At 69.4% G+C, this 43,964-nt stretch carries 37 protein-coding genes and 5 pseudogenes; 20 read left to right on the top strand and 22 right to left on the bottom strand.

What is annotated here, in order from left to right:
- The first annotated feature begins 812 nt into the window (after positions 1–812).
- Positions 813–977, top strand: a complete 165-nt coding sequence (locus AB0K92_RS29490) for a hypothetical protein (RefSeq protein ID WP_365927872.1) — start codon at positions 813–815, stop codon at positions 975–977.
- A 44-nt stretch (positions 978–1,021) separates the two neighbouring features.
- Positions 1,022–3,685, top strand: coding sequence for a Helicase associated domain protein (locus AB0K92_RS29485; protein ID WP_365927870.1), 2,664 nt, complete (start codon positions 1,022–1,024; stop codon positions 3,683–3,685).
- Positions 3,686–4,182: 497 nt separating this feature from the next.
- On the opposite strand, the gene AB0K92_RS29480 is transcribed toward AB0K92_RS29485, so the two are convergent.
- A complete protein-coding gene (locus tag AB0K92_RS29480; RefSeq protein ID WP_365927876.1) occupies positions 4,183–4,398 on the bottom strand; it encodes a helix-turn-helix domain-containing protein in 216 nt (71 codons plus the stop codon).
- A 385-nt stretch (positions 4,399–4,783) separates the two neighbouring features.
- Positions 4,784–5,635 (bottom strand): hypothetical protein, encoded by an 852-nt coding sequence (locus AB0K92_RS29475; RefSeq protein WP_365927868.1) that lies wholly within the window; start codon positions 5,633–5,635, stop codon positions 4,784–4,786.
- A gap of 265 nt (positions 5,636–5,900) precedes the next feature.
- On the opposite strand from AB0K92_RS29475, the gene AB0K92_RS29470 reads away from it, so the two are divergent.
- Complete coding sequence (locus AB0K92_RS29470) at positions 5,901–6,104, top strand: hypothetical protein (protein ID WP_365927866.1); 204 nt, start codon at positions 5,901–5,903, stop codon at positions 6,102–6,104.
- 97 nt (positions 6,105–6,201) lie between these two features.
- Here the strand turns inward: AB0K92_RS29470 and AB0K92_RS29465 are convergent, their stop codons facing one another.
- Entirely contained in the window at positions 6,202–7,383 is a 1,182-nt protein-coding gene (locus tag AB0K92_RS29465) for a hypothetical protein (RefSeq protein WP_365927864.1), read from the bottom strand.
- Positions 7,384–7,889: 506 nt separating this feature from the next.
- On the opposite strand from AB0K92_RS29465, the gene AB0K92_RS29460 reads away from it, so the two are divergent.
- On the top strand, positions 7,890–8,447 hold the full coding sequence (locus AB0K92_RS29460; RefSeq protein WP_365927862.1) for a helix-turn-helix domain-containing protein: 558 nt from the start codon (positions 7,890–7,892) through the stop codon (positions 8,445–8,447).
- 34 nt (positions 8,448–8,481) lie between these two features.
- On the opposite strand, the gene AB0K92_RS29455 is transcribed toward AB0K92_RS29460, so the two are convergent.
- Both AB0K92_RS29455 and AB0K92_RS29450 read right to left on the bottom strand, forming a co-directional pair.
- A complete protein-coding gene (locus AB0K92_RS29455) occupies positions 8,482–9,594 on the bottom strand; it encodes a hypothetical protein (protein ID WP_365927860.1) in 1,113 nt (370 codons plus the stop codon).
- Positions 9,595–9,605: 11 nt separating this feature from the next.
- A complete protein-coding gene (locus AB0K92_RS29450) occupies positions 9,606–10,199 on the bottom strand; it encodes an ATP-binding protein (protein ID WP_365927858.1) in 594 nt (197 codons plus the stop codon).
- A gap of 476 nt (positions 10,200–10,675) precedes the next feature.
- On the opposite strand from AB0K92_RS29450, the gene AB0K92_RS29445 reads away from it, so the two are divergent.
- Positions 10,676–11,374, top strand: a complete 699-nt coding sequence (locus AB0K92_RS29445; protein ID WP_365927856.1) for a hypothetical protein — start codon at positions 10,676–10,678, stop codon at positions 11,372–11,374.
- 22 nt (positions 11,375–11,396) lie between these two features.
- Here the strand turns inward: AB0K92_RS29445 and istB (AB0K92_RS29440) are convergent.
- From istB (AB0K92_RS29440) to AB0K92_RS29430, 3 genes and pseudogenes are all read right to left on the bottom strand, one after another.
- A pseudogene (istB, locus tag AB0K92_RS29440) lies at positions 11,397–12,157 on the bottom strand (IS21-like element helper ATPase IstB).
- Positions 12,154–13,572, bottom strand: coding sequence for an IS21 family transposase (gene istA / locus AB0K92_RS29435; RefSeq protein WP_365927854.1), 1,419 nt, complete (start codon positions 13,570–13,572; stop codon positions 12,154–12,156). Before istA ends, istB (AB0K92_RS29440) begins: the two are co-directional and overlap by 4 nt.
- Before the next feature lie 245 nt (positions 13,573–13,817).
- Positions 13,818–15,017 (bottom strand): hypothetical protein, encoded by a 1,200-nt coding sequence (locus tag AB0K92_RS29430; RefSeq protein ID WP_365927852.1) that lies wholly within the window; start codon positions 15,015–15,017, stop codon positions 13,818–13,820.
- A gap of 505 nt (positions 15,018–15,522) precedes the next feature.
- On the opposite strand from AB0K92_RS29430, the gene AB0K92_RS29425 reads away from it, so the two are divergent.
- Both AB0K92_RS29425 and AB0K92_RS29420 read left to right on the top strand, forming a co-directional pair.
- On the top strand, positions 15,523–15,984 hold the full coding sequence (locus AB0K92_RS29425; protein ID WP_365927850.1) for a hypothetical protein: 462 nt from the start codon (positions 15,523–15,525) through the stop codon (positions 15,982–15,984).
- A gap of 504 nt (positions 15,985–16,488) precedes the next feature.
- Positions 16,489–17,016, top strand: coding sequence for a DinB family protein (locus AB0K92_RS29420; protein WP_365927848.1), 528 nt, complete (start codon positions 16,489–16,491; stop codon positions 17,014–17,016).
- Positions 17,017–17,065: 49 nt separating this feature from the next.
- On the opposite strand, the pseudogene istB (AB0K92_RS29415) reads toward AB0K92_RS29420, so the two are convergent.
- From istB (AB0K92_RS29415) to AB0K92_RS29405, 3 genes and pseudogenes are all read right to left on the bottom strand, one after another.
- Positions 17,066–17,855, bottom strand: a pseudogene (gene istB / locus AB0K92_RS29415) (IS21-like element helper ATPase IstB).
- On the bottom strand, positions 17,849–18,097 hold the full coding sequence (locus AB0K92_RS29410) for a hypothetical protein (protein ID WP_365927880.1): 249 nt from the start codon (positions 18,095–18,097) through the stop codon (positions 17,849–17,851). The pseudogene istB (AB0K92_RS29415) and the gene AB0K92_RS29410 overlap by 7 nt, the downstream one beginning before the upstream one ends.
- Before the next feature lie 289 nt (positions 18,098–18,386).
- Positions 18,387–18,805: pseudogene (locus tag AB0K92_RS29405) on the bottom strand (IS5 family transposase); the annotation flags it as partial.
- A gap of 263 nt (positions 18,806–19,068) precedes the next feature.
- On the opposite strand from AB0K92_RS29405, the gene AB0K92_RS29400 reads away from it, so the two are divergent.
- Positions 19,069–19,683, top strand: coding sequence for a hypothetical protein (locus AB0K92_RS29400; RefSeq protein WP_365927846.1), 615 nt, complete (start codon positions 19,069–19,071; stop codon positions 19,681–19,683).
- Between the two features lie 62 nt (positions 19,684–19,745).
- Here AB0K92_RS29400 and AB0K92_RS29395 read toward each other — a convergent pair whose 3' ends face one another.
- Positions 19,746–21,047, bottom strand: a complete 1,302-nt coding sequence (locus tag AB0K92_RS29395; RefSeq protein WP_365766684.1) for a NucA/NucB deoxyribonuclease domain-containing protein — start codon at positions 21,045–21,047, stop codon at positions 19,746–19,748.
- 382 nt (positions 21,048–21,429) lie between these two features.
- The gene (locus AB0K92_RS29390; protein ID WP_365927844.1) at positions 21,430–22,476 is read right to left on the bottom strand and encodes a Ku protein; all 1,047 of its coding nucleotides are present in this window, start codon (positions 22,474–22,476) and stop codon (positions 21,430–21,432) included.
- A 144-nt stretch (positions 22,477–22,620) separates the two neighbouring features.
- On the opposite strand from AB0K92_RS29390, the gene AB0K92_RS29385 reads away from it, so the two are divergent.
- Together AB0K92_RS29385 and AB0K92_RS29380 are read left to right on the top strand one after the other, a co-directional pair.
- Entirely contained in the window at positions 22,621–22,917 is a 297-nt protein-coding gene (locus AB0K92_RS29385) for a hypothetical protein (protein WP_365927842.1), read from the top strand.
- Between the two features lie 448 nt (positions 22,918–23,365).
- Positions 23,366–26,329: a tetratricopeptide repeat protein gene (locus AB0K92_RS29380; protein WP_365927840.1), complete on the top strand. Its 2,964-nt coding sequence runs from the start codon at positions 23,366–23,368 to the stop codon at positions 26,327–26,329.
- Between the two features lie 3 nt (positions 26,330–26,332).
- Here AB0K92_RS29380 and AB0K92_RS29375 read toward each other — a convergent pair whose 3' ends face one another.
- The gene (locus tag AB0K92_RS29375; protein WP_365927838.1) at positions 26,333–26,794 is read right to left on the bottom strand and encodes a hypothetical protein; all 462 of its coding nucleotides are present in this window, start codon (positions 26,792–26,794) and stop codon (positions 26,333–26,335) included.
- 335 nt (positions 26,795–27,129) lie between these two features.
- Between AB0K92_RS29375 and AB0K92_RS29370 the strand changes: the two genes are divergently transcribed.
- Positions 27,130–27,543, top strand: coding sequence for a hypothetical protein (locus tag AB0K92_RS29370; protein ID WP_365927836.1), 414 nt, complete (start codon positions 27,130–27,132; stop codon positions 27,541–27,543).
- 355 nt (positions 27,544–27,898) lie between these two features.
- Here the strand turns inward: AB0K92_RS29370 and AB0K92_RS29365 are convergent, their stop codons facing one another.
- The 4 genes from AB0K92_RS29365 to AB0K92_RS29350 form a co-directional block, all read right to left on the bottom strand.
- Positions 27,899–28,453, bottom strand: a complete 555-nt coding sequence (locus AB0K92_RS29365) for an XRE family transcriptional regulator (protein WP_365927834.1) — start codon at positions 28,451–28,453, stop codon at positions 27,899–27,901.
- Between the two features lie 149 nt (positions 28,454–28,602).
- Positions 28,603–28,860 (bottom strand): hypothetical protein, encoded by a 258-nt coding sequence (locus AB0K92_RS29360; RefSeq protein ID WP_365927874.1) that lies wholly within the window; start codon positions 28,858–28,860, stop codon positions 28,603–28,605.
- 288 nt (positions 28,861–29,148) lie between these two features.
- Positions 29,149–29,736 (bottom strand): hypothetical protein, encoded by a 588-nt coding sequence (locus AB0K92_RS29355; RefSeq protein WP_365927832.1) that lies wholly within the window; start codon positions 29,734–29,736, stop codon positions 29,149–29,151.
- Between the two features lie 189 nt (positions 29,737–29,925).
- Entirely contained in the window at positions 29,926–30,366 is a 441-nt protein-coding gene (locus AB0K92_RS29350; protein ID WP_365927830.1) for a hypothetical protein, read from the bottom strand.
- Positions 30,367–31,266: 900 nt separating this feature from the next.
- On the opposite strand from AB0K92_RS29350, the gene AB0K92_RS29345 reads away from it, so the two are divergent.
- The 4 genes from AB0K92_RS29345 (at position 31,267) to AB0K92_RS29330 (ending at position 36,557) form a co-directional block, all read left to right on the top strand.
- Entirely contained in the window at positions 31,267–31,563 is a 297-nt protein-coding gene (locus tag AB0K92_RS29345) for a trypco2 family protein (protein ID WP_365927827.1), read from the top strand.
- A 52-nt stretch (positions 31,564–31,615) separates the two neighbouring features.
- Complete coding sequence (locus tag AB0K92_RS29340) at positions 31,616–35,782, top strand: tetratricopeptide repeat protein (protein ID WP_365927825.1); 4,167 nt, start codon at positions 31,616–31,618, stop codon at positions 35,780–35,782.
- Positions 35,760–36,083, top strand: coding sequence for a transposase (locus tag AB0K92_RS29335; protein WP_365927822.1), 324 nt, complete (start codon positions 35,760–35,762; stop codon positions 36,081–36,083). The genes AB0K92_RS29340 and AB0K92_RS29335 overlap by 23 nt, the downstream gene beginning before the upstream one ends.
- A gap of 315 nt (positions 36,084–36,398) precedes the next feature.
- Entirely contained in the window at positions 36,399–36,557 is a 159-nt protein-coding gene (locus AB0K92_RS29330; RefSeq protein WP_365927878.1) for a hypothetical protein, read from the top strand.
- A 19-nt stretch (positions 36,558–36,576) separates the two neighbouring features.
- On the opposite strand, the gene AB0K92_RS29325 is transcribed toward AB0K92_RS29330, so the two are convergent.
- A complete protein-coding gene (locus AB0K92_RS29325; protein WP_365927820.1) occupies positions 36,577–37,137 on the bottom strand; it encodes a peptidase inhibitor family I36 protein in 561 nt (186 codons plus the stop codon).
- Between the two features lie 284 nt (positions 37,138–37,421).
- Here AB0K92_RS29325 and AB0K92_RS29320 point away from each other — a divergent pair, with 284 nt between their 5' ends.
- From AB0K92_RS29320 to AB0K92_RS29300, 5 genes and pseudogenes are all read left to right on the top strand, one after another.
- Entirely contained in the window at positions 37,422–38,456 is a 1,035-nt protein-coding gene (locus tag AB0K92_RS29320; protein ID WP_365927818.1) for a DUF5937 family protein, read from the top strand.
- 246 nt (positions 38,457–38,702) lie between these two features.
- Positions 38,703–38,924, top strand: a complete 222-nt coding sequence (locus AB0K92_RS29315) for a hypothetical protein (protein WP_365927816.1) — start codon at positions 38,703–38,705, stop codon at positions 38,922–38,924.
- A gap of 921 nt (positions 38,925–39,845) precedes the next feature.
- The gene (locus tag AB0K92_RS29310) at positions 39,846–40,031 is read left to right on the top strand and encodes a hypothetical protein (protein ID WP_365927813.1); all 186 of its coding nucleotides are present in this window, start codon (positions 39,846–39,848) and stop codon (positions 40,029–40,031) included.
- Positions 40,031–41,806 (top strand): hypothetical protein, encoded by a 1,776-nt coding sequence (locus AB0K92_RS29305; protein WP_365927810.1) that lies wholly within the window; start codon positions 40,031–40,033, stop codon positions 41,804–41,806. The genes AB0K92_RS29310 and AB0K92_RS29305 overlap by 1 nt, the downstream gene beginning before the upstream one ends.
- A gap of 221 nt (positions 41,807–42,027) precedes the next feature.
- Positions 42,028–42,500 (top strand): annotated as a pseudogene (locus AB0K92_RS29300) (helicase associated domain-containing protein); the annotation flags it as partial.
- Positions 42,501–42,723: 223 nt separating this feature from the next.
- On the opposite strand, the pseudogene AB0K92_RS29295 reads toward AB0K92_RS29300, so the two are convergent.
- From AB0K92_RS29295 to AB0K92_RS29285, 3 genes and pseudogenes are all read right to left on the bottom strand, one after another.
- Positions 42,724–42,874, bottom strand: a pseudogene (locus tag AB0K92_RS29295) (IS5/IS1182 family transposase); the annotation flags it as partial.
- Positions 42,875–42,913: 39 nt separating this feature from the next.
- Positions 42,914–43,123: a hypothetical protein gene (locus AB0K92_RS29290; RefSeq protein WP_365927808.1), complete on the bottom strand. Its 210-nt coding sequence runs from the start codon at positions 43,121–43,123 to the stop codon at positions 42,914–42,916.
- Between the two features lie 315 nt (positions 43,124–43,438).
- Complete coding sequence (locus AB0K92_RS29285) at positions 43,439–43,660, bottom strand: hypothetical protein (RefSeq protein ID WP_365927806.1); 222 nt, start codon at positions 43,658–43,660, stop codon at positions 43,439–43,441.
- Between the last annotated feature and the right edge of the window lie 304 nt (positions 43,661–43,964).

Here is a 43,964-nt window from a genome sequence, read left to right as displayed (position 1 = left end):
CGCGGAGCGGGAGCGCAACCCCGTGCGCAGCACGGGGGTTCGCTTCTTCGGGCGCAGCCCGAAGGGACCCGCTCCGCGTGAGCGCTGGCGGGTGGCTGCGCCACCCGCTCAACCCGATCGCTGCGCGATCGGGTTGATGGTCCGTCCGCTGCGCTCCCGGACCGGCGGGACTCCGTCCCGCTCTGGCCTGCGCTTCGCTCTGGCCAGGGTCGGCGGGTCCGCTGCGCTCCCCCGCCTGACGGTCCTTCCGGCTCCGCCTCCAGGACCGTTGGGCCCGCTGACGCGGGCCAGGCTGGCTACGAGGATGGGGGTCACTCGGTCGGGTTGGATTCCGGTCAGCGCTGCATCAGGTTGATGCAGCATGTACCGTTGGCAGAAAGGGGGGACAGCCCCAACCCTCTTGGCTGGGGAATGATCACGGCAGCGGGAAAAGGAAGATGCTGTATGTGGAGCGCTCAGGACGTGGCCCGGGATCAGGTCCGGCGCCAGGCACATGGCCTCGGTATCGCTGCCGTGGCGGACAAGGTGGCAGAGGCCGCTGTCCGCGAGCGGGAGACCGTGGAGCAGCTGCGGCGGGGTGGTTCCTCCTCGGGGTTCGGGATGGATCCGGAGCGGCTGGCTGCCGTCTGGGCTGCCAAACACGTGGAGTGGCAGCGCGTCAGGGACGTGATGGCATAGGCCGGTTGGGACGCGTACCAGCCGGAGCGGGACGCTCGGGCTCGGAATGGGCCCGGGAACGGGAGGCACGGCGGGACAAGGCTCTGGCGGCGAGGGCCGCTCATGAGGAACGGCGGCGGGAGGAGGCGGACGAGGTGCGGGCGCAGCTGTGGCTGGCCACCGGGCCGAGCCAGCTGGTGCGCGTGGCCGCGGCCCGGGCGGGGCTGCGGCCGGCCGACGTCCTGGCACAGCTCGCCGAACGGGTCGTCGTGGATGAGGACGGTACGGTATCGGTTCCGCCGTTTATGCCGTCCCGGTGATTCCCGAAACAGTGCTTAAATAGGTTTAGGGGAGGACAGTGGAAATGCGGCATATTCAGCTTCGGGAACACCAGGTCGACCAGAAATCGGCCTTTCGTAAATGGGTCGGATTTCTTGCAAGATCGTCTGTGCCTCCGGGAGGGGCGCGGGCCATGATCGTGTCCGCGACCGGATCCGGCAAGACGATCACTGCGGCCGCGTGCGCGCTGGAGTGCTTCCCCAGCGGGCGGATCCTCGTCACCGTCCCAACTCTGGACCTGCTCGTGCAGACCGCCCAGGCCTGGCGGGCGGTGGGCCACCGCTCCCCCATGGTCGCGGTGTGCTCGCTGGAGAACGACCCCGTGCTGAACGAGCTGGGCGTGCGCACCACCACCAACCCGATCCAGCTCGCGCTGTGGGCCGGGTCGGGGCCTGTGGTCGTGCTCGCCACGTACGCCTCCCTGGTGGACCGCGAGGACCCGGAGGACCCGACGGGCCGACGGAAGGTTCGCGGGCCGCTGGAAGCCGCGCTGGCGGGCGGGGAGCGGCTCTACGGCCAGCAGATGGCCCCGTTCGACCTCGCGATCGTGGACGAGGCCCACGGAACCGCCGGTGATCTTGGCCGGCCGTGGGCCGCCATCCACGACAACAGCCGCATCCCCGCCGACTACCGCCTCTACCTCACCGCCACCCCACGCATCCTCGCCTCCCCCCGCCCCCAGCGCGGCCCAGACGGCCAGGAGCTGGAACTCGCGTCGATGGGCCAGGACTCCGCCACCTACGGCGCGTGGATCGCGGAGCTCGGGCTCTCGGAGGCGATCGAACGGAGCATCCTCGCGGGGTTCGAGATCGACGTGCTGGAGATCCGCGACCCCTCCCCGGTCTTCGGCGAGTCGGAGGAGGCGCAGCGGGGCCGGCGCATGGCGCTCCTGCAGACGGCGCTCCTGGAGCACGCCGCAAGGTGGAACCTGCGCACCGTGATGACGTTCCACCAGCGGGTAGAGGAGGCCGCAGCGTTCGCGGAGAAGCTGCCGGAGACGGCCGCCCGGCTGTACGCCAACGACGTCTCCGACGAGGACCTGGCGCAGGCGGAGAAGCTGCCGAAGTCGTCGATCGACGCGGAGTTCTACGAGCTGGAGGCCGGCCGCCACGTACCCCCGGACCGAGTGTGGTCCGCGTGGCTGTGCGGCGACCACCTCGTCACCGAGCGGCGCGAGACGCTGCGGCAGTTCGCGAACGGCATCGACGCGGCCGGGCGCCGGGTGCACCGCGCCTTCCTCGCCAGCTGCCGCGTCCTCGGCGAAGGCGTCGACATCACCGGCGAACGGGGAGTCGAAGCCGTCTGCTTCGCCGACACCCGCGGCTCACAAGTCGAGATCGTCCAGAACATCGGCCGGGCGCTCCGCCTCAACCGCGACGGCTCCACCAAGGTCGCCAGGATCATCGTGCCAGTGTTCCTGGAGCCGAACGAGGACCCGACCGACATGGTCGCCTCCGCCAGCTTCAAGCCGCTCGTGGCCGTGCTCCAGGGCCTGCGCAGCCACGATGAGCGCCTGGTCGAGCAGCTCGCCTCCCGCGCCCTCACCAGCGGCAAGCGCAAAGTCCACGTCCGGCGTGACGAGGACGGGCGGATCGTCGGGGCCGGCGGCGGGGGCGACGGTGATGACCAGGAGCAGGCCGACACCGACGCCGCGGCCGAGTCCGCGCTGCTGCACTTCTCCAGCCCGCGCGACGCCGCCACCATCGCGGCCTTCCTCCGCACCCGCGTCTACCGGCCCGAATCCCTCGTCTGGCTCGAGGGCTACCAAGCCCTACTCCGCTGGCGCAGGGAGAACCACATCACCGGCCTCCACGCCGTCCCATACGACACCGAAGTCGAAGTCGGCGTCACCAAGAACTTCCCCCTCGGGCGATGGGTCCACCAACAGCGCAAGGCGCTACGGACCGGCGAACTCGACCCCCACCGCAAAGAGCTGCTCGACGCACCCGAGGCCGGGATGGTCTGGGAACCCGGCGAAGAAGCCTGGGAGAACAAGCTCGCCGCGCTGCGGTCCTACCGGCGGGCCACGGGGCACCTCGCTCCGCGTCAGGACGCGGTGTGGGGCGAGGGCGAGGCAATGGTGCCGGTGGGCCAGCACATGGCCAACCTCCGCCGGAAGGGCGGCCTCGGGAAGGACCCGGAGCGGGCGGCGGAGCGCGCGAAGCAGCTGGCTGCGGTCGACCCGGACTGGGACTGCCCGTGGCCGCTGGACTGGCAGCGGCACTACCGCGTCCTTGCGGACCTGGTCGACGCCGACGGCGTCCTGCCGGCCATCGAACCCGGGGTGCTATTCGAGGGCGATGACCTGGGCAAGTGGCTCCAGCGGCAGAAGAATCCGGGCACCTGGGCGCAGCTGTCGAGTGATCAGCAGGAGCGGCTGTCCGCGTTGGGCGTGCAGCCCGCTGAGGCCCCGTCTGCCGCCCCGGCGGCCACCCGTGCGACGAAGGGTCCGAGCAAGGCGCAGCAGGCGTTCCAGCGCGGCCTGGTAGCCCTCGCGCAGTGGATGGAACGAGAAGGCGCCCACCGGCCGGTACCGAGGGGCCACAGCGAAGAAATCACGGTCGACGGCGAGGCAGACCCGGTGATCGTGAAGCTGGGCGTGTGGGTATCGAACACCAAATCGAGGCGGGACCGGCTTGCCACGGAGCAGCTGGAGGCGCTGCGAGAGCTGGGCGTGGAGTGGGCGTAGACGGCGGAGGTCTCCCGTGGCACCTCTGACAGGGGTCCCGTTGCCAGAGGTGCCATGGACACTGGTCGCGAGCCTCAGCGTGAGCGCGCGGAGCTTCCTGGCGCAGGCGCGTGGGTGGGCAACTTCAAGCGGACCGATCCCCGCCAGCAGCGAGTGTCACGGCGCAGCGCAGCGTTACGGAAGTCCGCTATGAGCGGCGCGGGAAGGTAACCCGGACCTCCGCCAGGACGCCGGTCACCGGGTCACGGCGCACCGGGACGTACAGGCCCCAGTCGGCGGCGTCACCGCCGAGTCTCTGTCCTATGGGGCGTCGGTGGTCTCCAGCGCGCCCGGAGCGTGCCCCAATCCCCGGCCGCGTGCGGCACCGTAGCCACTTCAATACGGGCCCAGGGGCCTACAAGGAGGCTCCGGACAGCGAGCTCTTGAACGGCTGCGGGCAAGGAAACCTGTTGTGGCGGCTCCCGCCAGCGTGAGTCGTTTTACGCGACCTAGCATGATCACTGCGGCGGGTTGACCGGCGCTCCCATGAATGACGTGCGCAGGTATTCGTGTACAGCGGCTTCGGGAATGCGAAAGGACCGGTTGGAGGGGCCGGAGCGGATGGACGGCAGGTGTCCGCTCTGCACCAAGCGGTAGATCGTCATTTTCGACACCCGCATGATCGAAGCGGTCTCAGCGACAGTGAGGAGGACAGGCGCGGCCTGTGCTGCCAGGCGCGTGGCGACGACCGTGAGAGCCGCTCGTAGTTTCTGCGACGTAGCGGCGTCGAGTCCGTCCAAGGGCAAGAGGCTGAGGGCTTCCATAGCCTCGGGCAGGTCGTCGATCGCTTCAGTCCCTTCCTGGGCATGAAGGCGGGCCATGGCGTCACGCAGCCTGCGCAGGCCGGTGTCGTCGCTGGTCAAGGAGTCGAGCGCGGTGAGGACCTCAGTGACGTCCTGCTCCGATACTGGGTTGGCTTTGTGGACGATGGTGTTGCGCAGATGGGTGATGGCGCGGATGGCTTGGGCGGTGCTCTGCGGGGTCCGCTCCCGGAGGCGTCGTGCCGCGTCAGTGCCTAGCGATGACGCGTTGAGCAGTGCGGTGAATTCGTCGTCGCGGCTAGTCATCACGGTCCTCCTTCCTCTTCTGCTTGGCTTTGGTTCTCCAGCGGTAGAGCGAGCCTTCGACGGCTCGGACAGTCGTGGCGTCGACCAGCTCGCGGATTTCGTCTTGCGAGTAGCCGTCCAGGGTCAGCGCGACGATGGCTTGGACGCGTGGGTCGGTGATCTCTCCCAGTTCGTCCAGGACGCTCAGATTGCCCAGGACCTCCTGGGCAACGCTGAGTGTGCTGACGGGTGGGCTGTAGAGCTCCTTCTCCCGGCGCAGGGCGCGGTGCTGGCGGGCCTCGCTGGCCCTGTGACGGCGGAACTCGTTGGGGAAGTCGTAGGCGCACGCCCCCATGAAGTAGGTGGTGATGCTTGCTCCGCCTTCGGGGGTCCATCCCTTGTCGACCAGGGCCTGCTGCCGGAAGCGCGGCAGGGCTCGGGCGATGGTCATGGTGGCCAGTTCCTCGCGCAGGTCGCTGTCGGTGGCAAGGTCCTCCAGATCGAGTTCGTGGGGGTTGAGATTGAAGCCGCGCTGGGCGACCAGGTCGAAGATGTAGCCGGAATGCATCCAGCCGCGCAGGACAGAGATCCCGTAGCGGACGAGTTCTTCCACGAACAGGTCGTAGCGCGGGCCGGTGAAGCCGTCCTGTTCGAGCAGGGCCACCAGGCGTCCGTCGGCCAGCCGGCGGTCGATGTTCTCTTGCAGCCGCCGGGCGGTTTTGGCCTGGCGGCCGTTCATGGCACGCACGTCCTGGGGGGTGACCGGGGCACCGAGCAGCCGCTGCGCGTCGTGCGGGCCGTCGTTAGGTTGTAGGTTGCGGGCGCGCGCGGCCGCGACCTCCTCACCCGCGCCGTCGCCCTGCATGCCCTCCCCTTCCGGTTGTCGTCTCCGCCCCCTTTAGCTGTGCAAGGGGACGGCTCGCCACCAACCGCGCCAGCCCACTCGCAAGCTCCCGGGCCGCCGCGGCCGGCGCCGAGACGACCCCTTGTAAGTGCGCCCTCCACGGCCACCCCACGGACTTTTCCAAGATTCTTTTGCGGCCCTCGGAGCCGGGAAATCAGGCCGTGGGGTGGGGCTCGGACGGGCACTTACGAGCGGACGTCACATCATCAACCATTGGGGAGAAATAGTGAGTTCGCCCGTGCCGACGCCGCAAGGGCCGGCCCCGTTCCTGACGATCCACACGGCCGTCGTCCTTCTGATCGCGGTCGTCATCGGCCTGGTCGCCGGAGGGCTCACCTTCCTCAGCGGCGGTGCCGTGGCCGCTGCTGTTCTGGCTGGTCTGACCGCAGCCGGTCTCAGCGTCCCGGTGCTCCGCTCACTCATCGGCTGAGGCCCGGCCACGGTCTTCATGGATCTTTCGAAGGAGGCACCGGATCAGCTCCCCGCCGGGCTTCAGGACAGGACGCTGCTCCTCGAGGTCTTCCGCCTCATCGGGGGATGATCAGATCGGTGAGCTGCCCCACCGTTGGCATCCGCCCACGGTTGACGACGACCGCGACAAAGATGACCACGACCGGCAGCAGAGGGATGAGAGCCGCGTCGGGCAAGCCGAGGAACGCTGCACCAGCCATCACCAGGACGACCGTGAGCCCCACCACGACCCCCCGCAGACGCTCTCTCGGCACAGCCGGAGTCACGCCTGCGAGGTGGTCTGCGTCGAGAAGGTCGTCGATACGGCCCTCGGCGTAGCGTTCGGCGATGGTCAGGAGCATCACGGTGAGATCCTCCAGAGCAGGGCCCGGCTTGGAGTCCTGTCGTGCTTCGGCTTGTCGCAGCGCGCCCACCACCAGGGCGGCATGGGCTTTGAACTGCCGTTCGTTGTGTCGTCTGGCTCTGGCGCGGCGGGTGCGGTGGGCCCTCCAGATGACGCGCTCGACCGGCTGCACGGAGACGCGCGGGATCTGGCAGTCCGGCTGGGTTTCCTCCCAGCGCCGCAGAACCGCGGCGCACTGGGCAGCGACCGTCAGCAGGGCCACGACCGGCCAGCAGCGTCGGTCCTCCATGCGGGCACTGTCCCCGTCCGCGGACCCGGTGAGGCCCTCCAGGTCGTAGGCGGAAAGCGTTGCACCTCTGCCCGAGCTGGTCAGGTTCATGCGCTTGATGAGCCGCACTTCAGCGGTCAGAACCAAGGCCCAGAACAAAACTGCCGACACTCGGCCGACTGCAGAGGAACCCCCAGTAAAGACCGCCATCGGCATGGCCACGAAACTGCTGAGCAACCCCTGCACCACACCAGAATGCGGACCCGGCTCAGCGCTTAACCGCAGATTCTCCCAGTCGGCCATGTCGTCGATATGCGCCACAATGTACAGCAGCAGCGCAAACCGGACGACCTTGAACAGCCCGGCCAGAGGCCGGGCACGCCACCACCGCACGACGTACCCAGGCGCCAACCCATGGCCGCCAACACGATCTTGTATACGCGGCGGCACCAGCAGCATCTGCGTCAGAAGCGGAGCAGCTCGACGCACCCCCGAGTCGGCACGCCATCGCTCGAAGCGCTCCAAAGACTCCAATCCCCAGCGCTGAACTGGCCCAGGAAAGAGGAACAGAGCCATTGCGACCAAGGCAAACCACGGAGTGATCGCGAAGAGGAGACCGAGCAGCACCTTGGCAGTCTCACGCATCCCACCGCCAACAACCCTCGAAAAGTGAGGAATCGACGACGACGCATCGCAGCGGACGTACAACGCGCCGCACCAGTGACGGAATTGGTGTGGCCTTGTCCGGCACGACGCCCCTCTCCGACTCCGCCTGGCCGCCCCGGCCCCTCAGGATCACACGGCCTCCGGAGGGGCAGCCCCGCCGCTCCGCGGTGGTGTCGCCTCCTGATGGGTGCGGCATCCGGACAGTCCAGGCCTCCATCCGGCGGGACTTTTCGGCCTCATACCTTGATGGGACTCGGTATCGAAGGACAGCACCGGGGTGCCGGCGACGTCCGTCCTGACGCGCGCCGCCGGCTTGTCACCGGTTCCCCCAAGGGGCTCGTAGCTGCGTCATCCGGCGCTGTCTCGAGAATGCAGAAACTGGCAGGCAGGGGCGGGCGATGCGGGAGAACTGACACTACCGACTGTGGGGCGCCAGCCGTGCGGGCTGGTCGCTTGGGGGGGCGGACGTGGGACAGATCGAGCAGGGACTGGAGCGCGCGTTGCGCACCCGCTCCGTTCCTTCAAGCACCGAGGCCCGCCTGCGGTTTTTGCTGGCAGCGCACCGTGGTTCCACCCGCAGGGTGGCCACCGTGCTGGGGGTGTCGCAGCGCACCGTGCAGCGGTGGGTGACGAAGAAACCAGGAGCGCGTCGTCCTCCAGGCCCGACGCAGATCCGGTCGATCGAGGAAGCAGTCCTGGCTCGGTGGCAGCCCCGGGTACGGGCACGCCTGCGTGCCCAGGCCGAGGCGGAGGGGTTCGTCTTCCATACCCGGGCGCGATTCGGGTTCGCTGCTGCGGCCGGCTCCTCGGACGACCCGCGGGTGCGATGGATCACCCAGGACCTGCCGGGAGAGGTAGCGCGGGAGCTGTTCGCCGCCCGGGACGCCGACGCAGGCGAGCAGCAGCAGACGGCGATCCTCGCCCGCGCGCTGGGGCACGCCTACTTCCGTGACGGGGGCCGCCGGGCCCACGGTTTGCACATCGCCTTCAGCGACGTCGAGTTCGCCGACTTCTCCATCGGCTGAGCCTGGCCCGTCGCGCGTAACCACGTCAGGGTGGTCAGCGTCGCGACGGCCTGGCTCGGTCGGCCGGAATCGCTTCGTACCTCTCGGCCTCCTGCCTCTCGCGCCAGTCCCACTCCACACGGCGGGCCGGGCCTTTGCGGCGGGCCGCGGGTGGCTGGGGCGGGCGCAGTCTGGCCGTCTCCGCCACACGCAGCAGGTGCCCACGGTCACCTGGCGCGACGAGCAGTTCCTCATCCTCGCCGGATGCGAGCCGGGTGAAGCAGGCTGCGGCCCGCAGGAAGACGCTGGCCCAGGGTGGTACGGGGTGGGCGGCGCAGCCGTCGGTGTAGCGGGCGCGGTCGTGCAGGGCGAGCATGGCCACGGCGTCGTCGTAGTCGCGGGGGCAGGCGGTGGCGAGTTGCTGGAGGGAGGCGCCAGTGAACAGTGCGGCGGCGACAGCTGCGGCCAGGCGAGGGTGGGCGGTCGCCGCGTGCAGCCGGTGGGTGACCTTCTGGGCGGTGTGCGCGGTGAGAGGCGGGGGCGGTGGGCGGTGCCGCCAGGCGATCGGCGGTGGCGTGCACGGGTCGGCGCAGGGGCGGGGGCTGTCGTAGGAGACGAGGCGTTCCAGTGCGGGCAGGGTGAGCCACCGGCTAGCCGGCGCGGCGGGCTCGTCTGCGGGCGGGGGTTCGGCGGTAGGCGTGCCGTAGTAGTGGCGGCGGGCAGCCTCGAAGTCGGCGGTGACGGAGTAGTCGGCCGTCCGCAGGGCCTGGTGCAGAGCGGCGGGAAGGTGAGGGCGGTGGCAGACCAGGGTCAGGTGGATACCGGTGAGGGCCTGTAGCTGCAGGAGGCGCATCGTGCGGCGGGCGGTGAGGCGGTGAGCGCGCAGGACGGTCAGCCGGGTGACGGGCAGGGCGGTCATCCAGGCGGCAGCGGCTTCCCAGGCGGGCTGGCGGCCGCCGGGAAAGCGGCCCGGGAGCAGGGGCGGTTTGCCCAGGGCGACGAGAAGGTCGTGGGCGAGGCCGGTTTCGCTGGTGGTGCCCGGGCCGGGGTGCAGGGTGATCCGGCCGGACGGCGGATGGTGGGCGGCCAGAGCGGTGTGCGTGTGCAGCACGTCGTCGTGACGGTCGAGAACCACGGTGACGGACTGCAGCGGCGGGGCGGGAGGCATGGACGGTGTGGTCAGGCGAGGCGGCTGAAGGCCCAGCGCAGCAGCTCCTGGACGACGCGGGCACGTCCCGTACGGGCCAGGGCGGTGCGGGTGTGGGCGGTCAGCTGGGCCCAGGCGCGGAAGTTGCCGTGTGCGGCGTGCTGGTCGGCGAAGGCGATGTCGTCGGGGTCGGCGTCGGCCCAGACCGGGTGGAACAGCGGGATCACCTCGAGGACCTCGCCGGGGGTCAGGCGGGTGAACTGCTGCCAGATGAAGACACGGCAGGACAGCATCGGTTCGCGGCGCAGCACGGTGTGGCAGCCCGCGCCGCCGACGAAAATGATGGCGAGCTGGGTTGAGGGTTCGTCCCAGAGGTAGCGGAAGTATTCGAAGGCTTCGCCGTTGAGCCATTGGGCCTCGTCGACGAGGAAGGTGCGGGGGCGTTCGGCCAGGGCGGTCTTCAGCAGACGGTCGAACTCGCTGGGGTGGCGCGGTGGTTCACCGGCCAGGTCGAGGGCGGTGTCACGTCGGACACTCCCGGACGGGCCGCCGTGGTCGGGGTCGCGCCGGCACGCCGGGCCTGTGGTCGCCCCCACCACGGCGGTGCGGGCCCGGTCCTGCGTCACCGCGCTGAGCGCCGTGGTGCAGCGCCAGGCCGGTTGCCGGCAGGCGGTCCGGCTGGCTGGGGCGCGGGCGAGCTGCGGCAGCTGCGCTGCGGTGGCCTGAAGCGGAGGCAGACTCGGAGCGAGTCCAGAACTGATCGGTACAGCAGGATGCCGCTTCTGTGCTGCACCGATGCTCACCAATACGTGGGTGGGGCAGGCTACCGGCGACCGAGGCTTCGGGGGCTAACCGGGCCATCTGCCGGTCGGTGTCCACGCCGCCGTCACAGAGCTGGGGGCGCAAAGCCATACCGCCCCTCGGTGAGGGGCTGGCAGAAGTACAAGACGCGCGAGACGACGGAGGCGGTGGTCGGCGCGGTATCGGGTCCTCTGGCGGCGCCCCGGACGCTGCTGCTGGGCCGGTACGACCCGGAGGGGCGCTTCAGTACGTCGGCCGCACCACCACCCTCGCCACGACGGCCGGCACGACGGTCGCGAGGATGCTCCACCGGGCCCGGCGCGGGCATCCGTGGACAGGCTGGTCGTTCTCCGCCGGATGGGGCAGCCGGGAGCAGCTGGACGTCACGCTGGTGGAGCCCGAGCTGGTGGTGGAAGTCTGCGTCGACGTCGCCCGCGACGCCTCCGGCCGCTGGCGGCACGCCGCACGCTGGCACCGAGCGCGCCCCGACCTGTCCCCCACCGACGCCCCCTGTCGGCGTACTCGCGAAAGTGCTCAGGTAAGTACGGCTAAATGTGCTCAGCCGGATGTTCGCCTGTGGGCTCGTCAGAAGGTGGCGTGCGACGATCGTGCGATGGAGAGTCCCGGTCCTTCGTTCCGTCGGTGCCTGCTGATGGAGTCGCTCGCAGTGTTGGCGGCTGATGCCCAGACCCAGGTGACCTGGTTGGCCAGGCATGCGGTGATGACAGACGAGATCGCCCTGGACTTCGAGCACGCCTTCCGCATGGCCGAGGCCCTGGTGGCCGATGGACAGCTCGCCCGCGGAGTCTTGGCTGACCTGCAGGAGATCGACGTGATCCTCAGCAGGATGAGCGGTGACGAGAACGCTGATCGCTGGACAAGGAATGCACTGTGCACCGACGAGGGTTGGGCTCTGGCCCGGCTGCTGGCCCGCCGGGTTCTCGTCGCGGAACTAGGTGAATGGCAGCAGCCTCTTCCGGAGATCTCTGTCATCCGGTGACGGGCTCCGCTGTTCTGGCTGGTCAGGCCACCTGGGTGTCTTGCTCGATGGCGGCAAGCCGGTTCTTGAGTCGGTAGCTGGGGCCGTTGATCGAGATCACGTCGCAGTGGTGAAGGAGCCGGTCGAGGATCGCGGTGGCCAGTACTTCGTCGCCGAAGACCTGACCCCAGTCTTGTTCGAGGTCAGGATGATCGAGCCCTTTTCGTAGCGCTTGGAGATCACCTGGAAGACGAGGTTGGCCTCCGCTCGTTCCAGAGGCTGGTAGCCGACCTCGTCCACCACCAGAACACTCGGGCGAAGGTAGGTGCCGAGTTTGCTGGTCAGGCGGCCCGCGGCTTCGGCGGCGGTGAGGTTGCGGACCATGTCGTCGAGGCTGGTGAAGTAGATCGAGTAGCCGGCCCGGCAGGCTGCGACGGCGAGGGCGACGGCGATGTGGGTCTTGCCGACTCCGGGCGGGCCGAGCAGGGCCGCGTTCGCCTTGGCTTCGACGAACGACAAGGTGGCCAGGTCCTTCACCTTGCGCGGGTCGAGGTCGGGCTGAAAGGAAAAGTCGTAGTCATCCAGCGTCTTGTGGTGCGGGAGCTTCGACAGTCGCAGGCCCTGGCGGAAGCGGCGGTCGTCGCGGACGGCCAGCTCCTCGGACAGCACCAGATCGAGGAAGTCGAGATAGCCCATCTTGGCCTCGTCGGCCCGCTGAGCGTATTGGTTCAGGGCCTCGGCCAGGTGTGGCAGGCCGAGCTTGCCGGCCGTGGTGCGGATGCGGGTGGAGACCAGCTCGCTCAAGACGATTCCTTATTCTTGGGGGCGGTGGTGAACGGTCGCGTGCCGGTCAGCTCGTCATAGACCGACAGCGGACGGCGGCCGACTGGGATGCTGGCGGCCGCGGCCCGGGTCAGCAGGGCCTGCAGCGGCCCGGCTTCCTCGCCCAGAGGTGCCTCGTGGCGGGGCAGCGGCATGATGTCGCCTGTGGTGACACGGCGGTTCCTGCCGTCGGGCAGACCGTCCCAGTGCTCTTCGTCGACGACCCGAACGCCTTTGCCGACCGCTCGCGGGTGGACGGCCAGCAATGTGGAGCCGTCGGCATCGGCATTGGTGGAGTGCAGCATGACCTGGGACTTCGTGGCCCGGACCTCGATCAGCTGGCGGGGACGGACCTTGCGGGCCGGCACCGAGTAGAGGTTTCCGGCGAAGGCGACGAGGCAGTCCTTGCCGACCGGCCGCAGGTGCCGCTGGGTGACGACATAGGGCGTCTCGGGCAGCGGCCGCAAGGCCATGTGGTCCCTGACGGCCCGCAGGCCGATGACCTCGCCGTGGGTGCGGTGGGTCCGGGCTCGCCGCATAGGCACCCAGGCCATGAACGCGGAGTCCATCTCCTCAAGGGAGGCGAAGGCCCGGCCGGCCAGGACGTGGTCCCGGACGATGTCGACCTGCCGCTCGACCCGGCCTTTGCCAGTGGGGCGATAGGCTGCCAGGACATCGATGTCGAAGTCGTAGTGCCCGGCGAACGCGACCGCTTCCGGATGCAGCGGAACGGCATCACCAGGGGCGACATGCCGACGGACCACCGTTTTGGTGCGGTCATAGACGATGGACATCGGAACCCCGCCGAAGTGGGCGAACGCCTGGCGGTGGCAGTCGAAGAAGGTGGCCATGTCCTGGCTGGTGGTGAAGCAGCAGAACGGGTCGCGCGAGTAGGACAAGACCATGTGGAACGAATAGACCTTCGGGATCCCGACGTGGGCGAGGATCTTGCCCTCGTCGCCCCAGTCGACTTGCGCCTGGGCTCCGGGAATGACCTCGAACCGGCGGTGCAGACCCGCCAGTTCATCGGGAGCGATGCCGAGTTCTTCCGCGATCCGGGGCCGGGCTTCCTGCACGTAGAGCTTCACGCGCTGGTAGTTGCCGGTGAAGCCGTACTCCTGGACCAGCCGTTCATGGATGACGGCACCCTTGATCGTGATTTCCGCCCGTAGCATCGCGTCGATCAGCGGGGCGACCTCGTCAACCACCCGCTTCCGTGGCCGACCGTTGGCCGCCCGCCGCGGCGGCGCCACCGGGGCTTGCCCGGACAGGTACTTTCGAACCGTCCGACGGTTCAGCCCGGTTTCCTTCGCGATCTCCGACAGGCTGATCGCGCCGGACTCATACAGACCGCGATACCGGCGAAGTTCCAACCACCGATGTGGGTCCAAAACCATGACCAGCCGCCCTCTGCCGCCCCAACAGATCAAGCAGCAGACTGCCCAGCAACGGCTCCCAGCACCTCACGAACTGAGCACGTTCATCCGTACGTGACTGGGCACGTTCACGTGTACGCCGACACCCCCCCGGCTGGTCGCCAGCGAGCTGACATGGGCCCGTCCGTCCCGCCCGTGGTGCGGTGACTTCGGGATCTGCCCCGCTGTGCGGCCTGGCGGCTGCCGACCGCACAGCGGGCACGTGGTCAGGACCGCCGGCGGAACCAGCCGCGGCCCCAGTCCGGCTCGGGGCCGTCCTGCGGCTCCGGCGGCGCGGCGGCCTCGAGGCGGGCGGCTTCCTCGCGGGCGACGTCGTCGGCGCGGCACGGGCCGCACACGGACTTGTCCCCGGCCCGTACAGCGGTCCGATGCACGGTGACCTCCTCCCAGCGCTCGTCCGTGAACTTCCGCCCGCACCGCTTGCACACCGGCCGCCGCGCCTCCCGCTCAGCGGCACGGCGCCGCTCGTCCTCCGCTTCGGCGCGGGCGTACTGGCGGCGGTAGAGGGCGTGGCCGTCGGGGTTGTCGAGCGCGTCCGTCAGCGTCTGCTGCCCGGTCCGTCCCAGCCGCCGCCACACCGCCGCACCGGCGCCGTGCTCCGTCAGCTGCTCCAGGGTGGTGACGACCACGGGCACCGCCTGGCGGTAATCCCGCGCGGTGACCGCCTTCGGGTAGAGGGTGTCGTACCGGCGCGGCGCCCAGTAGCGGCGGCCGACCTCCTCCAGCACGGCGACCGTGTTGTCGACCTTCGCCTCGGTGGTGTCCGCGAACACGAACGCCACCGGGACCAGGCCCTCCCGGCCGGTGGGCGGGTAGACCCGGCGCCACAGCCGCTTGTCGTGGTCGACGTGGTCGATCGCGTCCGGCCGCGAGCGGACCAAGTCCACGGTGTGCTTGTCCGCGTCCCGGGGCAGCAGGCGGCCCCACTCCCAGTACCGGCGCAGCTTGGCGACCAGGTCGTGCGCGTCCTCACTGCGGCGGTCGATCTCCAGCAACAGCACCGGCACCCCGGCCGCTGGCGCCCGCACCACCAGGTCCGCCCGCTGCACGTACCCGTCCGCGAGCCGGTGCGGCACCTCGGTGGCGAAGCCGAGCCGGTGCCCGATCCCGGCACGGTGCAGTTCGGCGGCCGTCGAGGTGACCGCCGCCGCGTGGTCGTCGTAGCTGGCACCGAGCAGCTCCCCGGTGACCGGGTCGTACTTCTCCTCACGCAGCGCCGAGACCCGTATGCCCTTCGGCTCCAGCAGCCGCTTCGCCTCGCCGTGTCCACGCTTCGTCAGCACCCACACCTGCCGCTGGTCCTCCCGGACCGTCTCGATCCTCACCAGGCGGTGGTCCTCCAGATCCAGGAGGTTGTCCCGCGTGAGCTTGTCGTGCTTATTGTCCGGACGGGTCAGCTTCCACAACTGGTCGGGCGTCGCCCTCTGGAAAATCCCCAGCGCCTGCAGGAGTTCCCGGCGCCTGGGCCCTGTCGAGTTCTTCCTGTGAGTAGGACGCCTCTGGACATGAGGGTTGTCGGACCTGCGACGACCCCCTGTCCGCCGCGCCTGACCTGCAAAAACGTCCGGCCCGCTGTGACGGTGCGCGGAGGGGGTGATGGAGGGGTCCACGGAGGGGGCCTCTCCGGTCCGGTCAAGGGGCTGCTCGGGCTCGTCCGCGGTGCTCGCCACAGGGCGCTCCTGAAAGGTGGGGCGGGCCGATCCCGCCATTCACCTTCTACAGGTGCGGAATTCGGGCTCCGTGTGACGCCGGCCTCGAAGAACCCCTCCACCGTGACCGCATCGTGATCAACCGGCGGAGGGGGAGAGTTCTCCCCCCTTCAGCGGCCGGACTCTGTCCACAGGCCCGCAGTTCGAGGGCTTCTTCGAGGCCGCCGCGATCAGCGAGGCGGCCCGACGATGAGGAGCACCCATGCCCGAGAACACGCCGCTCACCCCGATGACCCCCCACGCGGCCATCAGCGCCTTCAACTACCTCCGGGCCGTCCAGGCCGACGACATCGAAGCCGCCCGCGAGTTCGCCGGCGCCGAACCGCGGATGCCCGAGCTGCTCGTCGACGTCGCCGAACGCATCGTCGTCCCGGTCACCGCGCTGCCCGGCCCGGAGGCCGGCGAGCCGTGCGAGGACACCTTCGCCCCGGAGGCCCTCGGTCGGGTCTTCGTGACCTCGCTGCGGACCTGGGCGCAGGCCGGACCGGACACGGCGGAGGGCATAGCACGCGCCATCATCGACTTCGCTCAGCAGTTCCTCACCGAGGACCACGAGGACGTCGCCGACACCCTGCGCCAGCTGGAGGCCGTCGGCGTGGGCCAGGCCCTCGATGCGCACCCCGCACCGACCGGTGCGCACCCGGTGCGCCTCACTGTCGTGTAGTGCGGGCGCCGCGCGGTGGCGGTGCGCACCACTACCGCGCGGCGCGCGCACCACCGACCGCGCTGTCCATCGCGGTGCGCGCCATCGGTGCCGGCGCACCGCACAGGCGCGCCAAGGGCGGCGGGCTCCTATATCACACACCCCCTTGACCGCAGTCTGATCAGCGGCCGGAAGGCGCTGTGGCAAGGAGAAATGGACGGGTAGCAGAGGTGGACAAGCGGGCGCGCGTCCGGGTAGCAGACCTGGACAAGGGGTCACGCGCGAACCCCGCCGCACCTGGAGAAGGAAGTGCCGGTGCGCGCACCAATGCGGTGCGCGCACCGGGCGCGGCGGACATCACGGTGCGCACCTCGGTGCGGTCCATCGTCTCCGTCACTTTGTGTGGCTCAGCAAGATCAATCTCAGTGAGATTTGATGTCACTGGCTCGCGGGGAGAGGGGCGAGACGTGTTCGTCGCCAGCGAAGACGGTCGTGGGCCACGGCTGCTGCTGCCAGGGTGTGCTCATGAATACGACACCAGATGGACGGCCTATCCCACCTGCGCATGCTGACGAGCGCGCCATGCTGGCAGCGTGGCTGGACTTTCACCGTGCGACTCTCGCACTGAAGTGCTCGGGCCTCAAAGATGATCAATTACGGCTTGCTGCGGCGTCACCCTCGTCGATGACGCTGCTCGGTCTCGTGCAGCACATGGCTGAGGTGGAGCGCAACTGGTTTCAGCGCGTGTTCGCAGGTCAGGACGTGCCGCCGGTCTTCGGGGAAAACAACGCCGACGGCTTCGCCCTTCAGCCTGGACGAGGACTCGACGAGGCGATGGCCGCGTGGCAAGCGGAGGTCGCTCGAGGCCGTGAGCTGATCGCCGAAGCATCACTGAACGACTCAGGCCGCCTGTCCGAACAGGAAGCGGGTCACGTCGGTGATCAGGGAGTCTCCCTGCGCTGGATCATGGTGCACATGATCGAGGAATACGCACGTCACAACGGTCATGCCGACCTCATCCGCGAGCAGATCGACGGATCTACCGGCGCATAAGACGTGCTCGCGCGGTGGCAAGGACCGCGCCAGCACCCGGCATTCCCTCTCAGCCGGCGGCGGCCTGCTCGGCCAGGGCCTTGGTGTGGGCCGGGCGGTAGGACTCGGTGCCGGTCTGGATGATCGCGCCGTTGAAGGTAAGACGGTCGACGATCGCGGCGCAGAGCCGGGGGTCGGTGAAGGTCTTCGTCCAGCCGCTGAAGGACTCGTTGGAGGCGATCGCGACGCTGTTCTTCTCCTCGCGTTCGGTCAGGACCTGGAACAGCAGTTCAGCGCCCCGCCGGTCGAGTTCCATGTAGCCGAGTTCGTCGATGCAGAGCAGGTCAAGGCGGCCGTAGCGGGCGATCGTCTTCGACAGCTGCTTCTCGTCGGCGGCTTCGACCAGCTCGTTGACGAGCTTGGTGGCCAGCGCGTAGCGGACTCGGAAGCCCTGCATGGCGGCCTCTGTGCCCAGCGCGATCAGCAGGTGGGACTTGCCGGTGCCGGAGTCGCCGATCAGGCAGAGCGGCTCGCCTATTGACCCATTCGCAGGTCGCGAGGGTGTTGACGGTGGCCGGGTCGACGTTGGGGTTGGCGTCGAAGTCGAAGGCCCGCAGGCTCTTCTCCCGCGGGAAGGCCGCGGCGCGGATGCGGCGTTCGGACCGGCGCCGGGCCCGGTCGTCGCACTCGGCCATCAGCAGTTCGGCCAGGAATGCTCGGTAGGACATTTGCTCGCGGGCGGCGCCGTCGGCCTGTTCCTTGAACTGCTGGCGGATGGTGGGCAGCCGCAGCCGGCATGCCTGGTCGATGGAGGCGGTGGCGGCTTCTTCGGTCAGCCCGCGCTTGCGTGGACTCATGATCCTTCTTTCTCACCGGCCGTGCGGCCAGGCCGTTGCAGGAGCTGGTCGTAGTGGGCCACCGAGGGAAGCGGCCGGTTGTCGGGCGGGAGATGGGACAGCTTCCAGTCGGCGAGGAAGGTCACCGATGCGGTCGGCCCCTCGTCCTCCGTCGCCTGCCCTGTCCTGGGACGGGCCGGCAGGATCGGCTCACCGTCCGCGTCGGCGAGTTTGCGGGCTTCCAAAGCGACCGCGTCTGCGGTCAAGGCTCCGGCCCTGGTAGGCGGCAGCCAGACCGGCCACGACCTGCTCGTGGTCCATGTGTCGCGCCAGCAGCAGCACCTCGATCAGCGCGCGAGTGCCGGCCGCATCCCCGTGGGCGGCCTTCGCCGCCGCCCACCACTTGTCGTGGACGGGGGTGAAGCGGCCCGCGGAGCGGGCCTGCTCCAGCGCGGTCGACCCGGGAAAGGCGCCCGGTTTGCGCAGCAGGGCTTCCAGGTAGTGGTCCAGGACCAGACGGGAGCCATTGCGGCCGCCAAGGCGTTCATGCCGGGTGACCAGGGACAGCGGCCGGCCCCGTCCGTCGCAGGCCAGGTGGATCTTGCTGGTCAGCCCGCCGCGGGAGCGTCCGAGCCCACGCTCCTCGAGCCCCCTTTGGCAGCCGTGTGCTGAGGAGCCCGCACGATCGTGGAGTCCAGAGCGACCAGCCAGTCCACCTCCGCCCGGCCCTGGGCCGCGGCCAGGAGCCTGTCGAAGGTGCCGTCGGCGGCCCAGCGGGCGAACCGTCCGTGCACCGTCTGCCACGGGCCGAGCCGCTCCGGCAGATCCCTCCAGGGCACCCCGGTGCGGAACTTGAACACGATGCCCTCGAGGACCTGGCGGTGATCCCGCCACCGGCCACGGGCACGACCCGCAGGCGGCAACAGCGGCTCGATCACCGCCCACGCGGCGTCAGATATCTCCCCATCCCTCACAGCCAGCCCAACGATCAGATGATCGGAAAGAGACCCCCTAGCTCGCCAGCAACTCGCCGAGCAGCAAGCGGCGAGCTGGCAACACAATCGGGCCCGTCGGCACCGTGAACCGCAGCCAGCATCCGGACGAGGCGGTGGGTAGGGCCTTGATCCGCTGTGGCCGGGTCGGCGGTCTTCCGGCTCGAGCGCCGAGCGGGATGAAGCCCACAAGGTGGCCGAGCAGGTTGCTGCACAATTGCTCCCTCCTTGACAGGCTCGGAGGCATGCCAGACATCAGCCGGGTGGGAGCAGTCAACATCGAGCACGGCCACTTTCCTGTGGGTGAACTATGGGAGCCGGGATTCGAGCGCAGGGAGGACAAGCCGGACGTGCAGCCTGACGAACCGGTTGTCGTCGTTCCTGGCCAGATCGTCGTAACCTCGCCGGTTCAGGAGCACACTGCACTGGTGGTCCTGGCTGTCAGCGACCGAGAGGGCGAGGCGCCAGGACCAGCCTGGAGCCTGGTTGCTTCTGTGGACTACCAGCCGGTCTACAGAGGGCGGATGGCAGCATTGGACACGATGAACGGTCCTGCCGGGCCTGCGGCTGGTCCCATTGAGGTTTTTGGCCTGCAGGCTGAGCCGGGCGAGCCGTTTGTGGTTTTGGATCCCGCCCGGACCTACCGCGCTCAGGTATGGTCGCAGGGCCGCAGTGACTCCCGTCAGCGGTTCGACGCTGCCATGCAGCGCAGGCATTGGGGTCCCCGCGACGGCTTCGAGTCGTACTTGATCGCGTTCATCACCCGGGGAACGCAGGAACCTCCGGCTCCCGCTGTGGGCGGCAGCCGACGGGATCGCCTTGTCCGCAGGCACGGAAGGCCCCCGCTCAATATGCGCTGACCGACTGGCACGCTGAGAGGGGAGCGACCCGGTGGGCCGCTCCCCCACCCGGCAGATGCCGGTTACTTCACGTAGATGCCGTACGCGTTGCTGTGCAGGATCCTGTCACTGCCGTACCAGTCGGCCAGCTCGCTGCCCGCCTTGCTGTTCTCCGTGCCCGGCACGTAGCGCACGGAGAAGTTCCCATCACCCGCACCAGCGCCCTCCTTGGTGGAGGCGAAGGGGAATTCGTCGCACTGGTAGGTGTCGTCGGGACGGCTCAGGCCTCGGCATGCGGCGTTCTTGGCGTTGAGGTTCTTCCGCGCCACCTCGGCCGCGGCTGCGTCGTAATTGGCCCAGTTGCGATGCAGAGGGCGCCAGTTACCGTTCCAAATGTCGCCGGGGATCACCTTCCCCGGCTTGGTCGGGTAGGTGGTCTGGGGCTTGTACAGCGCGTCGTAGATGTGGTTGGCGACGCCCGCGGTGTCGTTCTGAGCCCGGTCGTAGGAAAACACCGGGGTGACACGGTCGAAGATCACTCCGGCGTCGTAGTATTTGCTGCCGAGAGACTTGGACGAGTCGAAGCGCACGCCGTTGTCGGGCCCGTCGCTCCACGGTGTGGTGACGCCTCCGCCAGTCACCTTCCACCGGTGCTCGTACACGCAGGTCGCGATGTCGTCCGGGCCGGTGCCGCTGCCCCTGTCGGACTCGAGTCCGTAGGCGATGTACTCATCCCGCCAGTCACCGACGTTGGTCGTGAACGGGTTGGACGACATGTCGCTCACCTTGCAGGAGCCAGCGGAGGGCCAGCCTGCCTGGGAGACGTGAAGGCTCATCATCGCGGAGTCGTTGAACTTGCCGGAGGCCACCACCTGGTCGGTGTGGATTTCGATGGTCGCGTCCCGGCCGCCTGCTGCGTAGCTGGTACCGATCTCGGTCTCCCGGAACCGGACCATGCCTTCGATCCCGCCTTGGCCGTTGAGCTTGACGGCGGTGTTGTAACCCCAGCGGCAGAAGCTGAAGTGATTGATGATCTTGCCAGCGGCGTCGTGCGCATCTGGCATCGCCCGGCACTGTTCCTTGGTGAGGGCTGCGGCGATGCGTATTCGCTTCTCCGCGGCGGCGTCACCGGCCTCGGCGACGTATGTCTCTCCACTCTCCCGGGCGATCCTCTGCTCGTTTGCTTCGCTGGACGGCTCGGGAGGTGTCGGCGTCTCGCTGGACTGCAGCCTTTCGACGGTGACGGCCGAGCGGTGCTTGGTGAGAGCCGTTCGATAGTCCGCTCCCAGCGGCAGATCGACGGGCTTGTCCGAGCGCAGCCAGACGGTCTGCCCTTCACCGCCGTCCGCGTTACCGACGGCCTGGGCGCTGGTTCCGGTGAGCATCGCAGTGAGGCTGGCGATGCCGAGAGCTATGGCGGTTAAGCGTCTCTTCGCACGCAATGCGAGCATCCTCCCAATCTGATGGACGGGAAGAGCACCCCATCAGAGCTAGAACAAGTGAGCTATGGTCAACGCCACGGTTTACACAGGAACGTCACAGGTTCGGTCAACTAGACGGCAGACGCGGCTACTTGGGTGGCAGCATTTCAACCCGTCCGAGACGGTCCAGCACTGTGGCGACGGCAGCCGTTCCCCTGGCCACAAGCCGCGCATGCCAGTCCTCGCCCGCGGCAGAGGCCAGAAGAGACCGCACCGGCGGCTGGAATCGGCATCTGAGCTGACAAGATCGGCCACCCCTCATCGGGCGTAAACCTGCTCAGACGCATCACGTGTATGTACGGCCACAGACGCCGCATCGCCGGCGATCCGGGTCGTGGAGCCCCCAGCCCGCGCCTGCGGAGGTGCTCCACGTAGGGGCGGCGCCCGACTCCGTGCCGCGACCGCGGCCCGGCACGGAGGCCCGCGCTTGACCGGCCGACACCTTCTTGGCGGCGGCCTTCTTCGTCGCCTTCCCGTCCGGCTGGCGCGCCGCCGTCTTCCGGGACGCCGGCGTCCCCTTCCGTGACGGGGTTGCTGTCTCGCCGCTTGCGGTGCCGGCGGCCTGGGCCAGGCTGCTCTCGAGGACCTGCATGAGGTCGACGACGTTGGTGGCCTGGGGCGGCTCCTCGGCGAGGACGACCTCCTTGCCCTCGGCCTTCGCCTTGACCAGCTCGCGCACCTTCTCCTGGTAGGTGTCGTGGTAGCGGCCCGGCTCCCACGTGCCGCTGAGGGCATCGACCAGCTGCACGGCCATGTCGAGTTCCTTGCCCCGCCCGGCGCGGCCGGAGGGCAGCTCGGGCAGTTCCTTGCGTGGGTCGCGGACCTCATCCGCCCAGTGCAGGGTCTGCAGCACGAGTACGTCGTCCTCGGCCCGCAGCGCGGTCAGGTACTGCCTGCCGCGCATCACGAACGTCGCGATACCGACCTTCCCGGCCCGGTCCAAAGCCGCGCGCAGCAGCTCGTAGATCTTCTGGTATTCCTTGCCGCGGGGGGCGAGGTAGTAGGTGCGGTCGAAGTAGACCGGCTCGATCCGGTCGAGGTCGACGAACTCGGAGATCTCGATCGTCTGGGAGCGGCCGGGCGCGATCTCGTCGAGCTCGTCCGGCTCGACGAGCACGTACTGGCCCTCGTCGAGTTCGTAGCCCTTGACGATGTCGGCGCTGTCGACTTCCTTGCCGGTGCGCTCGTTGACGCGGCGGTTGCGGATGCGGTCCGCGGTGCCGCGCTGCAGCTGGTGGAAGTGGACGGTGTGGTCGCTGGTGGCGGTGTAGAGGCCGACGGGCACCGTCACCAGGCCGAACGTGATCACGCCTGTCCAGGTGGCCCGCGCCATGACCGCCCACCGTCCCGTCCGTCGCAGTCCCCCGGGTGCTGTGCTCGCTTGCGTCCACGCTCGCACCGCTCCCCCGCACTCGCGCGCCGGACAGACCGCCCACGCACCCGAACGGCGGGCCGGCGGCGAGGAAGGCATCAGGGTATGACCTGGACGCTGCCCGAGCCGATGCTCACCACCGCCGTGAACAGCCCCGACCTCCCGCCAGGGTCGGCGGCCGAGCCGAAGCGGGACGGCTACCGAGCCCAGCTCGCCGTGTACGCGGACCGGCGGGTGCTGCTGCGCTCCCGGCGCGGCACGGACATGACGCCGGCGTTCCCGGAAATCCGGGCAGCCGCGGTCGTCGACCGTGCCGAACAGGCGGTAGCCGGAACCGGTACGAGTGAGTCGGCGGGAGAACGACGGCCGGGACGGGATCCTGCCCTCGGCGACGAGCGGTAGTGCACCTGGTGCAGGGTGCAGCCACCGGTCTCGCGGACCGGGCGCGGTGAGCGCGGCCCCGGCGGCGGTCGTAGCTGGTGACGGTGTCGGCGGCGCGTTCGACGATGCGTGCCCACTGGAGTCTGCTGACACCGGTACGTCGCTCACGCGCCAGCTTGAGCCGAAGCAGGAGAGGTGTCACCATCGGCATCCGCTGGCCTGCGCCTTCGATCGTGCAAAGCACAGTGATTGTCACCCGGTCGGCGCGCTACCTGTCACCAGCAGCGGGCTAAGCACGGTGGGTGTCATCGGCTGTACTGCGCCGGTGGCCTGAGCTGAACAGCGGTAGCGATGGCCAGCCCAGCGCGCCCCGCCCAGGCTTTGCTGACGACACCGTGCACAGGGCCAGCGAAGGGTCAGATATTGCGAAAGCGGGTTCCTCCCCCTGCTACAGATGGAAAATGTCCGCATGACGGGGAAACGGGGTGGCGGAGGAAATCCGCATACGGTCAACATCGTCTCGGGTAATGTTTTTGGCTCTGTGGTTCAGGCGGGCACCATCAGCGGTGGGGTGCACGTGCACACCGGGGAGCCGCCGGTGGTTCCGGTGCTTACGCCGGTCGTGGCTCGGGACGCGGCACCCGACGAGCTGTTCGTGGGTCGTACCGCGCAGGTAGAGGAATTGCTGGCCGGGATGGCCCCGGAAGGTGACGGCCGTGCAGTGGTGGTGTCCGCAGGCATGGGTGGGGTCGGGAAGACCGCGCTTGCTCGGCATGCCGCGGCGATCGCTGTGCAGCGGCAGTGGTTCACGGGCGCCGCGGTTCTGGTGGACCTGCGTGGCTACGATCCGGACGGCCGCGCGGTCGCCTCGGAGGATGTGTTCGCACCGTTGCTGTGCACACTCGGGATGGCGGCGGAGAAGGTTCCCGGGACACGGGCCGAGCAGGCGGCTGTCTACCACCAGACGCTGGACCGGCTGGCCCGGCAAGGGCAGCGTGTCCTACTGGTGCTGGACAACGCCTCCAGCGGCGACCAAGTGCGGAACCTGCTGCCGCGGCAATCGGCTCACCGCGTTCTGGTCACCACCCGCGACCGCTTGTCGGTGCCAGGCAGCCGCACGCTCGGCCTGGAGGAGCTTCCCCTCGGCGAGGCACGTGTCCTCCTTGAGGAGGCTGTCCGCGAACAGCTGCCTCAGGACACCCGAATCCGTGACAACCCTGAACTGGCCGAGCGTCTGGTGCGGGCGTGCGGTGCCCTCCCCCTCGCGGTGCGCATCGTCGCGGCGATCCTCGCCGACGAGCCCGACCTGCCGATGACGACTCTGGTCGATGAATTGCGCCGGGGCGGCGACCTGCGCCACGGCGAGCTGTCAGTGGCCGGGGCATTCGACGCGTCCTGGCGGCGCCTGCTCGTCCGCGACACCTCGGCCGCGCGACTCGGTTGGTTATGCACCCTAAACCCGGGGCCGGCCCTGGACACCGAGGCGGCTCGGGCGCTGGACGGCCGTACCGAGGCCGAGGTGCGAGCAGGATTACGCACGTTGTTACAGGCGCATCTGCTGGGCAGGGTCGACGGGCGCTGGCAGTTGCACGACCTGGTGAGGCAGCATTTGGCAGCCCAGTCGCTGCCCGGCCTGACCGACGGACCGGCGGACGCACTGGCTCGCCTGCTGGAGCACTACCTGGAAGCCGCCCGCACGCGGGACGCGCAGTGGTTCCAGCGGGAGCGCGTCAACCTGCTCACGGCGGTTCCGGCCGCCGCCGCGGCCGGGATGGATCGGCTGTCCGCGGAACTGGCCGCGGCCGTTCGCACCTTCCTGCCAGAGCGCTCCGACTTCCCCACTCGCATTCTCCTGTGCCTGCACGAGGTCGATGCCGCAGGACGCTTCGCGGACGCCGGACGCCGGGCGGAGGCGCTGCTAGCGCTCGGCAGGTCGCTGGCGGCCGCAGGACGGTTCAGCGAAGGACTGTCTTACCTGGAACAGTCCCTGGAACTGTGGCGGGCCAGCGACGACGAGGAGTCAGTCGCATGTGCGCTGCGCTACATGGGGATCGCCCTGTACAACGGGCGGAATTTCCAACAGGCGGCGTCCGCGTACCGGGAGTCCGCTCAGCGGTTTCGTGCTCTTGGATCCCCGCTGGCGGAGGCAGCAGTAACGGACGAGCTTGCCCTCGTGCTGGTCAGCCTGGGTGAGACGGACGAGGCGCTGGCCGCGGCCTACCGCAGCGCCGCGCTTTATGCCGCCAACGGAGATCGCTTATCCGAATTGAAGATGCGAGCCGACGCGGCCAACATCCACTTCTGCGCGGGGCACTACCACGAGACGATCCTGGAGGCCGAGGCCGTAGAGAAGCTCGCTCGGGACGAGGGACATACCGAGGTCGAGGCCAGAGCATGTACAACGCTGGCCGCGCTCTACGGGCAGAGCAACCAGCACCGGCGTTCGATCGAGTACCGCAATCGCGCTCTGCGGCTCTGCCGGGAGAGCGGTGACAAGGACCTCGAGGCCTCGCTCATGAATCGCTTGTCCATCGCTCTCACGTTCAACGGGTACGTCGTGGACGTAGCGGCCGCGATGCAGAAGGATGTCGACCACCACCGCTCGGTGGGAGACAAGAACGGTGAAGGCGAGGCACTGCACCGCCTGGGGCTCATGCTGTCCGACCGTACGAAGCACAGTGCTGCGTACCAAGTGCACCAAAAGGCCCTGGAAGTCTGGCGGGAGCTGGGAAACCGGCACCGCGAGGGCGTGGAACTGGCGGCGCTCGCCAAGGCATACGCGGCGGTCCAGCGCATGACGGCCGCACGACGCGCCGCGGAGGAGGCCGTGGAGGCACTGACCGACAGCGGCGCCGTCGACGAGGTCAAGAAGGTACGAGCCTGGGCCCAGAATCTCCCCGCCGGCTCCGTAGACGAGCCCGAGGAACTGCTGCACGTCACCACGATCGCACAGGAGAAACAGGGGGGATGCGCGCAACTGCTGACGATCGTCGGCGTGGTCGTCGCGGCGGTCGTCGAAGCCCCGTGGTGGATACTCGCAGGATGGGCGCTGCTGCTGGGCAGCCTGCGCACGACACGGGCCCTGGTGAACGGCCCAAAGCAGCGCAACTCGCCCGTCGAGCAGCAACGCGAGCCGCTGCTGGAGGCAGTATCCCTTCGGCTCGAAGGCTGCGTGTCGGTGTTTCTTACCGCCGGGCTCGCTCTGGCCTACTTCGCAGGCGGCCCCTGGTGGCTGCTCGCCGCCTGCACCATCCTGGCGGGGTGCTGGGTCAGCGGCAGGCAAGGGGTGGCCGTCTTCCTGCTCATCGGCGCGCTCGTCGTCCACTTCGGGTGGGGTACCTGGTGGGTGGCAGCTGGCCTCGTCGCTCCGTTGCTCGGATACCTCAACACCATGGGACCGGGCTTCGAGACGAAAAGCGTCGAGGTCGGATAAAGCCTACTCGGCTGGTCGACGGGCAGGGTCTGTCAGTGTGGAGTAGATCGGACCGTGGAAGTCACGGCCCTGGATCACCGTCCCGTACTGCGTGCCGCCACTGATCTCGTTATGCACTCCCCGCACTTCGGCCGGCCCCGGCGACTCGTCGATGATCGTCCGCAACTCGGCGTATACCGCTTCTCGTTCGTCCTCCCCCAGCGACTCCAACAGCGTCTCGAAGCGCTCCTGCCAAACCGCCTCCTGGCGTGTGCACGTCTGCTCGTCCGCACCATCTCCGCCAGTCGCCAACGCGGCCGCAGTCCGGTCCAGTCGCTCCAGCTGCGCTTGGCGGCGTTCTTCGTCGCCCCGACTGAGCAGCCGTGCCACCCGGTCACGCAGCCCATGCCACACATCCGTCCCCGCGGCCTGCACGACCGCCGTACCACCGGCCGCAGCCAGCGCCGTCATCGCCTCGTTGAGCATCGCCCGAGCCCTTCTCACCGTCACAGCACCTGACTGCACGTTAGCGCCCCATACCCACACCGAGGGCGGAAAGCGGCCCGGTACCCGGTGGCGGGCCTTGGACGCGGCCGCCAGGCATCCCCCTCGCGTCTCGGGGCCGACGACGCTCTGGGACGTCATGGTTCTGTTCACGAGTTCCGACGGCAAATGTGCACGACTTCGGGAGGCACCCCGTCCAGGCCGTGGTCGATGTTTACGAGAATGGGAGGCACCTCACGGACCCTTCCGTCGGCCGGGTAGAGGCAGGCGTCGGCTGGGATGCGCGCAAACGTCAGCGCGCCCCGTAGGGTGGCCTGATGTTCGACCGTTTGGAGATCAGGGTGTTGCCGCCGGGACCCCGGTTCAAAACTCAGGTGCGCTTCTGGGTCAACGGCGAGGACATCGTCGAAGAGGCGGTCGACGAGGGTGGCCGCGGACCGTACGCCGCCGATGTGCTGCCGGCGGGGCGGCCCAGCCCGCTGCGGGCGACCGATGAGGCTCGCCGCCTGGAGCTGGGAGAACCCGAGTGCACCGGCGGGTGCTGCGGCTACCTGACCGTGGTCGTGCAGCGGTTCGGGGAGATCGTGCAGTGGTCGGACTGGGAGGTGCCGTGGGGGGCGGCGCACATGGACATGCCCTATCCCCCGCCGGAGCTCCACTTCGATGCGAGTCAGTACGACGCCGAAGTGGCTCGTGCTGAGACGGACCGCTGGTGGCAGGTGTACTCGTAGGCGAGTACGGCGCGGCCGTGCCCGGCCGCGGGCTCTCATTGGCCCCGCGTCCTCGTCAACGGGGAGCGCCTTTGAGTAGACACAGGTGCTGTCGAAACTCGTGAACAATCCGGTCATGCAGCGACCGCCAACCGCCTCCCGAAGCGATGTCGAAGTGCTGCCCGTTCTCGTGAACAGAGCCAGACGTCACGCCCAAGCACTCCGCGGCCGAGTTGTCCGCTGCCCCATTCACGGGATCCGAGCTCGAAAACCAAGCCACCGCCTGGCGGCCATGGTGACAACACGCCTGCATATATGACAACTACCGTGCTTCGGCTCACAGCTGAAGCCACGCGGTCCGGTGGTCCGTGTGCGCCTACAGCTCGAACTCGATGTGCTGGACGTCGGTGAACTCCACGTCCAGGCCCTGGGCGCGGCGGCCGTTGTCGCGGAAGTAGACCTCGCCGAGGGCTTGCGCGGTGAGGTCCTGGAGTTGCTGGTCGGTGGCGCCAGCGTCCTGGGCGTCGAAGAGGCGGACGGCGTGGTGCGGGGGCAGGGCGAGGGTGAGGTCGCGGATGCGGGCGTCGTCGGTGGTGCCGGGCGCGGCGGTGAAGCCGAAGCGGGCGCGGGTGTGGATGACGAGGCCGGTGCTGGTGGCGGCCTGGCGGCGGGCGCGCTCGCGGACCCGCGGCTGCCAGCGGGCGCGGACGGCGTCCTGCAGGCGCCGGGCGAGGTCGGCGCGGGGCCGCCGGATCTGGTCCTTCACGTACCGCTCCACGGTCCGCTGGGTGACTCCGAGGAGGTCGGCGGTCGCGCGGGTGCCCTTGAGCTGCTTGACGAGGTAGCGCATCTGCGCGCCCGCTGACTTCGGGATCGGGCGGGTGAACGCCTGCTGGACGGCGTGCTCCAGGCCGTCTCCGACGATACCCATGCGGGCGCTCCTTCATGATCATCTGTGTGGGCCGCTGAGCGAGCCGGTGGCGGCCTGCCGCTGTGTCTGGCAGGCCGCTACCGGTCCCGGCGCGCGTGTAAGGGCTCATGCCTGTACGCGCTGCTGCGGTTTTGGGAAGGGATGACCGGTCAGGAGGGGCGCGGTGAGCGGAGCCGGTCGGTGATGTCGTACACCGTCAGGCGCAGTGCGCGGATGTCGGTGATCAGGTCGCGCCAGGGTTCGTAGGAGGCGTCCACGGTCTCGCCGGAGGCCCGGATGTACGCCACGGCAACGCCGTAGGCGAAGTACTCGTTGCGCGCGGGCAGGGGCCGCAGCAGGACGAGCTGTTCCAGTACGGCCGTCGCGGTGGTAGGCGGGTTTCCTTTGCGGGCGGGCAGTCGGTCCAGGCTCTGGCGTACGTAGCAGTCGGACCCTGTCGCGCTGGGCACGGGGTCAAGGTCGAAGCGGCCCCAGGCGCGGTGAGGCTGCCCAGGAACTCCGGCAGCGCGTTTACGAGCACGCTCATCACACCTGCTCCCCGGGCGTCACACGGACCGGGCGGTGAACCACGGTGGACGCCCGTGCGGCGGAGCACCGTTGCGTGTACCGGGCGCCGAGTCTGCAGCGTCTCGCGAGCGCCCCAGCCAGCGGAGAACGTCCGGCAACTCCCCGCTCGGCATGACGGGCGAGGCTGGTTATCCGCGCCAGTCGGGGCGCTTGGGCAGGGCTACACGGCGCCGGAACCGCAGGTTGAACGCCTTCCGCCCGAACTCGGAGACGAACTTCCGCTGGATGCGCAGCCAGCTCCGCACGCGCCGCTTACGGCGACGGTGCAGCGTCCCGGCCTCCAGGTCACAGACCCAGGTGGTCCGTTCGACGTCCCGGAACTCCACAGCCGCGGGCCGGGACGGCGGCAGGGATCCGGAGCTGTGCTGCTCGAACGGCGCGAGGAACGTCGCCTGCTCCCCGGTGGGAACGACGTGGTCGAGGAAGTGTCTGTGGTACCCGGCGCTGCTGTCGGGGCCGACCAGCGCGGACAGGTCGAATACGGGCCGGTCGGCCGTGTTGTGCACCCGCAGGAACCGGTACGCCTCCAGGTCCACCGAGTCGTCGTCGACCTCGTACGCGGAGGGCACTTCGATCCAGCAGGCGACTCGGGCCGCGTCGGTGCGCTGGTCCTTGCGGCGGTCGCGCACGATGATGCCGGCCGTCGCGAGCAGAGAGCCGGTTGTGCCGATGGCGGAGAACCAGGTGGGGACGCTGCCCCAGTCGATGGCGGTCATGTTCCGCACTGTGCCAACGCATTGTCCGGCTGGCGGCCCACTTGAGGGCAACCTGAGCTGCCCCTTCCGCTCCCGTGGTGGCGCCAATCCGACCATGATCGTTCTCACCGATAGCCGCGCCGGTGGTGTGGGAAGGGACGCAAGGAGAGGCCTGAGCACGCTCGCACTGGACCGAATCGTGTCGCGTGATCAGCTCCACAGGTCCGGGATGAGCTGAGTTTCGGTGGAGCGTCCGGGCAACAGGGTCAGGCGCTGAGCGGTGCCGGCGACGGGGTCGGCGATGAGCACGTCGGGAACGTTGTGCTCCAGGAATCGCAGATAACCGATGGTGCCGAACGTGCTGGTCCGTCTGGCGAGCCATTCCACAAGTTCGCGCAGATGGTCGAACTCGTCGGGATGCACTTCCTGCCGGGCAGTGAGCGCCCAGCCCTGTTCGCTGCGTGACAGGTCGCCAACGAGCGTTCCCCCGATCCTCGCCGCGGGCCCCCGGGCGGCCAGCAGGGGGTAGGCATCCGGGTCCTGCGGCTCCTCCCCGCTCTCCCCGAGATGCCAGCGCAGCAGCGCAACGTCAGCGGCCGGAAGCGAGTCCGGCAGGTCGAGGATCAGCTGGAGTTCATAGAAATCACTCACGGTGGCAACGCTACGGTGCTCACCGGACAGACGGAGGCGCCGGCGTGGATTGCTGCTCGGCCGCGGTGCAGGAAGAGATCGAACCCCGCTGAACCCGCGCACAGGAAGAAGGTCCTCGCCGGCCCGGGGACGGTGGGCGTCGGCGCCTTCGGCCTGTCGGTCATCGTGACGGTGACCGACGGACGAGGGTTCCGGCCTGTCGGCGTCCGCCGGCACGGCCAGTCAGGAACAATCCGGGCTGGAGCCCGTCCGCGCTCCTCGCACGTTGCCCGGACGGGCCGCCCGCTTCCCCTGCCGGAAGCCGCAGGCGCGCGGCAAGTCTCACCGCGCGTCTTCCGACCCGTCGCTCCGGGGATCGGCCAAACCTGCTCACGCGGGATCTTGCCTGGCATGTCGAACCGGGACGGAGTGTCGTGGAGAGCCTGCGTGCCCAAGTTCGGCCTGGTCGGGGCCTGATGCTCACGGGAGGAAGCGTGGATGCACCCGCACTACATCGTCACGGTCGGACGAGGTCGGCGCCCACCGGCTCCCGCCCTCACGCCCGGCAGTTCACACCTGCCCCGTCTGCCTGGGCGTCTTCACCACCAAGCCCCGCCTGCGGCAGATCTACCGCACACCCAACTGCCGCCGCGCCGCGGAGAAGCAGCGCAACCAGGGACGCGAGGGACCAACCGACTGGGCGAACAGCAGCCCTGACAGACTCCGACCACCGAAAGCCCGGATCTGCGGACGCTGACGCTCCCTTCACCGGCGGCGACGGTTCGGCGGAACGTCGTGTGCGTCTGGCTACTCTCGGGCTATCGTTCGCGGGCGAGAGGGTGGAGACCTCGCCGGGGGCGGGGGGCGAGGGGGAGGGCTGTGATGGCTCACGCTAACGGTTCCGGTGGGGAGTGGCTGGACTTGGCCGACGCGGTCGCGCTGTTGCGTGACCAGATCGCCGAATCCCAGGCTCGGATCGCTGACCCCGGTGGCGGGGGAGCCAGCCACCGGGGAGTGCTGTTCACCGTGGATGAGATCACACTGGAGCTAGGCCTGGAGCTGACCCGTACCAGGGGGGTGAACGGCGGGCTGAGGTTTGGCCTGGCCGGTATCAGCGGCACCAAGGAAAGCGCCCGCAAGGCGACGCACACGGTCACCGTGCGGCTGCAGCCGCACGGACCCGGCGGCGGCGATATCGACATTAGCGACGAGGAGTAGCGCCGCTTCAGGCGGCGGCGCAGCGAGTCCGAACGCCAGCGACGGGGGGGCCGTGCGGTACGAGTCCGATCGGCGGGTGCAGGTGTGGGTGGCCCGGACCGGGAGCGATACGCGGGGGTTCGGCTCGGGATATCTGGTGGCGCCGCGCCTGGTGCTGACCGCCGCGCATGTCGTGGACGACGTGTCCGGTACGGGACGGGGTGCGGTGCAGGTGTCCCGGCCGGACTCCGGCGGCGGAAATTTTCCCGCGACCGTGCGGTGGTGGCGCAGGGATGAGCTCGTCGACGCGGCGCTGGTCGAGGTCGACGACGGCCGTGGCTGGCAGGTGCCGGAGTCCTTCGGCGACTTGGCGCTTCGGCCGCCGCAGCGGTGGGGGCGGCTCATCGGCACCGGGCCGCATGAGGTGACCGTGGTCGGCTTTCCTCGTATGCAGAAGGATCCCGGTGACGGCCGCCGCTTGGACGAGAGTCTCGCCGGGCGGATCGTCCCGGGCACCGGCTCGCTCGCCGGCCGCTACGAGATCACCAGCGGTCAGCCCGTTCCCGGGACGGGCCCGGACCGGTGGGCGGGGATGTCGGGCGCGGCCGTGCTGAGCGGCGACCGCTACGGGGACGTAATGCTGTGCGGCGTCACGCGCCGGGACCGGCAGGCCGACGGCGGCGTCCGCCTGACTGCCACGCCGGTCGCCCACCTTGTGGCCGACGGGCGCTTTCGCGCGCTGGTGACCAAGCATGCACGCTGGGAGCCTGTCCTCGAGCCCACGGAACCGGCCGCCCTGCTCACCCCTGCCGCCCCCGAGCGCCTCCTGCACTCACCGGCCGCGCTCCTGCGCGCCGACGCCGAGGCCGTCACCTTCCACGGTCGCCAGAAGGAGCAGGCAGACCTGCGCGTTTGGTGCGAACAGGGGCCTGCCGCGGTGTCGGTGCGGGTCGTGACCGGCCCCGGCGGGCAGGGCAAGACCCGTCTGGCCCGTCGGCTCACCGATGACCTAAGCCGTGAGGGCTGGGCCACCGGACATCTGCGCACCGACCTCACCGACTACGGGTCCCCGCCCGACTTCGCCCCTCTTCTGACCGCGCTTCCCCTGCTCCTGGTCGTCGACTACGCCGAGACCCGCCCGCGCCTGCTGCGTGAATTGATCAGCCAGCTGTGCCGCTCCCGGCACCGCGTACGGATACTGCTGCTCGCCCGCTCCGATGGCGAATGGCGCACCGACGCGCTCAGCGCCGCCCCGGCCACCCGCAGTCTGCTCAAAGCCGCGCCGGTTACCGAGCTCACCCCGCTCATCCCTGACCACCGGCCTCCGGGCGACCGCCTCACCGCGTTCACTCAGGCTGCCCGGGACCTCGCCCGCCTGCTGCCCCACGTGCCTTCCGTGCCCGCCCATGACTGGTCGGCGCTGGCCGCCACGCTCCAGCCGCACGAGGACCTGAGCCACACTCGCTACGACAACGCCCTCACCCTGCAACTGGCCGCGCTGGTCACGCTGCTGCAGCACGGCCCCGCCCCCGTCGACACCAACCCCGGTGAACCACTGGAGCAGATCCTCCTGGACCACGAGGAGCGCTTCTGGGAGGACAGCGCCAAAACCCCCGCGTTCAAGGCGGACCTGCGCACCCCGGTCCTGGGCGCGGCGGTCGCCGTAGCGGCGCTGTGCGGGGCGGCCAGCAAGGACCAGGCCCTGCGCGTCATCTCCGAGGTCCCCGACCTTCCCTCTGACATGGCACCACCTGCCGTGGCCTGGCTGGCCGCGCTCTACCCGGCCGCGCGTGGCCGGTACTGGGGTTCCCTCCAGCCCGACCGCATCGCCGAGTACCTCACCTCCCGCACGGTCATGGACGAGCGTGTCCGATTACCCGCCCTCCTGACCGCGGCCTCGCCCGAGCAGCAGGCACAGCTCCTGACCGTCTTGGCCCGCGCCGCCGTCGCCCACTACAACGCGGGACGCGCCACCGAAAGCGAGCATGTCCTGGGCGCCGTCGACACCGCCCTCAACACCGTTCCACTGGCCCATCAGGCCGTGCGGACCGTGGAGGCCGCGCTCCCCTACCCGTCCCACGTCATCGCCGGGCTCGCCCTACGGCTCACCGGCGCCCTCGTCCAGGCCAATGAACGGCTCGCGCTCATTCAGGTCAACCAACGAGGGCTCGCGGAAGACTCGGTTCATGAGTCCGAACTCGCTGCCTCGCTGATCAACTTCTCTAACCGGCTGGCGGAGGCCGGGCGGAGGACCGACAGCCTCGTCGCCGCCGAGGAGGCGGTCGTCATCTGCCGCCGGCTGGCCGCAGCCGACCCTGCCGCCCACGAACTCGACCTCGCGGGCTCGTTGTCCAACCTCGGCCTGCGGTTGTCAGAGGCCGGGCGGAAGACCGAAGGGCTGGCCGCGACCGAGGAGGCGGTCGCGATCGACCGTCGGCTGGCCGCGGCCAACCCAGCCGCCCACGAACCCCACCTCGCGGCCGCCCTGAACAATCTCGGCACTTGGCTGTCGCAGGTTGGGCGGAAGACCAAAGGGCTGGCGGCGGCCGAGGAGGCGGTCGCCATCTGCCGTCGGCTGGCCGCAGCCAACCCCACCGCCCACGAACCCCACCTCGCGAGGTCGCTGTCCAACCTCGGCCTGCGGCTGTCGGAAGCCGGGCGGAGAACCGAAGGGCTGGCCGCCGCCGAGGAGGCCGTCACCGTTTTCCGCCGGCTGGCCGCGAGCAACCCCGCCGCCCATGAGCCCGACTTTGCCTTTTTGCTGGGCCATTTCGGAGTTCTCTTGTCAGAGGCCGGACGGAGGGCCGAAGGGCTGGCGGCGGCCGAGGAGGCGGTCGCCATCTGCCGTCGGCTGGCCGCAGCCAACCCCACCGCCCACGAACCCCACCTTGCCCTCTCCCTGACCAGCCTCGGCACCCTGCTGATGGACGCCGGACGGAGGACCGACGCCTTGCGTGCTGGGCAGCAGGCCGTGGAGATTCGGCGCCGACTGGCGGCGGACGACCCCGCCGCCTTCGAAGCCGACCTCGCCGCCGCACTGACCAATCTCGGCGCCCAGCTCACTCTCACCGGGCGAGGAGCCGAGGGCCTCGCTGCCGCCGAAGAGGCGGTGGACCGCTACCGCCGACTGGCCGCAGACCACCCCGCCGCCCACGAACCCCACCTCGCCCACTCCCTCACCAACCTCAGCACCCATCTGTCGAGCACTGGGCGCTGGACCGAGGCTCTGGACGCCGTACAGCAGGCGGTGCAGATCCGGCGCCGACTGGCGGAGGACGAACCGACCGCCTTCGAACCCGACCTCGCCCACTCTCTGTCCAATCTCGGCCTCCGTCTGGCGAAAGCCGGGCGATGGGCCGAGGGCCTCGCCGCCACCGAGGAAGCGATCGTCATCTACCGCCGGCTGGCCGCGGCTGACCCCGCGGCCTTCGAACCCGACCTCGCCGGCGCACTGTCCAACCTCGGCAACCGACTGGCGGAGGCCGGGCGGAGGAGCGACGCCCTCGCCGCCGCCGAGGAAGCGGTCGTGGTCTACCGCCGGCTGGCCGCGGATGACCCCGCGGCCTTCGAACCCGACCTCGCCGGCGCACTGTCCAACCTCGGCAACCGACTGGCGGAGGCCGGGCGATGGGACGAGGGGTTGAACGCCGAGCGGCAAGCGGTGAAGATCCGGCGCCGATTGGTGGTGGACAACCCAGCGGCTTTCGAACCCGACCTCGCCCTGTCCCTGTCGAACCTGGGCAACCGGCTAGCGGAGGTCGGGCAACGGGCCGAGGGCCTCGCCGCCACTGAGGAAGCGGTCGTCATCTACCGCCGGCTGGCTGCGGACGACCCCCCAGCGTTCGCACCCGGTCTTGCCCGCGCGCTGTCCAACCTCGGCATCCCACTGGCGGAGGCCGGGCGATGGGACGACGGCCTCGCCGCCGAGGCTGAAGCGGTCGCGCTATACCGCGAACTGTCGATATACCAGCCCGCAGCCTTCGAACCCGAGCTCGCCCGTTCACTGCTCGCCGCCGCCCTGCTTCTCGTGGCAGAGGGCGATCTTCCCGAAGCCCTGCTTGCCACGGGGCAGGCCGTGGAGTTGTACCGTTCCCACGTCGCCGCCAAGCCGTCGGTGCTGCCCCGGCTGCACGCCGTGCTGACCTTGCAAGCGAACATCCTCGACGATCTGGGCCGCGAGCAGGAGGCGCAGGAAATCCGCCGCTGGCTTATGACGAATGCCGCTCAGCCCGACTCCTAGTCCGGTCTCGCCAAGGCCGTATAGAAGTGGACCTTGGGCTGGGGTGATCACGGTTCATAGGGCGGGGAAATCTCACGGACGAGCAGTGGGCGGTGTTGGACCGTTGTTGCCGAAGGGGGCGAAGGCGGGGCGACGGCCCGTCTGCTCCCGGCGGCTGCTGATCGACGGCATACGGTTCGGGGTCCGGACCGGTGTGCCGTGGCGGGACATGCCCGTCGAGTACGGTCTGTGGGGCCGAATCTACGACCTGGGAGAAGAGAGGGTTGTGACGATCCGGCGCGGGCCTGGAAACCCGTGGTGACAAGGGGAAATACCAGGTGTGTGGCTGCCGGGCACGGAAGTAGCTTCGGCAGTGGGAACGCAAGCGCCGGCGGCAGGGCCTCGCCAGGGCTTGCCCAGCAGCCGACGCGACGGGCGCGGCCGGGCCGGGCGGCGACGGCGTGCGAGGCCGGGCTCCAGGATCGCGGCCGCGCTGGGCGGCGGGAAGGGGTGGTGTGGGCAGGGGCTGGCACGGTGTCCTCGTTCCTCCGGCCTGCTGGCCGGGTCGGCGGTCGTCCGGCCCGCGCGGATGTGCGCACGGGCCGGGGCCACCGGGAGGAGGGACCCCTGATGCGGTGTGAACGAGGTTCGTGACGCGCCCGTTTACGGCGACCTGGGCCCGAACGCGATATACGACACGATCGAGGCAGCGAAGAAGGTCGCCGACCGGCCGTCACTCATCGCCATGCGCTTGATCATCGTCCGGTCCGCCCCGGACGCGCAGCGGCTCAGCTGATCGGGCTACCGGCAAGGGCTCAGCAGACCAGGACCCTGTCGATCATGTTGTTCCAGGGGGTGTTCGCGAGGCTGTCCTCGGTGTGGTACGCGCGGCTGCCGAACTTGTAGACCCAAGAGCCCTCCCAGTTGTAGAAGGAAGACACCGTGCCGGTGGTCTGGTTGTTCTTGTACGAGGTGAGGCGGTCGTTGAAGCCGAGGTCACTCAGGTTCACGTATCCACAGGCCCAGAACGTGTGCTTGGTACCGGTCCAGTAGGCGCCGTCCCACAGGCACAGATATTCGGAGGGACAGCTGGTGTCGGCCGCCGCGCCGGGCACGGGCAACGTGATGCTCGAGCTGCCGTCCTTGGTCCGGATCTCGTTGTACTTCACCTGTTCCGCCGGGATCTTCATGTCCGCTAACTGGGCGTCCACCCGGTCCTGCAGCTGGGCCGCCTGTCGGGCCGAAAGGCCCATCGCTTTCGCCTCCGCCGCGTACTTCGATTCGACCGACTGCGTGGCCCGGTCCGCAGCGGCCGCAGTGGCGCTGCTGGCTCCGAGTGCCAGCGCCATGCCACACAGCAGGGCTGTGGTGCGCATCGTGGTCCTGGCCCTGAACTTCACGGGGTTTCCCTCCGTCGGTGGGTTTCACTTCATGAGCAGGTTCGGACAGCAGTAGACAGCCTCCGGCGACTGAGGTGTCCCGTGTCTCCCTGTTTGGGTCACGAGCTCCCGGAGTCACTGGTACAGCGGTGCTTGGTTCTCTCAGAGTGACAGCCCTCGCCAGGGATGGACAAGGACATGTCGGGGAGACCGAAACATGCTGGTCGGAACAGGTACAGGTTGCCGAATAATCAGGCATACGACTGCGATGGGGAGGGACCATGGCGCTCAGGGTGCACTTCACGGCGGAGGATCTGTCCCGCGTACGGATGGTGTCGGGGCCCGACCCGGGCTGGGAGATCGTGCTCAGCGCCATACAGCTGGCGACCACGCAGGCCACCGCCGTCTTCGGCCCCTGGCGCAGCGCTGCCCGGGCGCGTCTGCGAGCCCTGCGGGCGCCGCACGTGCGTCTGCTGCGGTTTCTGGCGCCTCCGGCGGGCGACTTCCCCGACTTTCTCACCCCGGCGCAGACGGTTCCTTGCCTGGAGTCCACCATCGACGCAGTGCTCTCCACGTCCGGCGAGCGATTACGCAGCGACCTGGCCCTGCTTCCTGCCCCGCCGAGCTGGGCCCGCGGACTGGCGGATGCCGACCGAAGAGTGCTCAGCACGCTCGGTGACGCACTGCGCGACTACCACCGCACGGTCCTGGCGCCGGTGTGGCCGCGCCTGCAGGCACTGGTCGACGCCGACCGGGCCCAACGGGCCCGCGCTCTCATGGACCACGGCACTGACGGCCTGCTGCAGACTCTGGGACCCGCGCTGCGCTGGCGCCCGCCTGTGCTGGAGGCGGACTATCCGGTCGACCGCGATCTGTACCTGGACGGACGCGGGCTCGTGCTGGTGCCCTCGGTGTTCTGCTGGCGCACACCCGTGACCCTGGTCGACCCCGAACTGCGCCCGGTCCTGGTCTACCCCGTCTCTCCCGGCCCCGGCTGGCACCTGAGCCCGGCCGGCCGCGTCCCGGGACCGAAAGACCGGCTGGCCCACCTGCTGGGACACGGCAGAGCGGCAGCTCTGCGGGTAATCGAAGACGGCTGCACCACGGGCGAACTCGCCCGGCGCATCGGCGTCACCCCGCCCACCGCCAGCCAGCACGCGACCATACTGCGCGAAGCAGACCTGATCACCACCATCCGCTGCCGCAACACGGTGCTCCACACCCTCACCCCACTGGGCGCCGCCCTGCTCAGCGCCAACCCCAGGAAGCAGCCCACGGCCCCCGCGGGAAAACGGCCAACAGCCCGGTCCCGATGAGTTGGTGCACGAAGCCACCGCTGCGAGCAGCGGGCGGAACGGGTGCTGGACGGCGAGGCTCCGCGCCGCCAGTTCGAGGGCTTCTGGCCGCGGAACGTCTCGCCGCTCTCGATCCGGGCCTTGTTCCGGGCGAACTCCCGCTCGGCTGCGGACATCTGCCGGGGCGCGCAGCCGGGGTGTACCCAGCCATCGGTCACCTTCGTGATGACCTCGCCCTTGGCGTAGTCCTTCAAGCAGGCCGGGCAGGTGCCCGGATACGCGGCGCGTACCGAGCCGCGCGGCAGCGGCACCGCCTTCTTCGCCGCCGTCTTCTTCGCGGCCGGCTTCCCGCCGCCCGCCTTCTTCTTCGCCGCCTGCGCCCGCAGAGACGCCTCGCGCTGCGCCTTGCCGGGCCGCTTCTTCGGCTGCTGCCCGCGTGCCGCCTCCGCGGCCTTCTGTACCGGGGTCTGTCCCACGCGCGGATCGTAGAGCCGACTCCTGGCTGCCGTCGCCCGCCACGCGCACCATCCCCTGGGAACGGCAGCGCGCGGAAGCGCACCGGTAGGCGCGCGGCGCGATGAGTTGCACACGATGCACCGCACTCCCCCACCGGGTGGAGCGCACCGGGTGGACTCCACTGGACAGCCGTTGCGCATCACGATGGGCTCCACTCCCCACCGGGCGCCTGAGTGGCATCCACTCTCACTCGGTGGAACGTACCGCGATGCCAGGGCGTGCGGCATCGTCCGCACCACGCATCGCCCGTTCCAGACGCCTTTTTCAATTTTCTGCAGAAGTCGCTCCGCGGAAAAGGCGTATCGATACGCGTCCGGGATCGGGGGACGCAGTGAGGGGGCTCCAGCCGGTAACAGGAGCCCCCTCTTCCCACCGCTGCTTTACTGCCGCGCCCAGGAAGGGGAGGGGCGGTGTATTTCGAGGGCAGGGTTCCGCTTGTTCAGCTCACCACCTTGGCGGTCACCGTGCAAGGTCTTCCGTGTTCGGAACGGCTTCCGAACCGTTCCGAACAGAAAAGACGCAGGTCGTAGGGGTGTTGGCATGCTTGCTGGTACCCCGGAGCGTGCCCTGCGGCCGACGCCCAGCCCGGACGAAACAGAGGGCAACGGATGATCCGCCGAGACGCTTCCGCACACCGTGGTATTCGAGCGGAAAGGACCATCGAAAGCTCTGCAATGAGCGGAGCTTGTCCGGGTCGATTCCGATCGAGCGAAAGGGTTTCCGCCCCTACCCGCCGGGGCCAAACTGGGTGATGACCGCATCACGACCGGTAATCGCTGGTGCGGTCTTCTTCGCCGCACTCAGGGAGGGGAAACAACCATGTCAGTACGTATGCCGTCCCGACGCCGCCGACAGGCGGCGGCGTCACCGGGTCACGCGCCTTGCTGCACGGCCTTGACGCCGGTCCAGCGGATCACCGTCTTCGCGATCATCCTGCTGGTGGTGATCGTCCTCGTGTACAGCGGGCAGCCCACCTGTGAGGCCATCGGGCTGATCACGGCGGCCGGAGCCGCCGCCACGCAGCTGGGGCCCTGGCTGAGCGGACAGCGCACGGCGGCCGGCTCCGCCGGAGGCGCGTGATGGCGGAACTCGAGGACGCCCCCGGGCGCATTCGCGACCAGAAGGAGTTCCGTGAAGCGCTGAGAAAAGTGAAAGGGAAGAAGACCTACCAGGCGGTTGCCAAGGACGGTGGCCTGCCTGCCAGCACGGTCTCCCAGACGCTGGACAAGGACAAGCTGCCCAACCGGGACTTCACGGTCAAGTATCTGCGCGGATGTGGGCTGACCGCCGTGGAGCAGGAGCCGTGGCTGAAGTGCTGGGAAGGCCTCGACTCCGAGTCGTCCGCCAGAGGCGGCAGGCTCTGGGCGTTCCTGGTGGGCGGTGGCCGCAGGCGGCCGCGCGTGGCCCTGGCAGCCGGTACCGCGCTCGCTCTCGCCGCCGGCCTGGTGGCGTGGCAGCTGCGTCAGGGCGGCGAGGAGGAGCACTGCGGTACCAGCAATCCCAGCCTGGTGACTCAGGACGACGGTGAATGCACGGGCGTCACCGACGGCAGCGACGGCGCGGCGGTCTTCGGCAGTGATCTGAAGCCGGTCATGACCGCCATCGGCGCGGAGAACAAGACCGTGGTCGAGGGCGGTGACTACGTGACGTTCGCGTTCCTGACGCCGCTGACGTCGACGGACGCGAACAGCCTGACCGTGGGCCAGTACGTCGCCGAGCTCGAGGGCGCCTACACCGCCGTCGCGGAGGAGAACAGGAAGAACAGCAGGCCCAAGATCCGGCTGCTGGTGGCCAGTATGGGCAGTGCCCAGCGGCACTGGGAGCACGCCGTCGACGAGTTGGTGAAGCGCAAGGACAGCGACCGCCTGGTGGCGGTGGTCGGCATGGGCCTGAGCCAGCAGGAGACGGTCGACGCCGCCCGCAAGCTCAGCAAGGCCGATCTGCCCATGGTCGGGGACCTGATCACCGCGGACGGGTTCAACGCCACCGGCGCGGTGGACGGCAAGGGGCCGATCAACGGACTCGCCCGTGTCGCCCTGTCCAACAGCGACCAGCTCACCGCCATCAGCGACGAGCTTCCGTCCGGCCGGCGCACCGCGGCTCTGGTCAGCACGTCCGTGACGCCGAACGGCACCAGGGACCTCTACACCGAGTCCCTCAACCGGGGCTTTCGCACCATCGACGGCCTCAAGAAGCACCTCGACGACCACTCCGACTTCGCCTTCGACCCCCGCGGGGGACCCGACGCGATCCTCCCGACCATCAGCCAGAACTTCTGCAACACCGGCAAGACCATCGACACCGTCTACTACGCCGCCCGCGTCAAGTACCTGCCCGACTTCCTCGACGCCCTGACCCGGCGCAGCTGCCACGCCCAGCACATCACCGTCATCACCGGATCCGACGCGGCAGCCCTCGACCCCAAGACCGAAGCACTCCACGACCCGGCCTCGCCGATCACCGTCCTGTACGCGTCGTTCCCCAAGGCGGAGCAGTTCCGCGCCCCCGGCAATCCCGGCCGCGGCCTGTACGAAGCGTTCGTCAAGGCCTTCACCGCCCCCCATCACGGCCAGCAGTTCCCCGCAGAACACCTCACCGTCAGCTACTGGGGCATCGTCGCCTACGACGCCGTCACCACGGCCGCGACCGCCCTGCACAACGCCGCAGCCCACAGCCCGTCCCCGTCCGACATCCCCAACAACTACGCCGTCAGGAACGAGCTGTACGCGCTGCGCAACAACGCCGTCGCCGGCGCCAGCGGCCACTTCGGCATCGACAAGAACGGCGACCGCACCAACACCGACACCGTCACCACCGTCCACCGCCTCGGCAAACCCCTGCCCAAGGCGCCCTAGCCGGCCGGCTGGGCATCCGCCATCCCCTGCGGTGGGACAGGCCTTCTCCAGGTCTGCCCCACCGCATCGTCATCGCCTCGGCCGAGCCGGGAGTGATCGTGCGGGCACGCCGGCTTCGAGGCCGTGTCTCGCGGTGTCCTCGAGCGGTGAGCACCCGCACCTGCCACTGGTCGTCCTGGACGGAGATGCGCAAGGTGCACGAGGCGTGACGAGGACGGGCGATCGTCGGTGCCGGCGGCGAAGGGGACGGCGAGAACCAGGAGCTGGACGACACCGACGGCGCTGCCGAGTCCGCGCTGCCCCGCTTCGCCCCCGAAGACGGCGCGATCAGCGCGGCGTTCCTGTGCTGGCGGCTGTACCGGCCGGAGTGCCCTGGCCTGGAGGGCTACGAGGCGCTCCTGCGCTGGCGTAGGAAGAACGGGATCCCCGGCCTGTACGCCGTACCGTACGACACCGAGGGCGAGGTCGGCTCCGCCAAGGGCTTGCCGCTGGGGCGGTGGGTGCACCAGCAGTGCAAGACGCTGCGCGCCGGGTGAACTCGATCCGCACCGCGAGGAGTTGCTCGACGTGCCCGAGGGCGGGGTGGTCTGGGAGCTTGGCGAGGAAGCGTGGGAGAGGAAGCTCCCCGTGCTCCGGGGCATGCCGGCGCGCCGCCGGGCACCTCGCGCCCCGGCAGGACGCGGGGTGGGACGATCCCGCCGGTGGCGTCCCGGTGCCGAAGTCAGCGGGGCCTGCCCGGCCGGGCCGTCACGGAAAGCGCGGTGCGTGCGTTTCGGATGAAGCGGCAGGCGGCTACTTCTGGTCGGGGAGTCCCCGGGTCCCTGCACCTGCGAAACGGACTCAGAGCAGAATCCACACCACAGCAGCGACAGCGAGGAGTATCCATGCTTCGCGCATCCAGCCAACGGAGCCCCGTGGTTGCCGCCGGTCAGGGACACCGCTAGCGGATGCGCTGCCCGTCGGTGAGGATGTGGTGCCTGCTGCCCGGCCGTGCGCGGCCGACCGGGCTGCGGCCGCTTTGGGGCCGCTTCGGGCCGCCCGCACGTGGGAGGAGCCGATCACCGCCCGCGGGCAGTCCGGCTGGACTTCTCGGGAGGCCCCCCGAGGTCACCGGTCCCGGTGGGTCAGCACGGTGTGCCAGTACGCCAGCCCGGCGCGTGCGGCCGCATGCGCGGCGACCAGGCGCAGCCCGGACAGCAGCCCGGCGACCGGCCAGTCGTAGGCACCGTTTCTCGAACGGTGGCCGCGGGCGGACGAGGGCGGTTGTGGAACCGGCGGCGAGCCCGCCGCGTTGTACGTCCCGCGTGGTCCGGTCATGCCCGTGTCTGTTTGCGCCGAGCTGACCGGTTGGCGAGGAGGAGACAGGCCCACACCAGCACGTGGCAGGAGGACAGGGCGATACTCGCTGCGCTGGAGCCCGTTGCCACCTGCCAGGCCAGGAGTCCGAGGGCTGTGCAGAGCATCGGCCCGTAGATCCAGACTCTCCATGGTGCGCCTGGCATGGTCCATGGTGGCGGGGTCCGCGGGCGTGAAGGCTGCTGCATCGGGGCTTCCTTCTCGGGTCCCGTTCGCTTGTCCGGGAACTTCGGTACTGGTGCGGGAAGGTGACAGGTGATCAGGTGGACGGGTTGGTCAGGTGGGCGGTCGGCCGGTGAGGGCGGGCAGGGTGGTCGTCCTGATGCGGCGGTAGGTCACGAAGCCGTGCACGGTCAGTCCTGTCCAGATGACGGTGCTGACCAGGGGCCACCACAGATCCCATCCCTGCTCGCCCTGGATGAGGCTGCCGACCCAGTTCACCGCCCAGCTGACCGCGAGTCCGAGTGCCGCCCACCTGGCCCACCGCCAGATCCGCATGGTGTTGCGGGTACGGGATTCCTGCGGAGTTTGCTCGTCTTGCCGTAATCGGGTGCTCTCCATGACTTCTCGTCTACCCCCTTCCTCGTCCACATTTCCTGGCTCTTCGAAGCGCATGTGAGGAAGGAAAGGCGTCATGGGGTGTGGTGCGTCGCCGGATGCAGAATGAGGAATGCGGAGCGGGGGGGGGGGCGGCGGGGGGGGGGGGGCGCCGGGGGGGGGGGGGGGGGGGGGGGGGGGCCGCCGGGGCCGCCCCCCGCCCAAAAAAAGGGGTTGGTGAAAAAGCCCACCACCAAAAAAATAG

This window comes from Streptomyces sp. NPDC052687, assembly GCF_040678395.1.
Lineage (GTDB): Bacteria > Actinomycetota > Actinomycetes > Streptomycetales > Streptomycetaceae > Streptomyces.
This window is presented reverse-complemented; position numbering and strand designations above follow the sequence as displayed.

Excerpts from the sequence above, each read along its gene's own strand:
- AB0K92_RS29380 (WP_365927840.1), top strand. The coding sequence starts at position 23,366 with ATGACGGGGAAACGGGGTGGCGGAGGAAATCCGCATACGGTCAACATC.
- AB0K92_RS29365 (WP_365927834.1), bottom strand. The coding sequence starts at position 28,453 with ATGGGTATCGTCGGAGACGGCCTGGAGCACGCCGTCCAGCAGGCGTTC.
- AB0K92_RS29285 (WP_365927806.1), bottom strand. The coding sequence starts at position 43,660 with ATGCGGATCTGGCGGTGGGCCAGGTGGGCGGCACTCGGACTCGCGGTC.
- AB0K92_RS29455 (WP_365927860.1), bottom strand. The coding sequence starts at position 9,594 with ATGCCTCCCGCCCCGCCGCTGCAGTCCGTCACCGTGGTTCTCGACCGT.
- AB0K92_RS29355 (WP_365927832.1), bottom strand. The coding sequence starts at position 29,736 with ATGACCGCCATCGACTGGGGCAGCGTCCCCACCTGGTTCTCCGCCATC.
- AB0K92_RS29375 (WP_365927838.1), bottom strand. The coding sequence starts at position 26,794 with ATGCTCAACGAGGCGATGACGGCGCTGGCTGCGGCCGGTGGTACGGCG.
- AB0K92_RS29425 (WP_365927850.1), top strand. The coding sequence starts at position 15,523 with ATGCCCGAGAACACGCCGCTCACCCCGATGACCCCCCACGCGGCCATC.
- AB0K92_RS29420 (WP_365927848.1), top strand. The coding sequence starts at position 16,489 with ATGAATACGACACCAGATGGACGGCCTATCCCACCTGCGCATGCTGAC.
- AB0K92_RS29400 (WP_365927846.1), top strand. The coding sequence starts at position 19,069 with ATGCCAGACATCAGCCGGGTGGGAGCAGTCAACATCGAGCACGGCCAC.
- AB0K92_RS29475 (WP_365927868.1), bottom strand. The coding sequence starts at position 5,635 with ATGCAGGGCGACGGCGCGGGTGAGGAGGTCGCGGCCGCGCGCGCCCGC.
- AB0K92_RS29320 (WP_365927818.1), top strand. The coding sequence starts at position 37,422 with ATGGCGCTCAGGGTGCACTTCACGGCGGAGGATCTGTCCCGCGTACGG.
- AB0K92_RS29445 (WP_365927856.1), top strand. The coding sequence starts at position 10,676 with ATGCTCCACCGGGCCCGGCGCGGGCATCCGTGGACAGGCTGGTCGTTC.
- AB0K92_RS29395 (WP_365766684.1), bottom strand. The coding sequence starts at position 21,047 with ATGCTCACCGGAACCAGCGCCCAGGCCGTCGGTAACGCGGACGGCGGT.
- AB0K92_RS29305 (WP_365927810.1), top strand. The coding sequence starts at position 40,031 with ATGGCGGAACTCGAGGACGCCCCCGGGCGCATTCGCGACCAGAAGGAG.
- AB0K92_RS29335 (WP_365927822.1), top strand. The coding sequence starts at position 35,760 with ATGCCGCTCAGCCCGACTCCTAGTCCGGTCTCGCCAAGGCCGTATAGA.
- AB0K92_RS29390 (WP_365927844.1), bottom strand. The coding sequence starts at position 22,476 with ATGGCGCGGGCCACCTGGACAGGCGTGATCACGTTCGGCCTGGTGACG.
- AB0K92_RS29290 (WP_365927808.1), bottom strand. The coding sequence starts at position 43,123 with ATGACCGGACCACGCGGGACGTACAACGCGGCGGGCTCGCCGCCGGTT.
- AB0K92_RS29385 (WP_365927842.1), top strand. The coding sequence starts at position 22,621 with ATGACCTGGACGCTGCCCGAGCCGATGCTCACCACCGCCGTGAACAGC.
- AB0K92_RS29370 (WP_365927836.1), top strand. The coding sequence starts at position 27,130 with ATGTTCGACCGTTTGGAGATCAGGGTGTTGCCGCCGGGACCCCGGTTC.
- AB0K92_RS29485 (WP_365927870.1), top strand. The coding sequence starts at position 1,022 with ATGCGGCATATTCAGCTTCGGGAACACCAGGTCGACCAGAAATCGGCC.
- AB0K92_RS29325 (WP_365927820.1), bottom strand. The coding sequence starts at position 37,137 with ATGCGCACCACAGCCCTGCTGTGTGGCATGGCGCTGGCACTCGGAGCC.
- istA (WP_365927854.1), bottom strand. The coding sequence starts at position 13,572 with ATGGTTTTGGACCCACATCGGTGGTTGGAACTTCGCCGGTATCGCGGT.